General features: G+C 47.8%; 59 protein-coding genes (2 of these 59 cut by a window edge). 19 read left to right on the forward strand and 40 right to left on the reverse strand.

Features of this window, described 5'->3' with window-relative positions:
• The 6 genes from LRP50_RS02595 to zapE form a co-directional block, all read right to left on the reverse strand.
• Positions 1-334, reverse strand: partial view of a cytochrome c1 gene (locus LRP50_RS02595; RefSeq protein WP_274162929.1) — the beginning only. 404 nt of this gene lie to the left of the window's left edge; 334 of the gene's 738 nt are visible here — the first part of the coding sequence; the start codon lies at positions 332-334; its stop codon lies beyond the left edge, outside the window.
• Positions 334-1,596: a cytochrome b gene (locus tag LRP50_RS02600; protein WP_274162930.1), complete on the reverse strand. Its 1,263-nt coding sequence runs from the start codon at positions 1,594-1,596 to the stop codon at positions 334-336. Before LRP50_RS02600 ends, LRP50_RS02595 begins: the two co-directional genes overlap by 1 nt.
• Positions 1,596-2,186, reverse strand: a complete 591-nt coding sequence (petA, locus tag LRP50_RS02605) for a ubiquinol-cytochrome c reductase iron-sulfur subunit (protein WP_028023110.1) — start codon at positions 2,184-2,186, stop codon at positions 1,596-1,598. The genes LRP50_RS02600 and petA overlap by 1 nt, the downstream gene beginning before the upstream one ends.
• A gap of 392 nt (positions 2,187-2,578) precedes the next feature.
• Complete coding sequence (rpsI, locus tag LRP50_RS02610) at positions 2,579-2,968, reverse strand: 30S ribosomal protein S9 (protein WP_028023111.1); 390 nt, start codon at positions 2,966-2,968, stop codon at positions 2,579-2,581.
• Between the two features lie 13 nt (positions 2,969-2,981).
• Positions 2,982-3,410 carry a 50S ribosomal protein L13 gene (gene rplM, locus LRP50_RS02615; RefSeq protein ID WP_016960771.1) on the reverse strand — a complete coding sequence of 143 codons (429 nt, stop codon included), beginning with the start codon at positions 3,408-3,410 and terminating at the stop codon, positions 2,982-2,984.
• Between the two features lie 234 nt (positions 3,411-3,644).
• Positions 3,645-4,748, reverse strand: coding sequence for a cell division protein ZapE (gene zapE / locus LRP50_RS02620; protein ID WP_274162931.1), 1,104 nt, complete (start codon positions 4,746-4,748; stop codon positions 3,645-3,647).
• A 184-nt stretch (positions 4,749-4,932) separates the two neighbouring features.
• On the opposite strand from zapE, the gene zapG reads away from it, so the two are divergent.
• The 3 genes from zapG (at position 4,933) to degS (ending at position 7,993) form a co-directional block, all read left to right on the forward strand.
• A complete protein-coding gene (gene zapG, locus LRP50_RS02625; RefSeq protein WP_274162932.1) occupies positions 4,933-5,346 on the forward strand; it encodes a Z-ring associated protein ZapG in 414 nt (137 codons plus the stop codon).
• Positions 5,347-5,433: 87 nt separating this feature from the next.
• Entirely contained in the window at positions 5,434-6,801 is a 1,368-nt protein-coding gene (locus LRP50_RS02630) for a Do family serine endopeptidase (protein ID WP_274162933.1), read from the forward strand.
• A 127-nt stretch (positions 6,802-6,928) separates the two neighbouring features.
• Entirely contained in the window at positions 6,929-7,993 is a 1,065-nt protein-coding gene (gene degS / locus LRP50_RS02635; RefSeq protein WP_274162934.1) for an outer membrane-stress sensor serine endopeptidase DegS, read from the forward strand.
• A 94-nt stretch (positions 7,994-8,087) separates the two neighbouring features.
• Here degS and murA read toward each other — a convergent pair whose 3' ends face one another.
• The 7 genes from murA to mlaF are packed head-to-tail and all read right to left on the reverse strand — an operon-like array spanning position 8,088 to position 12,652.
• Positions 8,088-9,344, reverse strand: coding sequence for a UDP-N-acetylglucosamine 1-carboxyvinyltransferase (gene murA / locus LRP50_RS02640; RefSeq protein WP_274162935.1), 1,257 nt, complete (start codon positions 9,342-9,344; stop codon positions 8,088-8,090).
• Between the two features lie 16 nt (positions 9,345-9,360).
• Complete coding sequence (gene ibaG, locus LRP50_RS02645) at positions 9,361-9,618, reverse strand: BolA family iron metabolism protein IbaG (RefSeq protein WP_274162936.1); 258 nt, start codon at positions 9,616-9,618, stop codon at positions 9,361-9,363.
• A gap of 2 nt (positions 9,619-9,620) precedes the next feature.
• Entirely contained in the window at positions 9,621-9,944 is a 324-nt protein-coding gene (locus LRP50_RS02650; RefSeq protein ID WP_274162937.1) for an STAS domain-containing protein, read from the reverse strand.
• A complete protein-coding gene (gene mlaC / locus LRP50_RS02655; RefSeq protein ID WP_274162938.1) occupies positions 9,941-10,588 on the reverse strand; it encodes a phospholipid-binding protein MlaC in 648 nt (215 codons plus the stop codon). Before mlaC ends, LRP50_RS02650 begins: the two co-directional genes overlap by 4 nt.
• Before the next feature lie 6 nt (positions 10,589-10,594).
• Complete coding sequence (gene mlaD / locus LRP50_RS02660; RefSeq protein ID WP_274162939.1) at positions 10,595-11,071, reverse strand: outer membrane lipid asymmetry maintenance protein MlaD; 477 nt, start codon at positions 11,069-11,071, stop codon at positions 10,595-10,597.
• A gap of 4 nt (positions 11,072-11,075) precedes the next feature.
• On the reverse strand, positions 11,076-11,858 hold the full coding sequence (mlaE, locus tag LRP50_RS02665) for a lipid asymmetry maintenance ABC transporter permease subunit MlaE (RefSeq protein ID WP_420791170.1): 783 nt from the start codon (positions 11,856-11,858) through the stop codon (positions 11,076-11,078).
• A complete protein-coding gene (gene mlaF, locus LRP50_RS02670; RefSeq protein WP_274162940.1) occupies positions 11,855-12,652 on the reverse strand; it encodes a phospholipid ABC transporter ATP-binding protein MlaF in 798 nt (265 codons plus the stop codon). Before mlaF ends, mlaE begins: the two co-directional genes overlap by 4 nt.
• Positions 12,653-13,051: 399 nt before the next feature.
• Here mlaF and LRP50_RS02675 point away from each other — a divergent pair, with 399 nt between their 5' ends.
• From LRP50_RS02675 to LRP50_RS02735, 13 genes are all read left to right on the forward strand, one after another.
• Positions 13,052-14,014 carry a calcium/sodium antiporter gene (locus tag LRP50_RS02675; protein WP_274162941.1) on the forward strand — a complete coding sequence of 321 codons (963 nt, stop codon included), beginning with the start codon at positions 13,052-13,054 and terminating at the stop codon, positions 14,012-14,014.
• An 11-nt stretch (positions 14,015-14,025) separates the two neighbouring features.
• A complete protein-coding gene (gene kdsD / locus LRP50_RS02680; protein WP_274162942.1) occupies positions 14,026-14,994 on the forward strand; it encodes an arabinose-5-phosphate isomerase KdsD in 969 nt (322 codons plus the stop codon).
• Positions 14,994-15,545, forward strand: coding sequence for a 3-deoxy-manno-octulosonate-8-phosphatase KdsC (gene kdsC / locus LRP50_RS02685; protein ID WP_274162943.1), 552 nt, complete (start codon positions 14,994-14,996; stop codon positions 15,543-15,545). The genes kdsD and kdsC overlap by 1 nt, the downstream gene beginning before the upstream one ends.
• The gene (lptC, locus tag LRP50_RS02690) at positions 15,542-16,108 is read left to right on the forward strand and encodes an LPS export ABC transporter periplasmic protein LptC (RefSeq protein WP_274162944.1); all 567 of its coding nucleotides are present in this window, start codon (positions 15,542-15,544) and stop codon (positions 16,106-16,108) included. Before kdsC ends, lptC begins: the two co-directional genes overlap by 4 nt.
• Positions 16,089-16,598 (forward strand): lipopolysaccharide transport periplasmic protein LptA, encoded by a 510-nt coding sequence (gene lptA, locus LRP50_RS02695; protein WP_274162945.1) that lies wholly within the window; start codon positions 16,089-16,091, stop codon positions 16,596-16,598. Before lptC ends, lptA begins: the two co-directional genes overlap by 20 nt.
• A 6-nt stretch (positions 16,599-16,604) precedes the next feature.
• Positions 16,605-17,330, forward strand: coding sequence for an LPS export ABC transporter ATP-binding protein (gene lptB, locus LRP50_RS02700; RefSeq protein ID WP_028023128.1), 726 nt, complete (start codon positions 16,605-16,607; stop codon positions 17,328-17,330).
• 75 nt (positions 17,331-17,405) lie between these two features.
• Positions 17,406-18,881 carry an RNA polymerase factor sigma-54 gene (locus LRP50_RS02705; protein ID WP_274162946.1) on the forward strand — a complete coding sequence of 492 codons (1,476 nt, stop codon included), beginning with the start codon at positions 17,406-17,408 and terminating at the stop codon, positions 18,879-18,881.
• Between the two features lie 25 nt (positions 18,882-18,906).
• The gene (gene hpf, locus LRP50_RS02710) at positions 18,907-19,194 is read left to right on the forward strand and encodes a ribosome hibernation promoting factor (protein WP_028023130.1); all 288 of its coding nucleotides are present in this window, start codon (positions 18,907-18,909) and stop codon (positions 19,192-19,194) included.
• A gap of 2 nt (positions 19,195-19,196) precedes the next feature.
• Positions 19,197-19,640 (forward strand): PTS IIA-like nitrogen regulatory protein PtsN, encoded by a 444-nt coding sequence (ptsN, locus tag LRP50_RS02715; RefSeq protein ID WP_028023131.1) that lies wholly within the window; start codon positions 19,197-19,199, stop codon positions 19,638-19,640.
• Positions 19,641-19,657: 17 nt separating this feature from the next.
• Positions 19,658-20,509: an RNase adapter RapZ gene (gene rapZ / locus LRP50_RS02720; protein WP_274162947.1), complete on the forward strand. Its 852-nt coding sequence runs from the start codon at positions 19,658-19,660 to the stop codon at positions 20,507-20,509.
• A complete protein-coding gene (locus LRP50_RS02725; protein WP_274162948.1) occupies positions 20,506-20,781 on the forward strand; it encodes an HPr family phosphocarrier protein in 276 nt (91 codons plus the stop codon). Before rapZ ends, LRP50_RS02725 begins: the two co-directional genes overlap by 4 nt.
• 131 nt (positions 20,782-20,912) lie before the next feature.
• On the forward strand, positions 20,913-22,280 hold the full coding sequence (gene mgtE / locus LRP50_RS02730) for a magnesium transporter (RefSeq protein WP_274162949.1): 1,368 nt from the start codon (positions 20,913-20,915) through the stop codon (positions 22,278-22,280).
• A gap of 264 nt (positions 22,281-22,544) precedes the next feature.
• Positions 22,545-23,597, forward strand: a complete 1,053-nt coding sequence (locus LRP50_RS02735) for an acyltransferase (RefSeq protein WP_274162950.1) — start codon at positions 22,545-22,547, stop codon at positions 23,595-23,597.
• Between the two features lie 94 nt (positions 23,598-23,691).
• Here the strand turns inward: LRP50_RS02735 and pmbA are convergent, their stop codons facing one another.
• Positions 23,692-25,032, reverse strand: a complete 1,341-nt coding sequence (gene pmbA / locus LRP50_RS02740; protein ID WP_274162951.1) for a metalloprotease PmbA — start codon at positions 25,030-25,032, stop codon at positions 23,692-23,694.
• 317 nt (positions 25,033-25,349) lie between these two features.
• Here pmbA and yjgA point away from each other — a divergent pair, with 317 nt between their 5' ends.
• Positions 25,350-25,880 (forward strand): ribosome biogenesis factor YjgA, encoded by a 531-nt coding sequence (yjgA, locus tag LRP50_RS02745; RefSeq protein ID WP_274162952.1) that lies wholly within the window; start codon positions 25,350-25,352, stop codon positions 25,878-25,880.
• Positions 25,881-25,979: 99 nt separating this feature from the next.
• Here the strand turns inward: yjgA and tldD are convergent, their stop codons facing one another.
• The 24 genes from tldD to csrD all read right to left on the reverse strand — a co-directional run bounded on the left by tldD (position 25,980) and on the right by csrD (position 54,489).
• A complete protein-coding gene (gene tldD, locus LRP50_RS02750; RefSeq protein ID WP_274162953.1) occupies positions 25,980-27,425 on the reverse strand; it encodes a metalloprotease TldD in 1,446 nt (481 codons plus the stop codon).
• A gap of 82 nt (positions 27,426-27,507) precedes the next feature.
• Complete coding sequence (locus LRP50_RS02755; protein ID WP_274162954.1) at positions 27,508-28,326, reverse strand: carbon-nitrogen hydrolase family protein; 819 nt, start codon at positions 28,324-28,326, stop codon at positions 27,508-27,510.
• Entirely contained in the window at positions 28,326-32,213 is a 3,888-nt protein-coding gene (locus LRP50_RS02760) for a YhdP family protein (RefSeq protein WP_274162955.1), read from the reverse strand. Before LRP50_RS02760 ends, LRP50_RS02755 begins: the two co-directional genes overlap by 1 nt.
• 52 nt (positions 32,214-32,265) lie before the next feature.
• Positions 32,266-33,735 carry a ribonuclease G gene (gene rng / locus LRP50_RS02765; protein ID WP_274162956.1) on the reverse strand — a complete coding sequence of 490 codons (1,470 nt, stop codon included), beginning with the start codon at positions 33,733-33,735 and terminating at the stop codon, positions 32,266-32,268.
• Positions 33,732-34,319, reverse strand: a complete 588-nt coding sequence (locus LRP50_RS02770) for a Maf family protein (protein ID WP_274162957.1) — start codon at positions 34,317-34,319, stop codon at positions 33,732-33,734. Before LRP50_RS02770 ends, rng begins: the two co-directional genes overlap by 4 nt.
• 12 nt (positions 34,320-34,331) lie before the next feature.
• On the reverse strand, positions 34,332-34,820 hold the full coding sequence (mreD, locus tag LRP50_RS02775) for a rod shape-determining protein MreD (protein ID WP_274162958.1): 489 nt from the start codon (positions 34,818-34,820) through the stop codon (positions 34,332-34,334).
• Positions 34,813-35,796, reverse strand: coding sequence for a rod shape-determining protein MreC (mreC, locus tag LRP50_RS02780; RefSeq protein ID WP_274162959.1), 984 nt, complete (start codon positions 35,794-35,796; stop codon positions 34,813-34,815). The genes mreD and mreC overlap by 8 nt, the downstream gene beginning before the upstream one ends.
• A gap of 41 nt (positions 35,797-35,837) precedes the next feature.
• Positions 35,838-36,881 (reverse strand): rod shape-determining protein MreB, encoded by a 1,044-nt coding sequence (mreB, locus tag LRP50_RS02785; protein WP_028023145.1) that lies wholly within the window; start codon positions 36,879-36,881, stop codon positions 35,838-35,840.
• 116 nt (positions 36,882-36,997) lie between these two features.
• A complete protein-coding gene (locus LRP50_RS02790; protein ID WP_274162960.1) occupies positions 36,998-40,036 on the reverse strand; it encodes a DUF6701 domain-containing protein in 3,039 nt (1,012 codons plus the stop codon).
• Entirely contained in the window at positions 40,033-40,473 is a 441-nt protein-coding gene (locus tag LRP50_RS02795; RefSeq protein ID WP_274162961.1) for an MSHA biogenesis protein MshP, read from the reverse strand. Before LRP50_RS02795 ends, LRP50_RS02790 begins: the two co-directional genes overlap by 4 nt.
• Positions 40,463-41,248 (reverse strand): PilW family protein, encoded by a 786-nt coding sequence (locus LRP50_RS02800; protein WP_274162962.1) that lies wholly within the window; start codon positions 41,246-41,248, stop codon positions 40,463-40,465. Before LRP50_RS02800 ends, LRP50_RS02795 begins: the two co-directional genes overlap by 11 nt.
• The gene (locus LRP50_RS02805) at positions 41,248-41,868 is read right to left on the reverse strand and encodes a type IV pilus modification PilV family protein (protein WP_274162963.1); all 621 of its coding nucleotides are present in this window, start codon (positions 41,866-41,868) and stop codon (positions 41,248-41,250) included. The genes LRP50_RS02800 and LRP50_RS02805 overlap by 1 nt, the downstream gene beginning before the upstream one ends.
• Positions 41,855-42,316 (reverse strand): type II secretion system protein, encoded by a 462-nt coding sequence (locus LRP50_RS02810; RefSeq protein WP_274162964.1) that lies wholly within the window; start codon positions 42,314-42,316, stop codon positions 41,855-41,857. Before LRP50_RS02810 ends, LRP50_RS02805 begins: the two co-directional genes overlap by 14 nt.
• 11 nt (positions 42,317-42,327) lie before the next feature.
• Positions 42,328-42,783 (reverse strand): type II secretion system protein, encoded by a 456-nt coding sequence (locus tag LRP50_RS02815; protein WP_274162965.1) that lies wholly within the window; start codon positions 42,781-42,783, stop codon positions 42,328-42,330.
• Position 42,784: 1 nt separating this feature from the next.
• Entirely contained in the window at positions 42,785-43,381 is a 597-nt protein-coding gene (locus tag LRP50_RS02820; protein ID WP_274162966.1) for a hypothetical protein, read from the reverse strand.
• Entirely contained in the window at positions 43,382-44,599 is a 1,218-nt protein-coding gene (locus LRP50_RS02825) for a type II secretion system F family protein (RefSeq protein ID WP_274162967.1), read from the reverse strand.
• On the reverse strand, positions 44,599-46,314 hold the full coding sequence (locus tag LRP50_RS02830; RefSeq protein WP_274162968.1) for a GspE/PulE family protein: 1,716 nt from the start codon (positions 46,312-46,314) through the stop codon (positions 44,599-44,601). The genes LRP50_RS02825 and LRP50_RS02830 overlap by 1 nt, the downstream gene beginning before the upstream one ends.
• Complete coding sequence (locus LRP50_RS02835; RefSeq protein WP_274162969.1) at positions 46,304-47,491, reverse strand: tetratricopeptide repeat protein; 1,188 nt, start codon at positions 47,489-47,491, stop codon at positions 46,304-46,306. The genes LRP50_RS02830 and LRP50_RS02835 overlap by 11 nt, the downstream gene beginning before the upstream one ends.
• 8 nt (positions 47,492-47,499) lie before the next feature.
• Entirely contained in the window at positions 47,500-48,333 is an 834-nt protein-coding gene (locus LRP50_RS02840) for an ExeA family protein (RefSeq protein ID WP_274162970.1), read from the reverse strand.
• Positions 48,334-48,349: 16 nt separating this feature from the next.
• Complete coding sequence (mshL, locus tag LRP50_RS02845) at positions 48,350-49,960, reverse strand: pilus (MSHA type) biogenesis protein MshL (RefSeq protein WP_274163014.1); 1,611 nt, start codon at positions 49,958-49,960, stop codon at positions 48,350-48,352.
• Between the two features lie 5 nt (positions 49,961-49,965).
• Complete coding sequence (locus LRP50_RS02850; protein WP_274162971.1) at positions 49,966-50,292, reverse strand: MSHA biogenesis protein MshK; 327 nt, start codon at positions 50,290-50,292, stop codon at positions 49,966-49,968.
• Positions 50,276-50,932: a type II secretion system protein GspM gene (gene gspM, locus LRP50_RS02855; RefSeq protein WP_274162972.1), complete on the reverse strand. Its 657-nt coding sequence runs from the start codon at positions 50,930-50,932 to the stop codon at positions 50,276-50,278. Before gspM ends, LRP50_RS02850 begins: the two co-directional genes overlap by 17 nt.
• A complete protein-coding gene (locus tag LRP50_RS02860) occupies positions 50,929-52,380 on the reverse strand; it encodes a type IV pilus biogenesis protein PilM (protein WP_274162973.1) in 1,452 nt (483 codons plus the stop codon). The genes gspM and LRP50_RS02860 overlap by 4 nt, the downstream gene beginning before the upstream one ends.
• A 156-nt stretch (positions 52,381-52,536) precedes the next feature.
• Positions 52,537-54,489, reverse strand: coding sequence for an RNase E specificity factor CsrD (csrD, locus tag LRP50_RS02865; protein ID WP_274162974.1), 1,953 nt, complete (start codon positions 54,487-54,489; stop codon positions 52,537-52,539).
• A gap of 191 nt (positions 54,490-54,680) precedes the next feature.
• Here csrD and LRP50_RS02870 point away from each other — a divergent pair, with 191 nt between their 5' ends.
• Positions 54,681-55,559, forward strand: coding sequence for a LysR family transcriptional regulator (locus tag LRP50_RS02870; protein WP_274162975.1), 879 nt, complete (start codon positions 54,681-54,683; stop codon positions 55,557-55,559).
• Positions 55,560-55,644: 85 nt separating this feature from the next.
• Here the strand turns inward: LRP50_RS02870 and LRP50_RS02875 are convergent, their stop codons facing one another.
• Positions 55,645-56,208 carry a YbhB/YbcL family Raf kinase inhibitor-like protein gene (locus LRP50_RS02875; protein ID WP_274162976.1) on the reverse strand — a complete coding sequence of 188 codons (564 nt, stop codon included), beginning with the start codon at positions 56,206-56,208 and terminating at the stop codon, positions 55,645-55,647.
• Between the two features lie 170 nt (positions 56,209-56,378).
• On the reverse strand, positions 56,379-56,906 hold the full coding sequence (locus LRP50_RS02880) for a single-stranded DNA-binding protein (protein WP_274162977.1): 528 nt from the start codon (positions 56,904-56,906) through the stop codon (positions 56,379-56,381).
• Between the two features lie 400 nt (positions 56,907-57,306).
• On the opposite strand from LRP50_RS02880, the gene LRP50_RS02885 reads away from it, so the two are divergent.
• Positions 57,307-57,671, forward strand: the 5' portion of a protein-coding gene (locus LRP50_RS02885) for a LuxR C-terminal-related transcriptional regulator (protein WP_274162978.1). The gene runs 313 nt beyond the window's last position; only the first 365 of its 678 coding nucleotides appear in the window; its start codon is at positions 57,307-57,309; its stop codon lies beyond the right edge, outside the window.

A 57,671-nucleotide genomic window follows, 5' to 3' on the forward strand; every position in this document is an offset into this window, starting at 1 on the left:
GTGTTAAGTCAGGAGCTGGGCCACCGAAGAAGGTCGCTGCGTCATCAACCGTAATTGCATTTTTGACCAAATCACCGATTTTTGCGTTTTCGTCAAAAACCAGGTTTGCCATCATCAGATCTTTCGGGATATCGAGATCATCAGCAATACGTTCATAACGCTGATACTGAGTTGCATGACAACCAAAACAGTAGTTCATGAACAACTTAGCGCCGTTTTGCAGTGATGCTTTATCTGACAAATCATTATTTGCCGCATCCAGCGGAACGTTCGACCCTGCAGCCATAGCGAGAGAAGGCAGCAACGCGAACAAAATTACAATCCACTTCTTCATTAGTAGTTCACCCTCTCCGGTAATGGTTTTGTTACTTCGTTTTTGCTGTAGACAAACAACAAAACAAAGAACATGAAATAACCAAAGCTAAAGATTTGTGCCAGCAGCGTGTACAGGCCTGTTGCAGGCAATGTGCCCAACACACCTAAAGCAATGAAGGAGATAACGAACTGAACAATGTTCGCAAGGTGCAATTTACTGCGATAGCGGTAAGAGCGCACTTTACAGCGGTCTAGCCAAGGCAAAACAAACAGCACGGCTATGGACAAGCCCATCAATACAACACCCGTTAACTTATCAGGAACCGCACGCAAAATGGCGTAGAACGGTGTGAAGTACCATACAGGTGCAATGTGATCAGGCGTCTTGATTGGGTTTGCCGCTTCAAAGTTAGGTGGCTCAAGGAAATAGCCGCCCATTTCTGGATTGAAGAAGATGACGTAAGCAAACAAAATACCGAAACCAGCAACACCAATCAGATCCTTCACCGTACCGTATGGATGGAAAGGAACCGAATCAATGATGTCGTATTTCTTGGTGTAGTACTTGTGGAACGGGAACTGTGTCTCGTAACCTTCGCCTTTAGCGCCCTTAGGCAGCTTAGTTTCAATACCGTCAGGGTTGTTTGAGCCGACTTCATGCAGCGCAAGGATATGCAGCACAACCAGCAACAAAATCACGATTGGCAATGCCACAACGTGTAAGGCAAAGAAACGGTTTAGCGTTGCACCTGAAAGGACAAAGTCACCACGAATCCATAGTGTTAAATCATCACCAATGACAGGGATAGCGCCAAACAGTGAAATGATAACTTGCGCACCCCAGTAAGACATTTGTCCCCATGGTAGCAAGTAACCCATGAAAGCCTCGGCCATCAGAGCTAAGAAAATCAGCATGCCGAACACCCACAGTAACTCACGAGGCTTTTGGTACGAGCCATAAATGAGACCGCGGAACATGTGCAGATATATCACAACGAAAAATGCTGACGCACCCGTAGAGTGCATGTAACGCAATAGCCAGCCGTATTCTACATCACGCATGATGTATTCAATTGATGCAAACGCCCCTTCAGCAGAAGGGTTGTAGCTCATGGTCAGCCAAATGCCTGTCAGTAGCTGGTTAACTAGCACCAGCATGGCAAGGGAGCCAAACAAGTACCAGAAGTTAAAGTTTTTCGGCATCGGGTATTCAGACAAATGCTTTTTATAAGCATTCATCACGGGCAGGCGTTTCTCGAACCAGTTAAGCAAGTTTTCCATTACGCTGCTCCCTCATCGGCACCTACCAGAATACGTTTATCATTCAGATATGTATAAGGCGGGACAACCAGATTAAGTGGTGCTGGTACACTCTGGAATACACGACCCGCCATATCAAACTTCGAACCGTGACACGGGCAGAAGAAACCTGATGTGACGCCCTCAACTTGTTCACCAAAACTGTCTGGTAAATATGTTGGGGAGCAACCAAGGTGCGTACACAATCCCACTGCAACAAAAAGCTCAGGCTTGATGGAGCGGTAGGCATTCTTAATATACTCAGGCTGCTGTGGTTCAAGAGATTCAGGATCGCGAAGCTTATCGCCGATCTCATTCAATTGCTGCAAGGCTAGTTCGCTACGACGAACAATCCATACAGGCTTACCCTGCCAAATCACCCTGATTAATTGGCCTTCCTCAATTTTACTAATATCGACTTCGACCGGGGCTCCGGCAGCCTTTGCTTTGGCGCTAGGGTTCCAAGACTTAATAAAAGGTACAGCGACTGCTGCTGCACCCACACCACCAACCACAGCGGTTGATAGAGTCAGGAAACGGCGTCGGCCGGAATTCACTGGCGCATTGCTCATCCAACATTCTCCCATGTGCTCCCGCATGGATTTTTATAACTGTCCTTATGCGTCCCTGGAGCGTACGGCTAACTCAAAAAAGTATTTATTACGTAAACAGCCTATTGATTATCTAAAGATAGCACAGGCATACGTGGCTTAAATGATAAGGAAAACCCCACTTTTTGACAAGATAAAGCTACTTTTTTGTAACAAATGTGAGGTATGCACCGTTTTTTTAACTAACTGCTAAAAAAGAAAAAATTCAGGAAAATATCAATATAAGGAAAGGTGACAGAGGGGAAGGAAGTAGGTGTATTAAACGTGGTAATGATTTGAATTTAGATAATAAAAAGCCTGGCAATAAGCCAGGCTTTTTGATCCATAGTTCCCGAATAATATTCGGAAGCGAATTAACGCTTAGAGAACTGTGGACGACGACGTGCTTTACGTAGACCAACTTTCTTACGTTCAACTTTACGCGCGTCACGAGTGACGAAGCCAGCTGCACGAAGAGCAGGACGAAGAGTCTCATCGTATTCCATCAGTGCACGGGTGATACCGTGACGGATAGCACCAGCTTGACCAGAGATACCACCACCAGAAACAGTGATGTAAAGGTCTAGCTTCTCAGTCATTTCAACCAGCTCAAGCGGCTGACGAACAACCATACAAGCGGTTGGGCGACCGAAGTACTGCTCCAGCTCACGCTTGTTGATTACGATGTTACCGCTGCCCGGCTTGATGAATACACGAGCTGTGGAGCTCTTGCGACGACCAGTGCCGTAGTATTGTTCTGCCATTGTTATAATCCCCTTAGATGTCCAGTACTTGCGGCTGTTGTGCCGCGTGCTTGTGCTCAGCGCCCGCGTAAACTTTCAGTTTACGGAACATTGCACGACCTAGAGGACCACGTGGCAACATACCTTTAACGGCAAGTTCAATGATCATTTCTGGTTTCTTCACTTGCAGCTTATCAAAGCTGATTGACTTGATACCACCAATGTAGCCAGAGTGGCTGTAGTAGATCTTGTCAGTGAATTTCGCACCAGTTACGGTTACTTTGTCCGCATTGATAACTACGATGTAGTCACCAGTGTCAACGTGCGGAGTGTACTCCGGCTTGTGCTTACCACGCAGACGAGATGCGATCTCAGTTGCGATACGGCCCAGAGTTTTACCTTCTGCGTCTACAATATACCAGTCGCGTTTTACGCTTTCTGGTTTAGCAACGAAAGTTTTCATGCTAATAATTACCCGATAATTAAAGATTTCACTTAAGGAGCTTTCGCTCCCACTGTATAAGAGCCCATTCAGCACCCCTTCGAGTGGTGGTTCCCTCGGCCTAAGCCTTTCAACAGTAACGGTGGGTCGCAGGATTATAAGGAAGGGTGGAGAAAAAATCACCTTTTTTTAAAAAAAAGTCGCGACTTTTTCTCTTCGCTTACCTGAAAAATTCATTGGTTAAATGACGTATCGTTACGGAAGGTGCTCTAATGCCAGATAATCATGGCTTTGCATCTCCTTCAAACGCGAACAACAGCGCCTAAATTCAAAAGTTAGCCTTCCGTCGACATACAGTGATTGCAGGGGCACTTCGGCAGAAATGATGAGTTTTACATGTCTTTCGTAAAATTCATCCACCATCGCAATAAATCGCCTCGCAGCATCGTCTTTTGATACATCCATTTGCGGTACATTCGCTAAAAGTACCGTGTGATATAAGCGCGCTAATTCAATATAGTCAGACTGACTTCTTGGGCTATCACACAGGGTGGTGAAATCGAACTGCACGACCCCCTCAGCTTCACGGATCGCATGCAGTTTACGATGATTAATCTCGATAGCATGTGCCTCGAAGCAAGGCTCTGTCGCCAACTTATAAAAATAGTCTTTCAAATTTGAGTTTGCGGTATTGTCCAACGGATAATGGTAGATTTCCGCTTGCTCCAAAGTCCGGAGTCGATAATCCGTGCCCGCATCAACATTGACCACATCGCAATGTTGATTAATCAACGCAATGGCTGGCAAGAAGCGCGCGCGTTGCAAACCATTCCGGTAGAGTTCATCCGGCACGATGTTAGATGTTGCCACTAAACAAATTCCGCGATCGAATAACGCTTCCATTAAGGTACCGAGGATCATGGCATCGGTAATATCGGACACAAAGAATTCATCGAAGCATAAGATGTGTGCTTCATCTGCCAACTTATCCGCAATCTTCAACAAGGGGTCTTGCTGACCATCCAGTCCTTTGAGTTCATCATGTATACGGTGCATAAAGCGGTGAAAGTGCATACGGATTTTTTTTTCAAACGGCAGACTTTCAAAGAATGTATCGACAAGGTACGTTTTCCCTCGCCCTACGCCTCCCCAAAAATACAATCCCCTCTCAGGCAGAGAAACAGGCTCTGGCTTTTTAAAGAAAGACTTTAAGAAGCTTGGCTTTGATGCAGGCGTATTGGCACGTGTAATCAGACGATGATACAAATCATCCAGCATCATCACAGCATGCTTCTGAGATGTATCTTCATAAAAATCTGAGCGTAGTAAGTCTTTTTTGTATTGTTCTAAAGGTGTCATTCCCTGAACCTAACCGTATGCAAGTGACAATAAAGTTGTTCTCAAAATCAATAGTACCACGCGTAACTTTTGCCATGTATAGTAAAACCAGAGCATTAAGGGGTATGCCATTTCCTAATTACTCACCGCTTGACGGAGAGAATTGCTTTAAGTCCAACCTGTTATAAAAAGTTAAGGAGCACTTATGGCTTGGATCAATACACTTGTTTTTGTGATCATCGGCGTTGTCATTGGCTTCATCATCGCCCGTTTGACCATGCGCGAAAACACGCAACAAAAAGATTTAAAGAAAGAACTCGATAAATCTCGCTATGAGCTAGAACAGTATCGCCAAGAACTTGTTGATCACTTCGCACAAAGTGCAGAGTTACTCGACAACATTTCACGTGACTACAGTAAGCTTTATCAACATATGGCGACGACGTCCACGGAGTTAATGCCAAACCTGCCGGATCAAGACAACCCATTTGCAAAGCGTATTAGTAAATTGTCTGAGGTCACAGAAGACAAAGATACCGAGCAAGGGCCACCTCGAGACTACTCTGATGGTGCATCAGGCCTACTCAAAGACGCTGAAAAAACGAGCAAAGCGAGTTAACTTAGTCGAAAATTTACTCACTATAAGCATTGAACTTTTTTGAACTACCCCCACTCTTAAAACGTACCTATTGAGGGGAGTGTGTATATGAAAAAAAAATCTTTGCTTACATTAAGTGCGCTGACATTAGCGCTTAGTACTACCTTGACGACCTTACCAGCCACGGCAGCACTACCCGCTGCTGTTGCTGGTGAGAGTCTACCTAGCCTCGCACCTATGCTTGAAACTGTTAGCCCGGCGGTTGTTAGCATTTCGGTAGAGGGTAGTCATGTCTCCAAACAACGCATCCCTGAATCTTTTCGCTTCTTCTTTGGTCCCGAGTTCGACGCTGAACAAACCCGAGAGAGACCTTTTCGCGGCCTTGGCTCTGGTGTCATTATTGATGCTGGTAAAGGCTACGTCATCACCAACCACCATGTGATCGATGGTGCCAATAAAATTTTGGTTCAACTCCACGATGGACGTGAATACGATGCCGAATTAATTGGTAGCGATAGCATGTCAGATGTCGCTTTGTTAAAGCTAGAAAAGGCAGATAACCTCACCGAAATTAAGTTTTCTGACTCCGACGGCCTGCGAGTTGGTGATTTTGCTATCGCGATTGGTAACCCTTTCGGGTTGGGGCAAACTGTCACATCAGGCATCATTTCTGCACTAGGCCGTAGCGGCCTAAACCTCGAGAATTTCGAAAACTTCATTCAGACTGACGCTGCAATAAACAGTGGTAACTCAGGTGGCGCGCTCGTCAACCTCAATGGCGAACTCATCGGTATCAATACAGCGATTCTTGGCCCGAATGGCGGAAACGTCGGTATCGGCTTCGCTATCCCCGTGAATATGGTCAAAAACCTTGCTGAGCAAATTCTTGAGTTCGGTGAAGTAAAACGTGGTGTTCTTGGTGTTCAGGGGGGAGAACTCACTTCTGAGCTGGCTGAAGCATTTGGTTACGAGACTAACCATGGCGCCTTTGTTAGCCAAGTTGTCCCTGACTCTGCCGCAGAGAAAGCAGGACTCGAAGCGGGAGACATTATCGTTTCGGTCAACGGCAAAGATATTCGCACTTTTGGCGAGTTACGCGCCAAAGTGGCCACCCTCGGTGCAGGCAAAAAAGTAAAACTCGGCATTATCCGTGACGGTAAAGAAAAAACAGTCACCGCAGAACTAAAAGAAGCCACACTGGCAAAAGCCAATGCTGAAACACTGCATGAAGCATTAAAAGGTGCCCGACTAGAGAACTTCACTGAAGGCAAACTTAGTGGCGTGCGTGTAGCAAGTGTAGAGAAAGACTCAATTGCTGCTCGATATGGACTCAAAATGGGTGATGTCATTGTTGGCTTAAATCGCGACAAGGTGAAAAACCTCGGTGATTTTCGTAAACAACTTGAAAGCAAGCCCAACGTCCTTGCCTTGAACGTTATTCGTGATGGGGCGAGTATGTACCTCGTCATTCGCTAATTAATTAGCCACAAAACAGGAGCCTGACGCTGTTGGGCTCCATTTCTTCTCCTCGTCAATCTCTACTCTTGTCTACATTTCGATGATATGCTCGTGGTTTTCAATAGTGGCAATTTTGAGGAGTGGCATGCTAGCTTTTTGGGCTCGTTCTGTGGTTTACGGTATCGTCGTGGCCGCCGTTTTACTGCTAACACTTCCTTCATTACGAACCGGTCAATTGGTGACTGACGCAACCCTTGCGCAGTTTGAACCTGAGGCCTCGTTACTTTCTTACAATTACGCCGTCCGTCGAGCCTCCCCCGCTGTTGTTAATATCTATACCCGTCGCTACAGCAGTGAAAACAGGCTCCAGCTCAATGCCGAAGGGCTAGGATCCGGCGTGATCATGAGTGATAAAGGCTACATCGTCACCAACTACCATGTTGTTGCTCGAGCAGACCAAATTATTGTCGCGCTGCAAGATGGTCGAATTAGCACAGCGCAGCTCGTTGGCAAAGACCAGCGTACAGATCTTGCAGTTGTGAAAATCGATCTCGACAGCTTACCCGTGATCCCCTTCAACGAAAGTTATGATCCCGCTGTTGGTGATGTGGTGCTGGCAATTGGCAACCCTTATAACCTTGGACAAACCACCACGTTTGGGATCATTTCTGCTACGGGTCGTCCAGGCATGAGCTTTAACCGTCAGCAAGACTTTCTGCAAACGGATGCTGCGATCAATAAAGGTAACTCTGGCGGCGCCTTGGTCAATAGCCGCGGAGAATTAGTCGGTATTAATACCGCCTCTTTCCAACAAGCGACTGATACTGATACCTATGGTATCTCCTTCGCTATCCCTTATTCGCTGACAGTAAAAATCATGCAAAAGCTCATTGCTGATGGACGAGTGATCCGCGGTTACATCGGCGTGGAGGGACGTGAAGTGAATCCCGTTATGGCAAGATTGCTAGATGCGGAGCAATTACGTGGCGTATTGGTCGCAAGCACTGAGCCTAACGGCCCCGCAGATCGATCAGGTCTGAAGGTGAATGATTTGATCATCGAAATTGATAATCAACCCATTGGCAGTTTCCGAAGCGCACTGGATGTCGTAGCGGATAATCGCCCTGGTTCGAAAGTACCATTCAAAGTGATCCGAGAAGGCCAGCCTCTCGAATTGCTCGTCACCATTGGTGAAGAGCCGACGCTTTAACGCTTTTCTGTTCGCTCATCAAATTGCGACGATACAAAAAAGGTCACCTTGCGGTGACCTTTGTCATTTAGCATTCTAAAAACCTAGAGGGGTTTTAGTCACTAAAGCGTTCGATGTGTACACCCAACTTTTGAAGCTTATCTTCAATGTGTTCATAGCCACGATCGATGTGATAGATGCGGTCAACAACTGTTTCACCGCTCGCTATGGCACCTGCAATCACAAGACTTGCCGAAGCGCGTAGATCGGTTGCCATGACTTGAGCACCGCTTAGGCCATCACAATCACCACAGATCACTGTGTTGCCTTCAATCTCTGCGTGTGCACCCATACGTTGCAACTCAGGAACATGCATAAAACGATTTTCAAAAATCGTTTCTGTAATGATACCCGTTCCTTTTGCCATCAAATTCAAAAGCGTAAACTGGGCTTGCATGTCAGTTGGGAAGCCTGGGTGAGGCGCAGTACGAATATTTACCGCTTTAAGCTCACGATCTGTCATATCGAGTGAGATCCAGTCGTCGCCAGATTCCACCAGCGCACCAGCTTCTTCCAACTTCGCCAACACAGCTTCAAGCAATTTTGGCGATGTGTTGCGACATAGGATCTTACCGCCAGAAACCGCAGCACCAACAAGGAATGTGCCAGTTTCAATGCGATCAGCGACAACTTCGTGGTAACCACCACCTAAGCGCTCAACGCCTTCAATGGTAATCGCATCGGTGCCAGCACCGGTGATTTTCGCACCCAGCATGTTGAGGAATTTCGCACAATCAACGATTTCAGGCTCACGGGCGGCATTTTCGATGACCGTCGTGCCTTCGGCTAGCGTTGCAGCACACATGATGGTCACCGTGGCACCTACGCTCACTTTATCCATCACAATGTGCGCGCCTTTGAGGCGACCATCAACGTGCGCTTTCACATAACCTTCATCAAGCGTGATTGTCGCACCGAGTTGCTCTAGTCCATGAATGTGTAAATCGACTGGACGTGCACCAATTGCGCAACCACCAGGCAGTGACACTTCACCTTTACCAAAACGAGCAACCAAAGGACCCAACGCCCAAATTGATGCGCGCATGGTTTTCACCAAATCATAAGGTGCGCAGTATTCGGTAATATTGCTCGCATCTACATGAACCGAACCATTACGCGATACTTTTGCACCCAAACGAGAAAGCAACTCCATGGAGGTGTCGATATCACGCAATTTGGGGACATTGGCAACTTCTACTGGCTCTTCCGCCAATAGTGCAGCAAATAGAATAGGTAATGCGGCGTTTTTGGCACCAGATATTGTGACTTCACCACGAAGTGGGCCACCACCGTGAACACGGAATTTTTGCATGCTGTTCCTCGTGAACTTATAGCGGTTGCATCAGTTTCTTGTCGCGAGCCCACTCAGCAGGGGTCATCGCTTTGATGCTAAGAGCATGGATAGCGTTTGTTCTAATCTGCTCCATCAAAGGCCCGTAGATGGTTTGTTGTTTCTTGACGCGTGACATACCGTCAAAGATGTCACCGACAGCAACTACTTCAAAGTGACTTCCATCGCCTTTGACATGAATCTCGTCCAAGGACAAAGCGTCTTCAAGCAGCGCTTTAATTTCTGTTGGTTCCACAATTATTCCCCGCGAACCGATGAGGTATCATCAGTAAAAAGACTTTCCACATTGCTCAGTTGTAACAATACCTTCAACTGTGAAGGCGTATTACTGAGTATCAGCGTTTGCTGATTCACGTTGAGCTGTTGCTGCAAGTGCAACAACATTGCCATTCCGGCCGAATCTACGCGCTTGACCAAAGACAAATCCAAGACGACATGAGAGTCGCTTGGCAGCCACTCTGCGCGCCGGCTCCAAAATGGAGGAACTGTGTCACGATCAAGCTCGCCTGACAAGCAGTAATCACCATTTATGCGCTTTTCAAACGCAAGCTGTTCGCTCACGATTCGCTCTCTTCTTTGGCAATCGGCGCTTTCGAACGCTCAATCAATTCTTGAGCGACCGCTTCTACACCGTTCTTGCGCAATTGACCGCTCCATTCACTGGCTTTTGTGCTCAGCATGCTTACGCCTTCAACCTGAACATCAAAACCCTGCCATTCCTGCGTTTTGCGATTTTTACGCAATTTAAAATCTAAACGAATGGGTGGTCGAGATTTATCGACAATATCTACACGTACTGAGACAACTGAACGGTTTTTTGCAATGGTCTTTGGCGCTTCAACCGTCACTTCCTGATCGGTATATTGCGTCAGAATTTGCGCGTAAGACATCACCAAGTAGTCATAAAAAGCCTCGGTGAATAGATCGCGCTCTTCTTTAGTTGCCTTTTTGGCTTGCGACCCAAGTACATTCAACGCGGCATAGCGCACATTGATATACGGCATTAATTCTTCTTTAACCACGTCACGTAACAGTTCTGGATTCGCCTGATACGCCTCTTTGTCATCTTTCAAGCGGCTGAATGCATTGTCAGCCACCCCATCAATTAAGATATACGGATTAGTGGCATCAATCGTTTGCGCGATGACCGCACTCGATATCATCATACTGACAACAGCTAGTGCCGCAGTGATCCATTTCTTCATATTCGATTACTCCTTCGAATCCCCAACGCTATATAGGAATTGACCTATCAGATCTTCTAAGACCATTGCTGAGCGTGTGTCTTCCAATAAATCACCGTCTTGTAATAGCTCAATGTCTTCATCGACGAAGCCGGGACGTATACCAATGTATTGCTCCCCGAGTAACCCGGAAGTCAAAATGGAGGCTGAACTGGTTTCAGGGAAATAGCCGTATTGACGATCAATTTCCATAATGACCGACGGCACGTAATCAGGCACGGTCAAATTGATACTACTCACACGACCGACGACCACGCCACCGACTTTCACTGGGGAGCGAACTTTCAATCCACCAATGTTCTCGAACTGCGCCTCCAAACGATAGTGATCGGTGCGAGAGAAACTCTTCACATCTGCCACTTGGAAGATCAACAGTAAGACGGCAACGAGCCCAACGATGACAAACGTACCAACCCAGAATTCTGTTTTTCGATTTTGTTGCATTTACTTAGCTCCCAAACATCAGTGCTGTGAGGATAAAATCCAATCCCAACACTGCTAAAGACGAATGCACGACGGTACGTGTCGTTGCTCGGCTGATCCCTTCTGACGTGGGGATAGCATCATAGCCATTAAATAAGGCAATCCAGGTAACAGTAATGGCAAACACCAAACTCTTTATAAATGACTGCCCAATGTCATAACCCAGTTCGACCGAGGACTGCATCACAGACCAGTAGCTTCCGTAATCAATTCCCTTCCAATCAACGCCAACAAGTTGACCGCCCCAAATCCCGACAATCATGAATATCATGGTCAGTAGCGGCATAGAGATCACCCCAGCCCAAAAACGTGGAGCGACCACTCGCCGTAGCGGATCGACTGCCATCATCTCCAAGCTGGACAATTGTTCTGTGGTTTTCATCAAGCCAATCTCAGCGGTTAACGCCGAGCCTGCTCGCCCTGCAAACAACAATGCCGTCACCACAGGGCCAAGCTCGCGAAGTAAGGACAACGCGACCATTTGGCCCAAAGAACTTTCAGCACCAAAATCAGCAAGAACTAGGTAGCCTTGTAAACTCAGAACCATGCCGATAAACAAACCCGAAACCATGATGATCGCAAGTGAACGAACACCCACCGAATAAAGCTGGGTAATAAGCAAAGGAAACATTTTCTTGGGTTGTGGCTTACCAATTAACGCCCCAAGTAAAACAAAGGTCGCGCGCCCCATTGTTCGCGACACCGCCATCGCGCGCGCACCCAGATCTTGAACTAGGTTAACAATCACGAAAATAGCTCCTGTGTGATGTCTTGGGCTGGATACCTAAATGGCACGGGGCCATCGGCATCTCCTTTAAGAAATTGACTGACTCTAGGGTCAGGATTGTCACGTAGTGATTGCGGAGAGCCTGACGCAATGATCTTGCCATCAGTCAGCAGATAAACGTGATCGGCGATACTCATCACTTCTGGCACATCGTGAGAAACGACAATAGCAGTGAGCCCTAGCGCTTGATTGAGATTTCGAATCAAGGATACCAATACACCCATAGTGATCGGATCCTGTCCCACAAACGGCTCATCAAACATAATCAATTCGGGATCAAGTGCAATCGCCCTTGCTAGCGCAGCTCGTCTCGCCATGCCTCCTGACAAGCTGCTTGGCATCAAATCAGCGGCGCCACGCAAGCCCACAGCTTCAAGCTTTAATAGCACGATGGTCTTGATTAAGGCTTCAGGTAATTCAGTATGCTCACGCAAAGGAAAGGCAACGTTATCAAACACCGTCATATCAGTGAATAGTGCTCCAGATTGGAACAACATACTCATACGTTTGCGTACGTCGTACAGTTTGCTACGAGAAAGGGTAGGAATATTGTGTCCAGCAAACTCGATAGTACCGCTATCTGGCGGCAGTTGTCCGCCAATCAAACGCAGTAACGTGGTTTTTCCAATTCCTGATGGCCCCATAATGGCGGTAACTTTCCCCACAGGAACCGTCAAGCTCACGTCATCAAATATCAGGCGCTCTCCTCGAGAGAAGCTCAGGCTATTGATTTCAACCAGATTATTTTTTGTCATCTATGGCCTTTGATATTAACGTCCTTGAATGTTAAGCGACGGATCATAAGGGGATAGCACAGTCAAAACAAGTAATTGAACAGCATTCATTTGCAATTTCTCAGTAAGAAAACTGTCAATATCCTCAATAGCCTTGTCTTTTTATAAATGCACGTTGTTGAACAAAGATCACTCAACCAATTAGGCTAGATAATTCCAGCATCAAACGCGTGATTTGGAACGCATTTTCAACCAATTCTGTGATCTACAGTGGCTTAATCGACTCCTCATTTCTTTTAAACATTCTCTTAAGTCATCGACCTGTCGCAACTATCATGCCGTTTCCCTTCACATTTACTCAATTAGCAGTCAAAATTACTTTTTTGATTCTTCCGCTATATCTCTATCAAAGGTAATAAAATGTTTGAAGCGACCGCCATTCTCGTCGTTGGCTTGTGTTTGTTGGTATGGAGTGCCGACCGACTTGTCTACGGTGCTGCCGCTCTAGCTCGTAATGTTGGGATTTCACCGCTTGTCATCGGTATGACCATTCTAGCAATGGGAAGTTCAGCCCCTGAAATGGTGGTCTCTGCAACCGCCGCGTTAAACGGTAAAACTGACACAGCTGTAGGAAACGTGCTGGGTTCAAACATTGCCAACATTGCACTTATCTTGGGTGTGACTGCGCTGATCAAACCGCTTGCAATTAGTTCGGGTATTCTTCGTCGCGAGCTTCCACTGATGCTGGGTGTAACCGTTATTGCAGGCGCAATGCTGTGGGATAATTACCTGGGTTTCTATGAAGGCATTACCTTGGTGGTTCTCTTTACGCTGTTCCTTCTCATCATGATGAAGTTTGGTAAAGAGAGTGATAAAGAAGACCCAATGCTCACCGAGCAAGAAGCTGAGATACCTAAAGGCGTGAGTAATATGTCTGCGGCAGTTTGGGTTGTCGTCGGCTTGGCTCTTCTCATTTTTAGTGCCGACATGGTGGTTGGATCCGCAGTCACAATCGCAAAATCATTTGGTATGAGTGATTTGGTTATCGGCCTTACCATTGTTGCGATTGGTACCAGTCTTCCTGAGCTCGCGGCATCCGTTGCTGGCGTTTTGAAAGGTGAAGACGATTTAGCGGTCGGTAATATCATCGGTTCAAACATCTTCAATATTTTGGCCGTCATGGGGATTCCAGCCCTGCTAGCACCATCTAGCCTGAATCCGCTAGCGATGAGCCGTGACTTCTATGTCATGCTTGCGTTGTCTGTTCTGCTTTTCTTATTTGCCGCCGGTCGAAACCGAACCATCAAGCGCTGGGAAGGCATTGCACTGCTCGTCTGCTTTGTGGGCTACCAAGGCTTCCTATTCACTAACATCGCATCCTGATCGGACTATCTATGACTGACTTTGATTTTCGCCAGGCTGGCATTACAACGTTAAACATTGAACTTGATGCAATTGCCCAGCTTGAGCAATACATCAACCAAGATTTCGAGCAAGCATGCCAGCTCATCCAACACGCAACCGGAAAGGTCGTGGTGATGGGGATGGGGAAATCGGGTCACATTGGTAACAAGATTGCGGCAACGTTCGCAAGCACTGGCACACCCTCATTTTTTGTTCATCCGGGAGAAGCCAGTCATGGCGATTTAGGGATGATCGAAAAAGGCGACGTAGTGTTGGCCATTTCGAATTCGGGTGAAGCCTCAGAAATCATCACATTGCTCCCTGTCGTCAAACGTCGCGGGATCACACTCATCACCATGACAGGTAACCCCTCTTCCACCATGGCACGTCTGGCACAAGTTAACCTGTGCATTAAGGTGCCAAAAGAAGCCTGCCCTATTGGTCTAGCACCAACATCAAGCACGACGGCGACATTGGTGATGGGAGATGCACTCGCCATTGCCTTGATGCAAGCCAAAGGCTTCACAGCAGATGATTTTGCCTTGTCTCACCCAGGCGGAGCGCTTGGTCGAAAATTGCTACTACGCATTTCTGATGTCATGCACACTGGCGATAAGCTGCCTGTTGTTCCGCCGGATGCCACGGTTCGAGATGCATTGCTCGAGATCTCAGCAAAAGGACTAGGGATGACTGCCGTAGTAGAGCATGATGGTACGCTAAGCGGTATATTCACTGACGGTGATCTACGTCGTCTACTCGACCAACGTCTTGATCTGCACACGACTCGTATTGGCGATGTCATGGGTAAGAACCCAACCTCTGTCAGTGCGGATTTGCTCGCTGCCGAAGGGTTAAAGCAAATGGAAGAACGCAAAATTAATGGGTTACTGGTAACCGAAAACTCTCGTCTTATCGGTGCACTCAACATGCATGATCTTCTTAAAGCAGGAGTCATGTAATGCAAACAGAAACGCTATATGGCCCAGTCCCTACTGAGATTGTCGAGCGCTCGGCATCAGTGAAGTTGCTTATCTGCGATGTTGATGGCGTGTTTTCTGATGGCCGCATATATATGGGGAATGATGGCGAAGAGCTAAAGGCCTTCCACACTCGTGATGGCTATGGCATTAAATCGTTGATGGCCGCTGGCGTCGAGATTGCCATTATTACTGGTCGTAAGTCCGCCATCGTTGAGCGCAGAATGTCAGCGTTAGGCATCACTCACATCTATCAAGGCCAAGATGATAAAGCGTCAGCTTACCAAGACCTTGTGGCGAAATTGAACATCCCAGCAGAACACACTGCATATATCGGTGACGATCTTATTGATTGGTCTGTCATGTCTCAAGTTGGTGTGTCGTTTTGCGTTCATGACGGCCATCCACTGCTTGCACAACGTGCCGACTGGGTGACACGCACACCCGGTGGTTACGGCGCAGTGCGAGAGGTCTGTGACCTCATCCTAGAAGCACGTGGTGAACTTGATGCGCACAAGGGACTTAGCATATGACGCTGCAACGCTTAGGTGTCTTGATATTGCTGGCTGTGTGCGGTTATGCAGGCTATTACCTGCTCAATCAACACTACTGGCAAGACGATGTACAGATAACACCTGATGCCGAAAAACCACTGTTTACCGCCGAGAACGTCAAATCGACGTCCTACACAGAACAAGGTATTCGCAGTTACACGTTGGATTCAACACATCTCGAGCATTATCAACAACTAGACGAAACCCACTTCAATGAACCCGTACTATGGACTTACAGTAATGGCACGGAAGAAGAGTGGCGTATGAGTTCTGAGTTCGCCATTCTTGAGAATAACCATATTCTGGTGATGACAGGTCGCGTAAGGATCTTTAACCTGTTACCAGATGCACAAATTAAAGTTGTCACCACTGAGAAACTTACCCTCGATCTCTCCTCTCGTGATTTCTGGTCTGACACAGAAACTGAAATCACTGGAACTGGATTACAAACTCGAGGACTCAGGGCAAAAGGCAATTTTGGCTCCCATCAGATGGAACTGATTGAACAAGTGAAGAGCAGGTATGAAACAAAAACGAACTAAATTCTTTGCCATCTTGCTAATGCTGGTGTCAAGCAACGCACTAGCTTTGTCAACAGACGCTGAGCAGCCTATTTACATTGATTCTGACTCACAGAACCTCGACATGACGACCAATACGGTTATTTTCACGGGGAATGTCTACCTTCGTCAGGGCTCTATTCGCCTAAACGCAGACAAGGTGGTTGTCACTCGACCTTCGGGTGAAGAAGGTGCTGAGATCATCGACGCGTATGGCAAGCCAGCGACGTTTGAGCAGACCATGGATGATGGTAAAAAGATCAATGGTGAAGCGTTTGATCTTCGCTATGAAACCGTCAAAAGCTTTTTGACCATGACAAATAAAGCGGTATTGACCCAAGAAGGCGGAAATCAGGTTGAAGGTCAGAAGATCACCTACAACATTGATAAACAGCTTCTCGTTGCAGAAAGTGATGAAAGCAGCCGAGTCACGACGGTTCTACAACCACAAACCAAACAAGATAAGAAATAACCCTGAATGGCCATACTAACCGCTAAAAATCTCGCGAAAAGCTACAACGGACGCAAAGTGGTCACTGACGTCAGCCTAGAAGTGAAGTCAGGTGAAATTGTCGGTCTACTCGGGCCGAATGGTGCAGGTAAAACCACCTCTTTCTACATGATAGTAGGCCTCGTCGCTCGTGATGAAGGCACCATTCAGATTGATGATTTAGATATCAGCATTCAACCGATGCATAACCGCTCTCGCATGGGCATCGGTTACTTGCCACAAGAAGCGTCTATTTTCCGTAAACTTAGCGTTTACGACAATTTAATGGCCGTACTTGAGACACGATCTGACTTATCAAAAGAAGAGAAACAGGATAAAGCTGAGGACTTACTCGACGAGTTCAACATTCAGCATATTCGCAACAACATGGGTATGTCATTGTCTGGTGGTGAGCGTCGACGCGTAGAAATCGCTCGTGCGCTAGCTGCAAATCCAAAGTTTATTCTGCTGGATGAACCATTTGCCGGCGTTGACCCAATCTCAGTTATCGACATCAAGAAGATCATTGAGCACCTTCGCGATCGTGGTTTGGGGGTATTAATTACCGATCATAACGTTCGTGAAACACTCAGTGTCTGTGAGCACGCCTATATTGTGAGTCAAGGCCACTTGATTGCGCACGGTACTCCTGATGAAGTGCTCAACGATGAGCACGTAAAACGAGTCTATCTAGGCGACCAGTTCAGACTATAGTTATAAGAGTTCGGTTGGCGAACGACCAAATAGATACGCACTGATAAAATAATTAGGAAAGGTGCCAGAATCACTATGAAACCCTCGCTTCAGCTAAAGCTTGGCCAACAACTTGCGATGACGCCCCAATTGCAGCAGGCAATCCGCCTATTGCAATTGTCGACGCTCGATCTGCAACAAGAAATCCAGGAAGCGTTGGAAGCTAACCCTCTCCTAGAGCAGGAAGAATCGACAGATAACGCTGATGGAGAGAGTGATCAGGCGTATGACGGTGATGAAAACGTAAGTGCGTCAGCCGAAAGCAAGCAAGACACTTTGGACAGCTCTGATGCCATGGAACAGCACGAGATGCCAGAAGATCTCCCCGTTGATACAACGTGGGATGATATGTACAGCGCTAACACAGGCAGTACCGGCATTGCACTCGGTGATGACATTCCGGTGTATCAGGGGGAAACCACAGAAACCCTTTACGATTACCTGATGTGGCAAGTCCAACTCACCCCATTTACTGAAGTCGACCTTGCAATAGCAACCGCCATCATTGATGCCGTAGATGACAAAGGCTACCTCACTGTCACCAGTGAAGACATCCTCGAAAGCATGGGTGCGGAAGACGATGAAATTGAACTCGACGAGGTAGAAGCCGTTCTAAAACGCGTTCAACAGTTTGACCCTCTTGGTGTTGCTTCACGCTCCTTGCAAGAATGCTTGTTGATTCAACTCGCCGCGTTTGCCGAAGATACCCCTTGGCTTGCCGAGGCACGCATGGTGTTGAAAGAGCACATGAACTCGTTGGCGAACCGTGACTTCAGGCAAATCATGAAAGAGAGCAAGCTTCGTGAGCCTGAGCTCAAAGAAGTCATGCAACTCATTCATACCCTTGAACCTCGCCCGGGTAATCTCATTGTCACCAATGAGGCGGAGTATGTGATCCCCGATGTGTCCGTGCTTAAAGATCGCGGCAAATGGGTCGTCAACATCAACCCTGATAGCGTGCCTCGTCTCAAGGTAAATCAGCAATATGCCGCGTTGACCAAGAACGGTTGCAGCGCTGCTGATAGCCAATTTATCCGCAGCCATTTACAAGATGCTAAATGGCTCATCAAAAGTTTAGAAAGCCGCAATGAAACCTTACTGAAAGTTGCGCGGTGCATTGTTGAACACCAACAAGATTTCTTTGAATACGGCGAAGAAGCCATGAAGCCAATGGTATTGAACGATATCGCCATGGCTGTGGAAATGCACGAATCAACGATATCTAGGGTTACCACCCAAAAATACATGCATACCCCAAGGGGTATCTTTGAATTGAAATACTTCTTCTCGAGCCATGTCAGCACTGACAATGGCGGTGAATGCAGCTCTACGGCAATTCGCGCTCTGGTTAAGAAGTTGGTTGCAGCCGAAAATCAGGCTAAGCCACTTAGCGACAGCAAGATTGCCACACTGTTGGCGGAACAAGGGATTCAGGTTGCAAGGCGAACTATCGCTAAATATCGTGAATCACTGGGTATTTCCCCGTCAAATCAGCGTAAACGCCTAATTTAGGCGTCCAATCAAAAGGAAGATGTTTATGCAAATCAATCTCACTGGTCACCACGTAGAGATCACCGACGCCCTTAGGGAATATGTGACAACCAAGTTTGATAAGCTGGAACGATTTTTTGATCACATCAATAACGTTCACGTCGTACTTAACGTCGAAAAACTCCAACAGATTGCTGAAGCGACCCTGCATGTAAATAATGGCGAGATATTCGCAAAAGCAGATTCAGAGAACATGTACGCAGCCATCGACTCGCTGACAGACAAGCTGATAAAGCAATTAAATAAACATAAAGAAAAGATGAATCACCATTAATCATGGAACTTAAAGAAGTACTCAATTTGGACTGCACCAAAAGTGCAGTCCTTTGTTCAAGTAAGAAGCGCGCACTTGAACTTATCAGCGAACTCGCTGCGTCTAAATTGGATCAAAACCCACAGAAACTCTTCGAGTGCATGTTGGGCAGAGAGAAAATGGGAAGTACGGGTATAGGGAATGGGATAGCCATTCCCCATGGCCGTATTTTCAACAGCGACCATGCTGTCGGCGTATTAATTCAATGTGAAGAACCCATTGAATTCGACGCCATTGACAACCAGCCTGTGGATTTGTTGTTTGCACTGCTCGTCCCTGATGACCAATGCAAAGAGCATTTGAAGACCTTGTCTTTGATTGCCCAAAAATTGGGTGACAAGCAGGTCTGCCGTCAGTTACGTCATGCAAGCTCAGATCAAGAGCTTTACGACATTATCACTGGATAACACCACAGGAACACATCATGCAGTTGAAAATCGTCAGTGGTCGTTCGGGTTCAGGAAAGTCTGTTGCGCTTCGCGTGCTAGAAGATCTTGGCTACTACTGCGTTGATAATCTTCCCGTAGATCTATTGCCACAGTTTGTTGCCGCTCAAAATGGCGATGACAGCTTGATCGCAGTCAGTATTGATATCCGCAATATGCCTGCCGATCCTGAAGAAATCACACAAACACTGGCAAAACTACCCAATGATGTTGATGTCGATATTTTCTTTCTCGACGCGGATGACAACGAACTGATCAAGCGTTTTAGTGAAACAAGACGCTTGCACCCCTTGTCCAAAAATAACCTTTCTCTTGAGCAGGCCATCTGCCAAGAAAAGTTGTTATTAACCCCGCTAAAAGAACGCGCTGACAAAGTCATTAATACCTCCAAACATTCCATCCATGATCTCAGTGAAGCCGTTCGTGCGCTGGTGTTAGGCAGAACTAACCGCGATTTGGTGATGGTGTTCGAATCGTTTGGTTTTAAACATGGATTGCCCTCAGATGCAGACTTTGTGTTTGACGTACGCTTTCTTCCAAACCCACATTGGGAACCGGCTCTTCGTCCTCTTACTGGCCTTGATGAACCCGTTAAAATGTTTCTCGCCGCGCAGCAAGATGTCGCCATGCTCATTGCCCAAGTCAAAAGTTTCCTAGAGTCTTGGCTCCCCTCACTTGAAAAAAATAATCGTAGCTACCTCACTGTCGCCATTGGTTGCACAGGTGGCCAGCATCGTTCTGTCTACATTGCACAATTTCTCGCTGATTATTTCGCCGCCCATCATCACCAAGTTCAAATAAGACACCGTACGCTTGAAGGGAATATATGACACAGGTCAGTAAAGAAGTCTTGATCCGTAATCGACTCGGCCTTCATGCGCGAGCCGCAGTCAAACTGGTTGAAATGGCACAGAGTTACGATGCAGAAGTGATGATTTCCAAAGATGACCAAACCGTCACCGCGGATAGCGTCATGGCCATCTTGCTGCTCGACTCCAGTCAAGGAGAACAGATCCTCATATCCGCCGAAGGGCAACAGGCACAGCAAGCATTAGACGCCGTCACTGGGCTCATCGAAGCGGGATTTGATGAAGAAAACTAACTAATAATCTCACCGTAAACTCCTTCTAGCTGCTTGGCATTGCTTCTTGCCAACAAAACGAAAAAGACAGCCTACTCAGATTGCGTTAATATTCATGTCATTGCGCCACTCGCCGTTACACGGATATATCCATGGCAGAGAATTACGAAGTAGAACCGTCCAGCCAGACCCATCAAACCTTACAGGAAGTTAGCCGCGCCCTCGAAAACGGCATGTTTGTCCACGTTCGCCGAATGCTGGAAGACATGGAGCCTGAGGATATCGCGCATCTTCTTGAGGCCTCTCCACCAAAGAGCCGTTTAGTTCTGTGGCAGTTGACCGACCCTGAAGAACAGGGCGAGATACTCGAAGAGCTTTCAGAAGATGTCAAAGATGGGATCATGGTACGCATGCAACCTGAGCAGCTCGCCGCTGCCACAGAGGGCATGGACACCGATGATGTTGCTTATCTACTGCGAAGCTTGCCAGATAGCGTCTCTCAAGACGTTCTGGCGCAAATGGACGCTCAGGACCGAGATCGTGTTCAACAAGCGCTAGCGTATCCAGAAGATACCGCGGGCGGCATGATGAACACCGACGTGGTAACCATTCGTTCCGACGTCACCGTGGATGTGGTTTTACGTTATCTGCGTATGAAAGGCGAATTACCAGAAGCTACCGATACTTTGTACGTGGTCGATGAAAATAGTCGTCTGATCGGCTCTCTTCCTATTACTGCGCTTATCACCTCACAGCCAGATACTGAGATCCTCGACATCATGGAAGACGCTGACGAAGCGATTCCCGTGGATATGGATGACAGCGACATCGCAAGCCTTTTTGAACGACGTAACTGGGTCTCTGCCCCCGTCGTAGATGAAGAGCAGCATCTTGTGGGTCGTATCACCATCGATGACGTGGTCGATATTATCCGTGAAGATGCTGAGCACTCCATGATGAGCATGGCGGGTTTGGACGATGAAGAAGACACCTTCGCCCCCGTTCTTAAATCTGCGCGCAGCCGAAGCGTTTGGCTAGGCGCAAACGTACTTGCCGCCCTTGCTGCCGCATCTGTTTCCAACTTGTTTGAAAACACACTCGACCAAATGGCCGCCATTGCCGTTCTGATGACCATCGTCCCTTCAATGGGCGGTGTGGCAGGCAACCAAACGGTGGCTTTGGTGATCCGTGGCCTTGCAGTAGGGCATATCGGCGATTCCAACACCCGCTGGCTCTTGAATAAAGAAGCGCTGGTCGGCCTGCTCAATGGTGTCATCTGGGCGTGTATTATTGGTGGTGTAGTCGTGTTGTGGAAAGGCAGCTGGATGTTGGGTGCGATCATCGCGGCAGCCATGCTCACCAACCTAGTGATCGCGGGTATTGCTGGAGTAACGGTTCCCATTTTACTCAAGAAAATGAAAATTGACCCCGCCCTTGCTGGTGGTATGGCACTAACGACTATTACAGACATGGTCGGATTGTCTGTCTTTTTAGGACTTGCAACGCTATTTCTGGTCTGATTATTTCAGAGAACACATTTGAAAAGGCTTTCCATTGGGAAGCCTTTTTCGATCTAACAACAGTATACCCAAGCAACCCAACCTAGATATCCAGAACACCTTTATCAATGGCATCCTACATCTATATGTGTAATCCCGACCCTAAATGTTAAGTAAATGTTGTTATTTCAATATGAGTTGGACAATCAAAAGTTAGACACTATTCTTAACATAATAAAAGTAGAATATTAGACCAAACAACTGTTAGGTGTCAGGGAATTTATAATGTTTTTGCAATCCATCCATAATTACAGGGCCGTAGCTATCATTGCGATTGTCATGAGCCATTCTTATGTTTATGGTCTTGAAGATACAACTGGAATTATTTCCGTTATAAAAACAATATTAACAGGATGTACGGCGCTTTTTGTTTTCATTTCCGGATATATGTTCCACCATATTTTCTACAAAAGATTTGAATACAAAAAATTCATGAAGGGTAAATTTCAACGAATTATTGTCCCCTATCTCATCTTATCGACCTTTGCTATCATTCTTGTTTACATCATTAAGTCAGGATTTTACTCTTCCAGTCCTGAGTATTCTGGGATCGTCTTTTTCTCGCCTGAAGACAGTTCGTTGTCTACGGCAATAAAATACTATTTAACCGGAAGAATGCTAACAGCATATTGGTATATTCCATTTGCCATTCTTCTTTTCCTTGCCTCTCCCCTTCACTTTAAATTCATTAAATTATCGAAAAACACTCAAATTTTCACAATTGCAGCATTCTCATTGATATCAGTATTCCTTCATCGATCATATGAAAATATTAACCCTCTTCAAATGTTCGTGTATTACACACCGTTCTATTTGATCGGGATATATTTTTCATTGTACCGAGAAGAAATCAACAAACACTGTACCCAAAAAGGGGTTATATTTTTATCTGCAGCAATTTTACTTGCATTCTATCAATACACCCAAGGACATGAAGGTAGCTACACAAAAAACTTTTTCGAATATGGTGGGATTGACATCATGTTCTTCCAGAAAATGTTCTTATCTACAGGTTTATATTTTATTCTTGAAGCCTTTGTTTTCAAAACAAAGCTGACAGACATCATTTCAGACACAAGCTTTGCTATATTTTTTATCCACCCATGGGTTTTAACAACGATCAAAAGGCTGCCTTTCCTTGAGCATCCAGAGTCAACGAATGTCCCCTACTACTTGGTCACTTGCCTCGTCGTTATCTCACTAAGTGTATTGATATCAATAGCTCTCAATCGGATACTCACTGGTAAAATTAAGTCTCGCTATATCATTGGGTATTAAATCCAGTGCCTAGCCAGAAAAAGAAAAGCCACCGATGAATCGGTGGCTTTGTCTATTTGAAGTGGATAATGAGTGAGAGAAAATCTACCCTTGTTTACTCGCCACCCACTTTCATTGACTCAATCAGAATCGAACCCGTCTGGATTTGGCTACGGTATTCAGTATCCGCTCCCACAGCAACAATCTGCTTGTACATGTCAGCAAGATTGCCCGCAATAGTGATTTCACTGACTGGATATTGGATTTCGCCATTCTCAACCCAGAAACCAGCAGCACCACGAGAGTAATCACCCGTCACCGTGTTAACGCCTTGCCCCATCAACTCTGTCACATATAAACCCGTGCCTAACTCTTTCAGCATTTGAGCGAAAGATTGACCCGTGTTACCCACAAACCAGTTATGAATGCCGCCAGCATGACCCGTTGGCTGCATACCTAGCTTACGTGCTGCGTAGCTGGTCGCAAGATACGTCTGAAGTACACCATCAGTGATGATATCAAGATCTTTGGTGATCACACCTTCGCTATCAAAGGGGGCGCTCGCCATGCCTTTAAGCAGATGAGGACGCTCATAAATCGAAAACCATTCAGGTAAGATCTGATGGCCCAGTTTATCCAGTAAGAAAGAAGATTTACGGTAGAGGCTTGAACCACTGATCCCCATGACGAGGTGGCCGAGCAGACCTGTCGCAACATCAGCAGAAAACATGACTGGCACCGTGCGTGTCGTTAAACGACGAGGTTCCATGCGTTCAATCGTGCGCTGTGCTGCTTCAATGCCGACTTTCTCCGGCGCCCAAAGCTCGTTCTTGTCACGTGATACGGTATAACTGTAATCACGCTCCATGCCCTTGCTGTCTTCCGCAATCACACTGCAGCTGATGCTATGACGACTTGAGGCGTAGCTACCTAACATGCCATGGCTATTGCCATATACGCGTACGCCATAGTGACTATCGTAACTCGCACCATCACTAAACTTGATGCGCTTGTCGTAATCTAGCGCTGCGCGCTCAGCAGCGATCGCTTTTTCGGCAGCATGATCCGGCTCTGGCTCGTCTGGGTAGAACAAATCCAAATCGGGATAATCGTAGGCCATCAATTCAGCAGGAGCTGGTCCAGAGAACGGGTCTTCTGACGTGTAGTTGGCAATATCCAACGCAGCAGCAACAGTTTGTGCAATGGCTTTTTCAGAAAGATCAGACGTCGATGCACTGCCTTTACGCTGACCACGGTAAACCGTGATCCCCAGTGCACCATCGCTGTTAAACTCGACGCTTTCCACTTCGCACATACGAGTGGCAACGCTGATCCCCGTGGTTTTGGTGATCGCAACTTCAGCGGCATCTGCTTTCTTACCCGCTAATTCTAAAGCGCGGGTAACCGCTGCTTCTAATTCAGCACGTTGCTGAGCAACCTGTTGTTTCACGTCCATAAAGTCTTAAATTGATGTGTGTTACCAATAAGCATACCATTCGAAGCCATTAGCGTACTTATAAAACGCCAGCAAAATTCGACTTTCTTAGTCATGCCTTGGCAATTCTGCCTCCCTATATATGTAATCTCAGTCTTCATTGGTCAGCCAAAGGCGGAGAATCACATGGGCCAGGTACTCATGGAATAGAGTGAGCACGTTCCTATCAAGGGTTACGACATAATATTCGATAGTTTTAAGCACTAAGAATGAGCGAATATTTGATGATATTGGTATAAACTAAGGCGCTAAAGTAAGCGATAACCTCGGGAAAGATTATGGGCCGTAAGAACAAACGTGAGCCTTGGGAAGAGGAAGAAGAGATCATCTGGGTCAGTAAATCCGAGATGAAACGTGACATGGAAGCGTTGCAAAAGCTAGGTCAACAGCTTGTCGAACTTCGACCTTCTGTACTGGCCAAGTTTCCACTGGATGACGATCTGCGCACTGCCGTTGCAGACGCACAGCGCTTCGAAAAAGAAGCAAGACGTCGCCAGTTGCAGCTGATCGGAAAAATGATGCGTACCCGCGACGTTGAACCGATTCAGGCTGCACTAGATCTTCTGCAGAACAAGCACAATCAACAAACGATCGAATTGCATAAGCTTGAGAAAATGCGCGATCGTGTGATTGCAAGCGGTGATGAAGCCATCAACGTAGTGATGGAAGCGCACCCAAATGCAGACCGTCAAAAGCTTCGCCAGCTAGCGCGCCAAGCGAAGAAAGAACAAGAAGGTAACAAGCCACCTAAAGCCTCTCGTGAGATTTTCCAAATCCTGAGAGCCCTTAAAGCGGAAGCTGGCGAGTGATCTTTTCGGCGTAGCATCCATGATGTGCTGTTGCGACCTATAAAAAAACCGGGAGATTCCCGGTTTTTTTATTTCGATTTCCGCATACCGACAGTTGGGTTATTCAGTGCCACCAACGGTCATGGCATCCACTTTTACTGTGGGTTGGCCAACACCAACAGGGACACTCTGGCCAGCTTTACCACAAACACCCACGCCGCGATCCAGTTTAAGATCGTTACCCACCATGGAAATCTGCTGCATCGCTTCGATGCCACTGCCAATCAAAGTCGCGCCCTTCACTGGTGTCGTCACTTTGCCATTTTCAATCAGATACGCTTCACTGGTTGAAAATACAAATTTGCCTGACGTAATATCAACCTGACCACCACCAAAGTTTGGTGCATACAAGCCGTATTCAACGCTGCTGATCATCTCTTCTGGCGTACTTTGACCACCCAACATGTAGGTATTGGTCATGCGCGGCATAGGAAGGTGTGCATAAGATTCACGACGACCATTCCCCGTTGGCGCAACGCCCATCAAATGCGCATTGTGCTTGTCCTGCATGTAACCTTTCAGAATGCCATTTTCAATCAATACGTTGTATTGACCCGGCACACCTTCATCATCAATATTCAGCGAGCCACGTCGATCTTGTAGCGTGCCATCATCCACGATAGTGCACAGCGTAGACGTCACTTGTTCACCAATTTGTCCGGTAAAAACAGACGACTCTTTACGGTTAAAATCACCTTCCAATCCATGACCAACCGCTTCATGAAGCAATACACCCGGCCAGCCTGCACCAAGAACAACAGGCATAGTGCCAGCAGGCGCCGCTTTCGCGTGTAGATTGATCACCGCTTGGCGTATCGCTTCATCGGCGTAATGCATCGCAATGGTTTTTCCATCTTCATCCGATACAAAGTACTGATAGCCAAAGCGACCACCACCACCAGCAGCACCGCGCTCACGACGACCGTCTTTTTCTACCAGCACACTCACAGACATACGCACTAATGGGCGAACATCTGCCGCATAGGTACCATCCGTTGCTGCAATCAATACCTGCTCGTATACACCGCTAATGCTCACTGACACTTCTTGAATCAATGGCTCTTTCGCACGAATGTAAACATCCACTTCTTTCAATAAGGCAATTTTATCTTGCTTTGACATACTCTGAAGCGGGTCAATGGCTTGATAAATCATTGGATAAGCGCGGTTCGAAAACGCTGAAACTTTAAGCTTGCCGCCTTTATCTGCAATACCACGCGCTGCTGTCGCACTCTGCATAAGTGCATCAGCACTGATTTGGTCTGAATAAGCAAAGCCTGTCTTTTCGCCTGTAATAGCACGAACACCCACACCACGATCGATGTTGAATGAACCATCTTTGATGATGCTGTCTTCCAAGACGAGCGACTCATGCCAGCACGACTGAAAATAAACATCGCCGTAATCAATGTTTCTTGCGGCCAAATGCTCCAGCGTTTGACTGAGTTGATTTTTACTTACACCTGACAGGTGAAGCATGGTTTCTTCGACGTGTTCCAGACTCATGGATAAATTGCTCTTTAGCGCTGAAAAAAGACATGTCCGGTAGCAAGTTCCACTACCGGATGAATAATGAATTGAGGTTGCGCTATTTCATCACGCATTGCAACTGAGCATGTTGTAATACCGGCATTTTGCTGCGTATTGCGCTATTGGACGCCAGATCCACATCAGACCATGCAGTCCCAACGTTATCATTAAGCTGACACGCAACTTGCCCCCATGGGTCAACAATCATCGAGTGCCCGTAAGTCTCTCGTCCACCTTGGTGTTCGCCACATTGTGCAGCAGCAAGCACCCAGCACTGTGTTTCAATAGCGCGAGCACGAAGTAGCACTTCCCAATGCGCAGCACCTGTCACTTTAGTAAAAGCAGCCGGAACCATGATGATGTCCGCGCCACGTTGGCGAAGTGCAGAGTAGAGTTGAGGGAAGCGGATGTCATAACAAATTGAGAGACCGAGCGTACCAAAAGGGGTATCGACCAGTGCTAAGTTTTCACCCGCACGAAACGTATCAGACTCACGATAACTACGGTGATTGTCGGCAATATCCACATCAAACATATGCAGTTTTTCGTAAGAAGCACGCAAGTTCCCTGCGGCATCGTACACCAAACATGTGGTGCTCAAGGTGCCATCATGGTTGCGAATAGGAAAGGATCCCATCACTAGCCAAATGCCCAACTCAAACGCGATTTCTGACAGACGCTTTTGCAATGGGCCATGCCCCAGCTCTTCGGCGTATTTTTCGTAATCTTCTTTACGGCCAAAAACCAATGCGTTTTCAGGCGTGAGAATGAGGCGAGCCCCCTGAGAGCGTAAATGCCTGAGCTGACCTTCAAGTACATCAAGGTTTTCTTCAGCATTTATCCCCGAGTTCATCTGTACAACACCAAACTTGGTCATTACTCATTACTCCCTTTCTGCTCATTGCGCAGGCGTTCCGTTGCCTGTTCTGGCAAGGTCACTTCGCCTGTGATTCGCGATACTTCCCTGACAATGGGTTCATCAATGGACCCCGTAACCTGATAGCGAACTTGTGTAAATGCATCGACCACTGGAGAAAGCACTGTCGTCACAGCCAAAACATATAGCGCTGTTTGGGGGGCGACGGCAAACGCGGTTAATATTGGGATACCCGAGGTGAGATCAGGTATAAATCGCACTTCGGCATTCACCTGATTTTTCTCTAGATTCGCTATCCCTTTAATAAACATATCACCTGCTAGCGCTTTCATCTGGATATTATCCGTGACAATTACCCCGTTAGTGATTGAAGCGCTGCCACTGATCTCATCAAAAGCTAGACCATCCTCAAATACACCAGTGAAATCGAGCTGCATTTTTCGCAAGATTGAATCCAAGCTAAACAGGCCCAGCAAACGACCTGCCCCGCCGACACCACTGACATAGCCATCTTCAAGCCGTGTTTCCAACGTACCATTTAGCGTGGTGATATCCAACGACCAAGGCGCACCATCAAACGTCAAATTGCCACTCGTCTTGACACTGGCATCTTGGATCCCGCCCGTCACAGAAAAGCGTCCCATTAAGTCGCTACTATTGTGGCCTTGAATACCAAACGCTAAGTGGCTCTTGTTAATCCCATCATGCGAGATTTCCCAGCCGCCATTCGCGGTTAAACGCGTGTTCCCACTGGCGAGTTTAAATTTCGACAAGGTGAGTTTTTGATCGGTTTTCAGCAACTGCGATTCAATACGCCCCACTCGGTAACCTTGTAGCCACAGCTCATCTATCACCAAATCTGTCGACGGGATTTTAGACATCAAAATACGGTCAATGTCTGTCGCTTTTCGCCCTGCAGTGGCGGGCGTCACCGCTTTTTCGTTGGTGTCATCATCAATATCGACATTCAAAAACAAGTGCTCAATGGACACAGTTAGCAGATCATCTTCATCCCACCACGCATCACCCGACAACTCCTCACTGCCTACCAAAATATGAAAGCCATCGCTTTTCCGGCGCGCCGCGAGTGAGAATTGGTTAAACGTGAGTTCGTCTGCCAGCACTTTACTCGCTTTCACATTCACTCTTGATGGCGGTGACATGTTGACGGGGAAATCATGCTTTTTCCCTTCTTGAGCTAACTCATAGTGAGTAATTATGTTTTTCCACGCCATGACATCCAACACTGGCACATCGACACTAACAGCGTCGCCAGATAGTGGCTTGAGTGATAGTTCTCCATCACCAACGACAGTACGACTTCGAATGACGGTCGGCCTGTCTCCACTGATATCAACATCCGCTTGATATTTAAGCTGAGGTAGCTCAATTTGCCCCACCAAGCCTCGTTCATTTCCCGAGGCCTTTAAGCGACCATGACTTTCAACCAATGAAGGCTTATTCAGCGGCGCAGGCAAATTGATATCGACGTGAGTCAGATCGGCATCCAGTAAAACATCGTAGGTAAACCCAATGTCTTTTAGTGCAATATCAACACCAAGATCCCATGCCGAACGCCCTTCTATGAATTGAAGATCGGGTAACTCCAATGCTGCCTTCAGCTTGTCACCTTCCCACTGGCCATCAATATCTATATTGACCAAATAGTTTTCTGCTTCAGCTTCCCCTTTAAAGCCAATATTAACGGGCTGGTCGAGAAGCTGCGCCTTAAGCTTTTTGGCCCACACCACATCATTGTCAAACGACATGGTTCCTGTGACGTTGTTCAGGACGATTTCCGGACTTGCAATGGCAACCTGATTCCCACCTAAGGATGCAGAGCCCTGCACATCCACATCATCGCCATTTAAAGGAATAGATAGGGAGATTTCACCCTCGACCTCTCCGTTGACTTGCACATGTGTTAATGCTGCTCCCACAGAGTCCACCAAAGGAGTGGCCAGCATGTATTCGTGTAAGTCGTTACCGTTAGAAGCAATTTTTGCATCGATCAACAACTGACCATTTTCATTGCTTAATGACGGTATTTCTCCTTTGAGATCATAGCCTCTCGCCGCCATCAAACCGACATTGCTCGCATCCAAAAACAAGCTGTCGTTTTGGAACAATAGGTTTAGATCAAGGTCAGTGAGCATCGGCCATTGAGTATCAAAACTAAACTTTGCATTCTTTAATGGCACATAGGCTTGAAACATACCTTCATGCTGAGGGTAAGGGAACGTGTTGAAATCACCATACCAAACCAATTTGGCGTGATCGGCCTGACCGCCTCGAATGGCTGACGACAGGTAATCCGTAAGCTCATACCCCAGCGCTAAGGTTGGTAAATAGCGCCATGTTTCCCCTGCATTCTTCGCATTAGCTTCGGCATAAAACGATAGCCAACTGCTCCCTTCAAAAGGGATATCGAGTCGGAACTCACCCACAACGTTAAGATCGGGCGATCGCACCGCGACATTGTCCGACCACACAACGACACGCTCATCGGTGTAATCCCAGTAGGCAGTGACATCACCTTGCTCTATGGGTAACGGCGCTTGGAAAAATTCGCCATACGGCAAGATGTCATCTTCGAGCACTAAGGTGGCTTTACCGTTTGTTCCTACTCCCGCCAACGAGACGTGTAGTTTGTGAACTTCCGGTAAGTAGCTCCAATGCTGAAATGCGACGTCATCAAGATCAACAGAGTAAGCAATGTCTGACGTTTTCGGTTTAGCGAGACGAATATCTGAGGCGTTGCCCGTCAGTGATAGTGACGTCAGTGCATGCTCGACATCATCCGGAATCACAAACATATGTCGTAGCGGCAATAGCAACGATAAGTCCAGCGCAGCCAAATTCACTGCCCAAGCATCGCGGGAAATATCGGCACGTAACTTAGGTTCAGGCCACAGGACTTTACCTGTTTTAATAGCAAAATCTTCGGTCGCAACCCGCCAATTATTATCTCCCGAACGCTCAAGTAGAATTTGACCTCTACGGATCGAAACAGATTGCGAGGTATCGTGCGTTTGAAGTGTTGGTGCTTTGGCTCCCCAAGCAATGACACTGTCGGTCAAGCTCACCAGTGCCGTTTTAGGCATGCCATTCTCAACCGTCAACCAAGCTTGCCCTGCGACTTTCGCTTTAGACAAAGCCACATCCGGATTGATGAATTTAGCGATCCACGCCTTGAGTGACACATCCTCAGCGTTTAGATAAAAATCGCCACTTAAAGATGCGAGACCATCGCTTTCAGTGAAAACACCGCGAATATCAACTTGATTGAGCGACGTCCCTTCCACACTCACCACACCTTGCACACGATGTTGGCTCGACTGGTTATCCCAACGCAGTGATTCTATATTGATGGTCTTTCGCTCATCAGATGGCGACAATACGGTGACGCTCGCATCGTGGATGGCAAATTGCCCAAGGCCGACTAAGAACAAATTTTCTAGCTGAGTGGCTAAACTGCCGCTTTTGTCCGATGCGGTATTTCGTTCAGGAAGTTGAGTAAGGTCGACCGCTAAACCATCAATACTGACATTGGTAAACGTGGGTTCTCTGCGCTGAAAACTGGCCAAAAGGTCGAACTGCATTTCAATGCTTGTTGCAGACAACACACTGTGTCCGCCCTCATTGGTAGAGAGCGTGAAATCATGGAGGGAAAGCGAAGGAAGAAGATAACGCCAATGCCCTTGAAAGGTTGAGAATTCAACATGAAATCCACTTTCTTGACTTGCCCAACGTTGAATTGGCGCTTTCGCGGCATCCAAGTTGGGAAGTACTAGGCGCATTGAAGCCGTCACAACCGCGGCGGTCACCAAAACGATAACCACCAACCACGTGAGAATTCCAGCCAATCGCTGGGCAACCTTTACCATTTAACTATATTCATCATGAAGCTACATACACCACGCCAGTATCAGCGCCTGATTACATCATCACTACATCAAATTGTTCTTGGGTGTATAGCGGCTCAATATGTACCTTAACTTGCTTACCGATAAACACTTCCAGCTCTGCCACTGCGTGAGACTCTTCACCTTCCAACGCTTCACCGACAGCTGGCGATGCATAAACGACAAATTTATCCGCATCATACGCGCGATTAACGCGAGTGATTTCGCGCAGTACTTCATAACATACCGTTTCTACAGTTTTCACAGAGCCTCGACCCACACACGTTGGGCATTGCCCACACAGCACATGCTCAATACTTTCGCGAGTGCGCTTACGCGTCATCTCAACCAAACCAAGTTGGGTAAAGCCATTGATGTTGGTTTTTACGCGGTCTTTTTGTAAGGCTTGTTCAAGCGATTGCACGACTCGCTGACGATGTTCATCTGAAATCATGTCGATGAAATCGATAATGATGATGCCACCAAGATTGCGCAAACGTAGCTGACGAGCAATCGCCTTTGTCGCTTCCGTGTTGGTGTTGAAAATCGTCTCTTCGAGATTACGACGTCCCACAAACGCACCCGTGTTGATATCAATGGTGGTCATGGCTTCAGTCTGATCGATGATGATGTAACCGCCTGACTTCAATTCAACTTTACGATCCAACGAACGTTGAATTTCGTTCTCCGTATCGTACATATCGAAGATCGGTTGCTCACCCGTATACAGTTCAAGCTTCGGGCTCAGTTCAGGCACAAACTCTTCGGTAAATTCACGGAGCGCTTCCATACCCGTGCGAGAATCGACACGAATGATGTCTAACTCTGTACCGACAAAGTCACGTAAAATGCGCTGTGCCAAACCTAGCTCACCGTAAAGCATCGACTTAGATGGGCGCTTTGAGCGGCGCTCGATAACTTTGTTCCACAAACGCTTAAGGAAAGCCGCATCTTGATTCATTTCTTCATCTGAAGCGCCTTCGGCAGCCGTTCGGATAATAAATCCACCAAGATCATCACAATAGCGCGAAACGATTTTTTTCAAACGATCTCGTTCTTCCTCGCTTTCAATGCGCTGAGATACACCTACATGAGAAGCTCCTGGCATGAAGACAAGGTAACGGGATGGCAACGTAATATCTGTCGTGAGACGTGCGCCTTTTGTGCCCAGTGGATCTTTGACCACTTGCACCACAATATCTTGGCCCTGTCGCACTAGCTCAGAAATATCGCGCACCTGAAATTGCTGCTTTTCGTTCTCAGACACACACTCGGTGTGTGGAACAATGTCCGAAGCATGAAGAAAGGCCGCTTTATCTAGGCCGATATCAACAAAGGCCGCTTGCATGCCCGGCAACACTCTGCTGACCTTACCTTTGTAGATATTGCCAACAATACCGCGCTTCGCTTCACGTTCAATATGCACTTCTTGTAGATTGCCACCCTCAATCATGGCAACACGGGTTTCAGTTGGCGTAACGTTAATCAATAACTCTGCGTTCATAGGTATTCACCACATAATTTTTGGAATTCGTTCAACAGAGCTTCAGTCTCGTAAAGGGGTAACCCCACCACCGCGTGGTAGCTACCATCAATACGTGTCACGAAACGGCCACCCAGCCCCTGAATCGCATAACTACCCGCTTTGTCGCAAGGCTCTCCACTTTGCCAGTAAGCATCAATGTCTTTATCAAGCAGTGATTTAAACCATACATGAGTTGTGACAAGCGTAGTCAATGAATGGTTCCTGTCAGCAATGGTCACTGCCGTCATCACCTGATGCTGACGACCCGATAGCATACTCAACATACGTCGAGAGTCATTCAGATCACGCGGCTTCTCTAGCACCTCTCCATCACAGACTACGATGGTGTCTGAGCCCAGAACGGGCAGAGGTTCGGGGGCGGCTTCAACACCCGCCATTGCTTTATCAAGGGACAAACGGCGGACATAGTCCGCCGCTTCTTCATGAGATTCTCGTTGCTCTTCTACGTCAACGCGCAAAACAGAAAAGCGAACAGAGAGCTGTTCAAGCAATGCCTTCCTGCGAGGTGAAGCAGACGCAAGGTAAAGCTGAATATCTGCCATTGCTTCTCCAGACTATTTAATCGAAAACTGACGGCGAACCCGTCTTAGCAGTAAAAAGAGCCAAGGCCACAACAAGAAGTTGAGCACACCCGCCCACAGCTGTGTGGGATCAAACTGAACATTTGATACAAGATATTCAGCCCAAAACTCTAAAACTTTACCCGCCAAGGTTAGCAGAGACAAAATCACCGCTTGCTGCCACAAAGACATGTTGCGAAGCATTTGGAAATTAAGCGCCACAATATAAACCAGCACAGACATCATTAAGCCACGTACACCTAGTGTAGAGCCTAACATGAGGTCCCAAAGTAGGCCGACGACCAACGCCGTACCCACATTGACGCGATGCGGCAATGCCAGCACCCAATAAAATGCCACGAGTAACACCCAAGATGGACGGAAAGGCGCGAGCTCTCCCGGCCACGGCGCAGCTTGTAAAATGAGGGCAACAATGAACGATAGCCAGATCAACGCGTGACCGCGAAAGGTAGAATTAGCCATTGGTTATCTCTTTTTGTGCATCAGGCTTAGGCTGCTCGTCAGTGTCAGGCTTTTGCGCTTCAACGTCAGGCGTTTGTGTTTCAATTTCTGGCGTCAGAGGATCCATCTCATCGTCTAGCATTGCCTCAGCTTTCTGCTGTTCTAGCTGCTTTTCCACATTGCTCGGCCACACCAGCAACAGGTAGCGAAGTCGGTCAAATTGTACTTCGGGTTTCGAGTCAACTTGCGCGAATGGGCGACGGTTATCAAATGAAAACGACGTCACTTTTGCAACAGGATACCCTTCAGGGAACACGCCTCCCAAACCAGATGTCACCAGCATATCGCCCGGTTCAATATCTGCACTGCTTGGAATATTCTCTAATTGGATATTGTCCGTTTGCCCGCGACCCGCAGCAATCACACGAACATCGTTTCGTACCACCTGCACAGGAATCGCATGGGTGGGGTCAGTGATCAGCAACACGCGGCTATTGTGCGCGCCAACATAGGAAACTTGTCCGACAATCCCGCGTTCATTAATAACGGGTTGCCCTTCATAAACACCGTTTGTTCGCCCTTTGTCGATCATGACCTGATGCTTGTAAGGATCAGAGTCAACCGCCATCACCTCGGCCACCATTTTGCGTTCGTCTCGCACGAAAGGGGAACCAAGTAGCTCTCTCAATCGTTGGTTTTCTTGTTCCATTTGATCAAACAGCAACTGGCTGCTGCGTAGCATCAACACTTCTTCTTTTAACTGACTGTTGTCGATCAAAAGCTGTTGATGAGACGAGAATTGGCGGAACAAGCTATCAAGGAGATCTCGTGGCACATTGGACGCATATTGCAGCGGCGCAACCACAGAGTTGAGCACATAGCGAAAGTTGGTGAATGCACCAAGACGACTATCAGCCAGCATAAGGCTGGCTGATATCAAAAGAGCGAAAAACAGGCGTAGTTGTAAAGATGGCCCACGGCCAAACATTGGTTTCATTCAGTCACAACCTGTTTTTTACTGGAATTGATGGAAGACGATTAGTCTTCGCTGAACAGATCGCCACCATGCATGTCGATCATCTCCAGCGCTTTACCACCACCACGTGCAACACATGTCAGCGGATCTTCAGCAACAACCACAGGAATACCGGTTTCTTCTGTTAGCAGACGATCAAGATCGCGAAGCAATGCACCGCCACCCGTCAATACCATACCGCGCTCAGAAATGTCAGATGCTAGTTCTGGTGGACACTGCTCGAGTGCAACCATCACCGCAGACACGATACCCGTTAGCGGCTCTTGCAGCGCTTCCAGAATTTCGTTTGAATTTAGCGTAAAGCTACGTGGTACACCTTCAGCAAGGTTGCGACCGCGAACTTCAATTTCTAAGACTTCATCGCCAGGATACGCAGAACCAATTTCGTGCTTGATGCGCTCAGCGGTTGCTTCACCGATCAAGCTGCCGTAGTTACGACGCACGTAGTTAATTACAGACTCGTCAAAACGGTCACCGCCGATACGAACAGATGATGAGTAAACAACACCGTTCAGAGAGATAACAGCAACTTCTGTTGTACCACCACCGATATCGACCACCATAGAACCGGTTGCTTCTGACACAGGTAAACCTGCACCAATCGCTGCGGCCATAGGCTCATCAATCAAATACACTTCACGCGCACCGGCACCTAGCGCCGACTCACGAATCGCACGGCGTTCAACTTGGGTTGAACCGCAAGGCACAGCCACCAACACGCGAGGACTTGGACGCATGAAACTGTTGTCATGCACCGTTTTGATGAAATGCTGAAGCATTTTCTCAGTCACGTAGAAGTCTGCAATAACGCCGTCTTTCATAGGACGGATAGCAGCAATGTTACCTGGCGTACGGCCCAGCATTTGTTTTGCTTCATGACCGACTGCCGCAACGCTTTTTGGAGAGCCTGCACGATCTTGACGGATAGCGACAACGGAAGGTTCATCAAGAACAATTCCTTGCCCTTTTACATAGATAAGGGTGTTAGCGGTTCCCAGATCGATAGACAGATCGTTGGAGAACATACCACGAAGTTTCTTAAACATAATCTTCGGTTAATCCTGCAAGCGTTAAAATTTTTCAAATTCCGCTAAATGTACCAATGCAGACGGGGCGCGGCAAGGTGATGATCTACAAACCTGAATGAGATCAGTCTTTTTTTTCATTCCCCTGTCAAAGTGATGTTTTTTTCACCTTTATAGATAACTCGATCACTTCCTCGATAAAAACCAAAAACGCCAATGGCGGAAGGATCATCGTCAAACGCACTACCTTGCCAATTGTGTTGCAACCAAGTTTGAGGCACAACACCGCTCACGGCTTTATCAAGTTGCTGCCAGTACCGAAACTGCTCGCGGTTTAACCCAGCGCTTTGGTCAGGAGGGATAACATGGAACTCTGCACGGCCTTCTTTAACGTTTTTTGTCTTCACGACTTTTTTTGCATCATCACGCAGCTCTATCTTAGCCTGTAAAGCGGCGTTGTTGGTTTTATCACTGAACAACACGTCTTTCTTACCAATTTCCGTAGAAACGATTGTCGCGTTGTCTCGTGTATTGGTAACAAAGTGCGTGCCGTTAAAGACTTCGACTGCAACAGGCAGGGTTTGTTCATTCGTTAAATCTTGAGTTTCAGTGAAACCTTCTATGCGCATACGGCCGAAATAGAAGTCATCCGTTGCGATTTGAACACCACTTAACGAAAGGTTACCGTCCCCCTGAGGCTTAATAACCCGCATTTCACACTCACTTTTAGAGGCATCTGCACAATACACAAAGTCGGTATTATCTTGATCGAACGAGATAGCCCCTACGGCAAATCTAAGAGGGGTAAAAGGACTTTCGGGTACAGCGTCTTTAACAATCGACATTTGGCCATCAATAACCCACTCACTCTCACCATTCTTCCCCGCCTTCCATTGCCCTTGCTGCCCCACCGAGGGGTCGGGTGTAAATGCCCAACGCGTTGTTAAATCCGTCCCGGCATACGGGTAGCCACTCACAGGGTCTATCACCCAGCCATCAAATACTGCTTTATCACTTCGCAAATGATAGTTGCTGACAGGGGTCTCAAACGTGGTAGCGGCGTTAATAACGTAAACACCAGAAAACGGTTGGCCTAGGTAGGTAAACCCTTGATGCAAACTATCGTGGCTGCGAGATACCCCAGATTCAAACTCTGGCGTAACCATAAAATGAGACGGATAAAAACGCCCAACAGGTAAGTCAGCTCGATTGACCGTCATCCCAAGGTAGCTATCAACAACACGAGAACGCAGTTTGAACGTGCCAACATTATTCAACGATAAGGATGGATATTCATACCTGCCGTTGATCGCCTCGGTGTGGTTTTGATTTGTCGCCCCACTCACTGACGCTGACGTACCACCAGTGGGCGTCACAACTTGCGCCGTATTATTAATCGTAACTCTGGCGTCAGGCGCATCAGGATGCCAAAAACTCGGCGTGGAAAGACGAGAGCAGTATTCTTTTCCGGAAAGATCAATCAAGGACGAATCTGTTTTATCACCCAACAACCAAACAACTGGCCTTAAGTACGCCGAAAACGGCGCACCGGCGTAAGTAAACGCATCAGCAGCTTTTGACTGCCCTTTGTCTTGAGCTTTTACGTCACAAATCGCGAACGTATATGGGCGAACATGCAAGGTTGCGTCACCTCGAAGCTTTTCTGTCTCAGCATTCTTTTCCGGAGCTTCCGGTATATCTGTCTCATCCCCATCACCGCTCTTTCCTGCCGATACTTCTTCCACAGGAATGCTCAGAGCCCCAGCGTCTGCATACCTCACCGTCACCGCATTATTGGCTCGCCCATCGACAAAGTTAACATTGAGCGTTTGCTCGCCTGATTTATCATTGATCGCAGGCTTTGTCGGCGCAGCTCCGCCCGTATATGTTGGTTGCAGATAAGACGCTTCGCCAAACTTAAGCCTTTTCGTCCCTTCATAATCAGGTATTGGGGTAGGGTCGCAATCGCCATAAACGGCTTCAATGGAGAGCTTCTCTGGCTTTCCTGCCACCATTTTCAGCGGTGAAGGAGAGAAACGAAATCCACCCGCTTTGAAGGTGTAGTTGCCTTGTTCGGAGGTGAGTTTACCCGTGTCACTGGATTTAAACGTTGCTTCGACATTAACGGTGCCTATGGCTTTGTTTTGAAGCCAAAGTTTGGTGCTGCCAGCAGTCAAAGTTACCGACCTATCAGGGCCAACGCAGTTTCCTCCCTCACTGGTTGCCCAACACGCGGTGTCTAAGTGGTTGGTTGCTTTGACCGTTAAGTCACCAGAGATACCAGCTTGTTGCTCACCTTTGTCATTCGTTACTTTAAAGGTAATTGGAATTCGGGAGCAGGTGTTTGTTTGAGCTTGCAGCGGATCCATGTGCAGTTCGTAGTTGTAGTATTCCCCCGCATAAAAAATTTTCGCATTGTCGTTCATGTGGATCTGCCTTGCAGTTACAGAACCATATAACTCAGCATTCGCTTGCAGGTGCACTAACCCCGATGAATAAAAATACGCTCGTGTAGCTGTTGGAAAGTTTATCGACAACTTGGAATTTCGGTCATCAATATCAATCGTTTGGTTGTGGTGGTATACAATGAATTGTCTAGGATCTGCTAAAGGGTTAATGCTATTAGCACCATATGATAGAAACTCGTTAACATGCAGTTCTACTTTACCCAGCGGTATCAAGCGAGCAGAGTCACTAAGGGTAAATGTACCAAAATAATAGACCCCTTCCTCCATATACAGCGTGCTTTGTGAACCCACGGTATAGCTGGAATAATTTGGCTCTGAAGGTTTGATGAGGCACTCTGTATTATAACCGCAGTCTGTCAGCCAAGTTTCATCTGCCAACACCAAGTCATTCTCACCATCACCAATAACCAACTCTTGGAGTTGAAGATCTTTCGCCCTAAAATTCGGATCATGAATACATGCAAAGCGTTCTTCTCCATCTGAGCAGTATTGATCCACACCATTTGACTGGAAATCGAATACCTCAAACCCAATTCGTACATCTCTGTTTCCGTCCCATAACACCAGTCCGCTATCAGAACGAAAGTCAAACAACGTATTATCCATTCCCTTCGGAGATTGAGCTGGCCCAGGAAAAAGTGTCTCTGTACCTGCAAATGCCGATAGTGATGAAATCATGCACAGAATGAAGCCAAAAATTCGCCTCATAACATCAAACTCCTCGCCCAACTCTCTTGCACGCGCACCACTTTCAAATGCCCGCTGCCACACTCACCTTTGCTCTCTATTCGATATTGCGCCAAAGGCGCGACACCAACAGTGTTACAGGTGACAGAGACAGAGCACCCCGTCAGGCCTGCGGAACTAAAATTCGTCGTTATTGCAGTCGCACTACAACTGGCTTCTGGGAGGTTTTCTGAATCTTTTGCTAATGGAAACAGCTGCGCCATTGCCATTTCTGTACCGCTATTTGCAGCCAACCAAGCGCGTGTACCCAACACTTCTCGGGTGGTGGTGTCGCTTTGTGACCAAGTGATTTGCATCAAGGCAGCGCCGAGTGCTGCCAATGCGGTAATCGCGAATACAGCGACAATCAACATGCTGCCTTGTTGGCGTTGCAAAGAATACGAAGGACTAAGGCGCATTGAGAACCTGCACTTGTTGGTTATAGATAGAGGTTTCACCGGATTGATTGAAGCGATAGTAAATGTTGATCAGGTTACCGCTTGAGAGTGATTCACCAGACAGATTGAAACGACTACCGGTCGCGATATTTTGTGCCAGCGTGACATTTTTTGGCGTCGCGCCATCGTTCACGCGTCGACGAAGCTCGCCATTATCAAAACACAACGTCACTGAATGGCTGTAAAGGTAAACACGCTGAGATGGCGATGCTGCCGGCCATTCAGCAGCGGGAAGTTTATCAAGCGTCAGAGTGCTCCCCGACGCACCAGTAATCGCAAAACTGTTTGCCGCACCACCCACAAGATCTGACGGTGTCATTGGCAGAAATACCAAGCGATGATCACCACCTTTGACTGCGTCTTGCCAATTTGTTTGCTCGGTAGAAAGCGCAACATCCAGTGTCTTCGTATTTTCTTCTAACTGGTTATACACACCAGAATAACGAATTGGGGTGTAGGTTAGGCATGAACCGCCATCCCACACCGTCATGCTGTTTGGTACTGAGTGACGAAGCTCTCGCCCCAAGCGTTCAACAGCAAAACGGGCTTGGGATTGCAGCGCTTCACGGTCACGGGATTCCACGTAACCCGTGGCGCTTGATTCAATAAAGCCAAAGATGCCAACAGAGACAATCGCCAAAATGGTCATGGTGACGATCAGTTCAACCAGCGTGAAACCTTGGTTTACGCGCCTTGATGCTAATGCGCGTTGCCGTGGAAATCGCAGGCCCGACATCAGAAATTACTCCGATACGCTGTGAAATCAAAACGGCCAAATTGTCCGGTATCGACAGCCATATCAATGCGTTTATAGAGCTTGCTGTTACCTGTCGAATCATCAAACGTACTGTTGTCATACACCACGTTAATATCTACCGTGAAACCACGGTAGTCGTCAGCAGTGCCACCGACTAAATGACTCAACGTGCCTCGGTATGGGCGAGTACACACGCTACTGTCACCCCAACAGCCAATGTAATCTTCTGTGGCAATAAACCCTTCGTTCGCTGAGAGTGGTGTAGGTGTGCATGTCGGCACAGGGTTCGGGGAAATAATGCCTTGCGCCAATAGCGCATCGGCGCCTTCATCACAGCGCCAACGGCTACCATTGGGATCGGAATTGCGATCAAATTGTCGCGCTAATACTTGGTTCATCACCGCTTGGCCAAGCGCAGCGGCACGGGCTTCAAAGTGCGGGTTGGCGGATTTGGCAAACATGGGGAATAACGTCGTGCTGATCAGCACCATCGCCACACCAAAGACGACGATGCCAATAATCAGCTCCACCAGCGTATAGCCACGCTGATGGCGAGAAATTGGGTTTGAAGCTTGTGTTTTTTTTTCAGCTGCAGGCATAGAAGTAACCTTCGCTGTTTAAACAGATACTCGCAGAGCTAGAACCTTGCGAGAAGGTGATCTTGCATTCAGACGCGATGCACATTCGATTGTTATTGGCGGCTACAGGTCGCCCCAACAAATCAAAATGAATCGTTTGTTCTGATGAGATGCGAACGGAAGAATCCGATAAATCCATCACATCGCTGCGATCGGTATTGAAACCACAGCCAGAAGCGGCGCTGCCCCCCATACGAGAGGCAGCAACGGTCAGGGCATGGCAGTCTGCAGAAGGGTCTTCCTGCTGCATCGCCCTGATCTGGACTTGCCTAGCGACAGACAAGCCAGCATCCCGTGCCCCGTTCACTGAAAAAGCTTCAGATCCCGACAAGCGCGGTACGGCAAGCACACTAATAATACCGAGGATCACCAAGACGGTGACCAGCTCGATTAGGGTGAAGCCTTTCACCAGTGAGCCTCTTAGCCAGCGCTAGCAACACAAGCCTCTATAGAGGTCACTGGTTCGCCAGTAGCCTGAACCGTATAAACTACACAATTGTTTCCTTCAGCAATAGTGCCGCCTTTGACGGTGAACTTTGAGGTTCCAGCAGCGTTTTCACTAAATGACACAACCCAGTCATTTGATGCAGAATCTGTCGCCCCTAAACCCGTTACAGCCGCACCAATACCTTCTGCAGTAGCATCAGGATAGCCATCCGTTGTTGTGTTCACACCTGGAACTGAACCTGAAAGCTGATGTTTAGCGTAAACAACGCCAGATGCGCTATCAACAGCACCTTTCAGGCCTTGTAATGCTGCATTGGTTGCATCGTCTTTAAAGTTGAAAAACTTAGGTGCCGCTGTTGCAGCCAAAATACCCAAAATCACAATCACCACGATCATTTCGATCAGTGTAAAACCGCCTTGACGTTTCATCTTATAACTCCTGATTTTCTCTCAAAACCTCTACGCGGCCAGTCACCGGGTAGTAAGTAAAAACATGGTGATCCAAAAAGTCGGGCTCACCATCACTCCAGAACCCGGTGCGAACCGGTCTTTCAAATCGACAATAGGGTTGCAAGTTATCGCTATCCTGCATCACTACTGCGCGAACTTTTGGCTGAGGGCGTTTTAGTGCCCCCGGCCGTGTATCTCTCTCTAACCAGTAAGACTGATCAGTAAAATGATTCAGTAACGCTCCGCAATCTTGCGCGGTAAGGTTACTGAGCTGTTTTGCGCCATTTTCCAGTGCAAACGGAAAACCACTGAGTGCGTTGTCACTGTGTGTCATTCTGAAACTGACATTATCGACAGTAACGATATCGCTTTGTTTATTCTCTGTTTTTAACACTGATCGCATTTGTACGTTTCTGGCTGAACCTTCAAAGGCATTGGCCAGATAACGAAATTCCACGTCATCGGCAAACTGCATCACCCGATCAAGTACAGGGAGCACTGCCAATGCCAAAACGCCCACAATCAGAGTGACAATCCCCCACTCTGCCGGGGTGCGATCCCAGCTAAGAAATCGCATTTATCCGCCGCGGATCAGATCAAGCATGTTCCACATCGGCAAGAAAATACCCAATGCGAGGATCAACACCATGCCCGCCACGATCATCAGCAAAATAGGCTCCATGCGTGCCGACAGTGTTTTCAGGTCGTAGTCCACTTCGCGATCGTAAAAATCGCTCGCTTCCAACAGCAGATTATCTATCTGGCCCGTTTCTTCACCGACTTGGATCATCTGGTGTACCAACGGCGTAAACAGTTTGCTGTCTGCGGTGACCGAACTGAGGTTAATACCGGATTCAATCGCCGCTTTCATTTTGTCCACTTCCCCCGCAAGGAAATGGTTATCCAGCGCTTCACCTGACATCTGCAATGCCGTGTTAAGCGGCACACCGGCGCGTAGCATCAAGGCAAAAGTACGAGAGAAACGCGACATCAGTGCGCGGTTCACCAAAGGTCCTACCAAGGGAATGCGCAGTTTAAATTGGTCCCACTTCACGCGCCCCTTGTCGGTTTGTTTCCACAACTGCCAACCCATAAACAGGCACACAGAGGAGAAAACAATCAACCACCAGAAATCGACAAAGAAGCTCGATGTCGCCATCAATATCTTGGTGGGTAGCGGCAAATCTGAGCCGAACTTGGCAAACATGCCCGCAAACTGCGGCACGACTTTGACGTTCAAAAACGCCATTGCCGCCACAATCACCATCAACACGAACGTGGGGTAACGCAGCGCCGATTTAATGCGGCGACGGGTTTCCATTTCTTGTTCGTAATATTCCGCGAGCTGCAACATGGCGTCATCCAATCGACCCGTGTTTTCACCCACTTGGATTAGCGACACAAACAAGTCGCTAAACACATGCCCATGATCGCGCATCGCCGCTGACATTGGACGACCGTTGGAAAGCTCAGTCCCCACACTTTCAAGCGCCTCTTTGAGGGCTTTATCTGTGGTGCTTTGCGACAAGCCTTTAATGGCGCGAAGCAAGGGCACGCCTGCTTTGGTCAGGCTGTACATTTGGCGGCAGAACACCACCACAGATTCCAGCTTTACCTTGCGCTGAAACAGCGGGGTTGATGCTTTTTTTACGTTCGCTTTGGTCGGCTCAAGAGACAGCAAGATCATGCCTAAATCGCCAATTGATGCGATGGCTTCACTTTCGGTTGCGGCGTCTAAGACTGCCGTAACACGCTTGCCTTTGGCGTCTCGCGCCGTGTAGCGATAACGCGCCATTACGCACTCGCCATCGACAATGATGCGGCTTCAGAAAGCTTCATTGCCTCTTCCAATGACGTTTGACCCTGCTGGACAAACTCCAATGCGCTATGCACCAGCGGTTTGTAGCCCGCCTGTCGCTCCGCCAGCATGGCGAAGGTTTGAGTATCATTAGCGCGAAGCGCATCCATCAAATCAGGCGTGATTTCGAGAAGCTCAAATACACCGATTCGGCCTTTATAGCCGGTAAAGTTACAGGTCTGACAGCCGCGACCTTGGTAAAAACCTTGATTGACCATGTTTGGCTGAATCGCCGTCAGCCACATGGTTTCCATGTCTTCTGTGGCATGGGGCACTTTGCAATCTGGGCAGATGCGGCGAATCAGTCGTTGTGCCAGCACGGCACGCACAGAACTCGCCACCAAGTAACCCGGTGCTTCCATATCTAACAAGCGCAATGCACTGTCAATGGCATTGTTGGTGTGCAATGTCGAGAGAACCAAGTGACCAGTCAGTGCGGCGCGAAGACCAATTTCAACGGTTTCCAAATCACGCATCTCACCGACCAGAATAATATCGGGGTCTTGACGCAAGAAGGTGCGCAGCGCGGACGAGAATGTCAGGCCAATTTTGCTGGCGATCTGAACTTGGCTAATACGCGGTAAACGATATTCCACCGGATCTTCCGCGGTGAGGATTTTCTTCCCCGGCACGTTCAGTTCGTTTAGTGCGCCATATAGCGTGGTGGTTTTACCGGAACCCGTTGGCCCCGTAACCAAAATCATGCCGTGTGGACGACGAAGCTGAGCGCGAAAACGCTGCAGCATGTGCGCGTCCATGCCCACTTCTTCCAACTGTAATACGCCTGCCGATTGGTTGAGCAAACGCATGACCACAGACTCGCCATATTGCACAGGCAGCGTGGAAACACGTACATCAATGGCATTGCCACGAACGTTAAGATTGAATCGCCCATCCTGTGGTAAGCGTTTTTCGGAGATATCCATGCCGCTCATGAGCTTCAAGCGCAGCACCAATGCAGAAGCAATGGCGCGCTCTTTCAATAGCGTCTCATGCAACACACCATCGATACGCTGGCGAATACGCAGTGCATCGGCATCGGGCTCAATATGAATGTCTGATGCATTCACTTGCACCGCATCTTCAAACAGAGAGTTAATCAGCTTAACAACGGTGACTTCATCAGACTGCTCGTCTTCAGTTCCGAAGTTTTGTTCGAGTTTAACGCCATGCTCGGCTTGCAACCGTTCGGCAAATGACGCGATATCACTGGTACGGCGATAGTAACGATCGAACGCATTGATCAGCGATTGCTCAGCCGCGATCAATAGCTCGACCTGATATTGGTGTAACAGGTTAAGCACGCTTTCTTGCGCCGTGAGATCAGCAGGATCAGACATGGCAACACGCACTGTGTTCCCAATGCGACCTATCACTAAGGCGCGTAAGCGGCGAGCATGAACTTCGGGCAACAAACTGACGGCATTCGGATCAACTTGGGTCAAGCTAAGATCAATCAAAGGCACGCCGAGTTGGCGGGCAAGAAAGTTCAGCATTTTGCTTTCTGACAAGATACCCATTTCAATCAGGGTATCGCCAAGCTTATTGCCGGTTTCAGACTGACGGTTCAGCGCCGCAGTCAGATTCGCCTCGGTAATAATGCTATCTTCGACCAGCAAGTCACCGAGACGTTTTCGCAGTTTAACGGCCATTGTCTGCTCCTTTCTGCGGCTGACTTTTTAGATAGGCCAAGCGTTGACGGGCAAATTGCACCGACTCGTTGCTCAGGCCACCAACAGTGATTGCTTTGCCATAACCACGCTCTGCGTTGGCATAGTCTTTTTCGCGTTCAGCGGAAATACCCAGCCCCAACCACCAGCGCCCATCCGTCGGCTCGCGCTCTGCAAGCCATTGGTAGCTTTGTTTGGCAATATCATGCTTCGCTAATTTTTGTGCCAATGATGCACGCAAAGACACGTAACGAATTTGGTCACTGTCTAACACGCTCGCAGGTGCCATGAGCACATTGAGCGCGGACTCTTCACGCTGACTTTGCTGGTACATTCGCGCCAGTGTCAGCTTTAATGATGCTGAAGACGGGTTGGCACTGATGCCTTTTCGCAATACAGATTCCGCATCACGCAACTGATTGCGACCATAGAGCAAGCCTGCAAGTTGATTGGTCGCGGCAATATGGTTGGCGTCGTATTTCACGGCATCACGCAGGTAAGACGTCGCCTTTTTGGTGTCTCCTACTTGTGCGCGCTTTTGGGCTTTGTCATAGGCAATCGCCGCTAACTCTTCGCCGGATAATTCAATGGTTTCGACGGAGAGTGACGACTCAAGGGTTACCGCCGAAGCGTCACTGACGTCTGATACAGTGTTGACGGGTTCCGACATCGAAACGGGCTTGGGCGTCGTCTGAACTTGTGCAATCAAGATCGGTTCTGGTAACACGGGCTCACTGGTCACCGTTGTTTTCTCTGTCATGACAGCGTTGGTCTGAGATGCCACTGCTGCAGGTCTTTTCGTTTCCACAAAGCTCACCTCGCGCGTCACCACTTTTAGCGTCGGTGATGGCGTCGGTGATGGCGTCGGTGATGGCATTGAAGGTTGCACTTTAGAAGCGGGGATCATTGCCACGCTTGATTCAGGCGTTTCCACATTCTGTTTTGTTGGCAAAAGCTGTGCCGAGCCTAAAGCTGTCTTATCTTCACCACTCACCAAAGCCCAAGATATTCCCGTTGCCCCTACCAAGGTGGCAACCAACGCTAACGCAACACGTGCAAAGCGAAATCCCCACACTGAAGGGATCGCAACAGGGGCGACGCGGTTGGGATGGTTCTCTGGCGAGGAAAGATCGCTCAGCATTCGGTTTAATTCACTCATGTGATGTCCTAGCCCCACAACGCATGCAGCGCGGTGTGCTGCTTGGCGAGCGGAGTGTCTTTAATGGCTAAGCGCACAGCATGGCTAGACACTTTGCGTTGTCCTTTCCCGTAGCTAAGCAGCAATGCTTTATGACAAAGCTGATGCACCAAACGAGGAATACCGTGGCTTGCAACCCAAATTCGTCGCTTAGTCCAAACGCTAAACAAGCGGCGTGACGCGCCCTGCTCTTTCAGACGGTGATCGATATAGGCAGAAGCTTCTGCAAAGGTCAGCGGTTCTAACTGTGCACTGAAACTAATTCGTTGTAACAATTGACGCATGTTGTGCTGAGATAGGCGCTCATCAAGCTCTGGCTGACCCAGCATGATCAATTGGATCAGCTTGTGTTGTTCCGTTTCCAAGTTGCCGAGCAATCGAATGGCTTCAAGCACATCATCGGGCAGTGTCTGCGCTTCATCGCACAAGATCACCACACGCTTGCCTTGATATGCTGCGTCGATAGCAGCACGTTGGATAGCACTCAATAATTTGTCTGATGGCAAATCGCTATCAATGCTAAGTTCATCGGCGATCATGCGATGCAAGCTGGCGACGGTGTTGGCGGGGTTAGGTAAAAATACCAACGTGAATGACATCGACAGCGCTTTTACCAGCAGGCGACACACCATGGTTTTCCCAGTACCCACTTCACCTGTCACTTTGACTAAGCCTTCTCCCATTTCCATCGCCGAGACGCACGTATTAATGGCGTCCACGTGCGAGCGGACACCAAAAAAGCTTCGGGTGTCCGGCGTTAAGCTGAATGGAGAGGCATTGAGGCCAAAGTGTTCCAAATACATGAGCATTCAGTAACAGTTAGTTTTCCGGGAACCAATCATTAAGCAAATCACGTGAGCGCTGAATTTCTTCTTGCCACGTTTGCTCGCCGACGACCGATGGTTGCAGCAAAATAACCAGTTCAGTTTTTTGCTTCATACGGTTCACGTTACGGAAGAAATGCCCCAGCCCTGGAATATCACCAAGCAACGGGACTTTTGACACCATCTCTTCATAGCTTGATTTCATCAAGCCACCGATCACCACCACATCGCCCGAGCGGGCATGGATAATAGAATCTGATTCACGGATCGAGGTCTTCGCCAACGGCAAAACATAAGGCTGAGAAGCGCTGCCTAGCTGAATGGTTTTCTCTTCCGTCACCACATCAATCACCGCAGGGTGAACATGCAGTAATACGCCGTTGTCGTCGTCAATTTGTGGCGTCACATCCAGCGAGATACCAGAGAAGAACGGGGTTAATTCAATGTTAGGGCCTGATTCAGAGTTGTCGCCCGAAGAATCACTCGACGAAATGTCGGTCACGAAATACTCGTCACCACCCACTTTGATCACCGCTTTTTGATTGTTCGCTGCTGTAACACGAGGGCTAGAGAGCACATTCACATCACCTTGGGTATCAAGGAAACTCAGCACGGCATCGAAGTGGCCGTCAGTGATAGTGACATTGGTTTGACCGCCAATCACATTGGAAATCAAATCACCGGCAAGATCAGAAATAGGACGACTAACGCTGATGCCACCACTGCCTATCGATTGGCTGATGTTGGACCAATTGACACCTTGCTGATAGCCATCACTCAAGGTCACTTCCAGAATTTTTGCCTCAAGGATCACCTGACGCTTTAGTCGCTTTTGGGATGCATCAAGGAAGCGTTTCACTTCACGCAATTCGTTCGGGTACGCTTTTACCGTGATCAGACTCGCTTGCGGCGACACCACGATACTGCGCCCTTCACCCGTGCCAATCATGGCGCCGACGGCGCGTTCTAGTTGCACCCAAAAGCTGCTTTCTGAACGCGTTTCGATGACTGTGCCACCCGTGGGCACCGATGTACGCTCGGTGCTTTCGCTGTCACCATTTGATGAACTGGAATCGGTAGATATCGCCCCCGTGCTGATCGAGGTGAGCGAGACACCTGAACGTTGCAGTTGCAAATAATCAACAGGGAAGGTTTCGGAGCGAAGCGTGGCAGGGAAGACTTGGATCAATCGCCCATGAATTTCCACGTTATAGCCGTAGATATCCGACACCACATCCAGCGCTTCTGTCACCGTCACATCTTTCAGCGAAACCGTCACCTTGCCGCTAACATCCGGATGCATCACGAGGTTGTAGTCAGTACCTTGCACCAAGCTACCAAAAAAGGCTTTCGCATCGACATGATTGGCATTAATACGTAAACGGTTTTCCACTATGTCGCCGCTACCGGACACATCTGAAAAATCGCCCATAAGATCTTGAGACACCGCATCAGGGAGATCAGAAAGAGGCTGACCACTGTTTTGGGCGTACGCTTGATTTAGCGCTTCTTGCACTTCTGTCGGTTGGTTATGCCCAACACTTTGGCATGCAGACAAAAGCAGACTAGTGATGAAGACTATCAATGGTTTATTCAAAAAATTCATCTTATTCACTGTACTACCTGCTCATTAAATACTGTCAGTGACCAGCGACGCTCACCGCGTTTTAGCGTCACACTGTTGTCATGAATTGCGCTGATGAAATAGCCATTAATTGACTGTCCTTTGCTGACACTTCGGCCATTAATGACTGCCGAACACGCATTGTTACCACCACACAAAATGGCATCCAAACGGGGTAGACGATACGTCTTGGTTTTGGTTGCTTTGCTGGGAGCGTCATAACCCAGCGGCGCCGTCGGGTCGCTCTGTGCAAAGACGCCAAAAGACAGTGAGGTGAACGCAACAATCGCAACCCATCTACTCAACGCTTTCATTGGCACCTCCAATAAACACGGCGCTTTCACCCAAGGTGTAAACTTGCAGAGTCACCTCAGCCCACGGGTACTCGGTGACACGATAATCAACCTGCTTCCAGTAATACTTCACCGGCAAGGCTTCAAGCGCCGCCAAGTATTCCACGATGTCGAAATATCGCCCTTTAAGTGTCAATTCAATGGGATGGATGAAATAGCCCGCATCATCGGTATGTGTCAGCTGTTGTGCAGGCAGTGAAGTCATGGATAGCAGTGTCAAACGATCCGATTGCTTCAGCACGCTTTCCATCAAACCTGCCATTTTATCTGCGCTCACTAGGCCTTCCACTTTGTCAGCCATGCGCACGTCAAGGTCGGCAAGTTCTTGCGATAAATCGGCTAACTTTTGTTCAAGCTCAGCATTCGGCGACACGCTCAACTTGTCTTGTTTAAGTTGGTTGAGCGTTAAAAAATCTTGCGTACTTTGCTGCTGTTGCGCGATTTGGCCAGTCAGTTGATTCAAGGTTTTAGTCATCGGCTCAATAAACAACAACATGCCAATGGCTAAAATGCCCCCCCAGCCTGCCAATGCAATAAGCCACTGCTCGCGGGGAGAAAGCGCATCGAAGCCTTGCTTTAAGCGTTCAATCAATGCGTTCATTTCTCGGCCTCTCCTTTCTCACGTTTAGCATTCAAGCTAAATGCAAGACGTTCGTTTTCATCACGGGTTAGCGCCATTTTTTCAAACACACGTCCAGACAGCGGTTTTTGTGTTTGGAAACTTTGTAACCATGCAGGAACAGAGGAAGGCGTGGCAGCAAGTCCCTTGATATCAAGCGTGTCTCGCCCTATTGCAATCTCAGACACGGAAATATCTCGACGTGAAAGATCAGATAGCGCTCGAAAAACCGAGGCATAACCTTGTTGTAACGCGGCGTCATGAACCGCAACCGCTTCTAGCGCTTTTTGTCTTGATGTGATCGCCGCTTCGGCTCGGCTAACGTCATTCAACATATTGAGCGATGGCACATGCAGCGCTAACTGATCGTTAAGATGATTCGACGCAGACTCCGCCACGCTACGCGACTGCGTGGCAGTTTCTAATGCCTTATTCGATTGGGACACTTGCCACTGTTGGTAAGCAGCCACTAACACAATCAATAGCCCTGTCAGCCCCCAAATCAGCAGCATTTTTTCAAAGGTAAGAAACGCACGACTGGGTGAGAGATCGTCACTGAAAAGGTTAATATCAGGCGAGCAATCGCGGTTGAGAGACGCCAATGCAATATGCTGTTGGTGCTCACCCGTCTCAAACAATGTTTGAGGACGAACAGACACCGATAGTCGAGAAGAAAGCTGAAAAGCAAGCTCGGTATCATCAACGCCTTGTACGCCAACAACTAAACCGCTGACATTGGCATGCTTTAGCTGCGAACGCAGATAATCTAATGAGCGCTGTATTTCTAGTGCCAAATCGTCAATCACCAAAGGGGGTAACTGATCCCCTTCAATCATCATGCCTCGCACTTGGCGCTGAAAGCACAGTTTTCCTTGGTCAAAAACCGCTATTTGTAACACTCCCTGACCATCACGCGTCAGGACCATTTCAGCTTTGTCTAATTGCGTCCACTGGCGTAATACCACATCTTCAGGCGATACCGCTGTCAGTTTGCACTGGCGCTTTTCAAGAGCAGCATTGAATTGAAGCAAAGGTTGTTTATGACAAACAAACGCTTGAAAACGGTTAGCAATCGGAGAAGAAAAACCATCTGCGACAATGTCGGACGGTGAGTCGGACAGGAAGTCTTTGAGCTTGAATGGCAACGCTGCTCGAATGTCTTCTTGAGACAATTTCGGGTCATCAATTAATAGCGTTTGATAAAGGCCATGCCCCAAGACTAAATGAATATCAGATTTGGTGATTTCATGGCGATTTAGCAGCTGCAATGCTGCAGACCAAGGGGCAGTATCTGTGACTGATTGAGCGTCTACCTGCGCGACGCCATTATTTTGATAACCAATGACGACCTGACTGACAGATACGACAAGGCTAACAACATTTCGCTGCCTTGATGAAGAAAAACGCGCAAGAAGAGTGGAAGCGGCCATTTACGACTAATAGTTACTCAATACTGTTATAAAAATGTGGGCGCCAAATCAACTTGGCATACAGCATACTCTATCAAAATTCCCGCCAAAAAATAAGTGCAGCGGCGACAATTTCATGACGCAATTGACTGATTTGTAAACACCGCGCGAGTTAGATCATTTTTTACGCCAACGCTGGCGTTTTAAGGTGGCGGGGCTTGAGGAAAGCTCGGCACCAAGGAAGCGGCCTTGACCCCCTTGTACACCGAGTTGCATTAAGACATTCCATTCATGTTCAGACTCTACGCCTACGGCTAATACCTCCGTTGATGTCGGCTCACAAGCGCCGAGCATACTACGTACATAAAGCTGGTTTTCTGGACGTTGATGAATATCTCGAATGAGGCTTCGATGAAGTTTGATGTACTTAGGTTGAATGTCTTTAACGTAGTGGGTACTCACCACTGAACGACCTGCTTGATCGACCACCAACGCGCAGCCTAAGGCACGTATCATTCGCAAGGTTGGTCTCACCGCATCAAAGTGCTGCACCAGCGGCCCTTCAGATATTTCAACTTGCATGCGATTAAGCACACTGCGAGGCGTTTGCAATAACACATCTCGAAGCCATCTCTGGAAGGCGCGTTGACGCAAAGATTCTGCGCAAATGTTCAATGAAAGTACTTCTCGACCATCACCGTTACGTAATTGATGAAGCGTTTTGGTGACGACATTGCGATCAAGCGTGGTGTTCATTCCCACCAGCTCGACACCATTCAAGAAACGAGAAGCCTTAATGATGAGTCCATTTTCATCTTTTATTCGGGCCAATAGTTCCGTATGCAGTAGTTCGCCGTGTACATCTTTGACCACTTGTCGATAGAGCTCTGGCCCACCACTTTCGAACACTCGGGTGAGCAATGTACGCCAACGCACGCTACCTCGTGCGTCATCCGCAGCCACGTCTTTCTTAAACGCATGCCAACCATTGCTTCCTTGTAACACGGCGCTTCGCTTGGCCATATCAACTTCTTCCATCAAGCGCCCACGTCGCTCTCCAGTACTGAAAAACGTCATGCCCATGTGCGCCCAATTATCTTCTTCTAACGGCTCAGGGGGCGACAGACGAGCCAGTGATTTCATCATTTGGTTGGCAAAAAGACGGGTGTCTTTTGCTGACTGGTGCGTCAGCAATAGGGCAAACTCGGTGTCGTAATATCGTGCTAACACGGCATCAGGAAAACGTTGGACCGCATTTGACAATACATTGCCCACTTCCTTGACCCATTCATCCGCCCCTGACTTGCCGACTTCCTGTGTAAGACTTTCCCAGTCGCCAATACGCAACATCAACACGGCACCTTGTGCACCTTTGTCTTGCAGCAAAGTTTGTAGGCGGTTATCAAACATCACGCGGTTTGCTGCACCGGTGAGTTTATCCAAGAAGGTATTGGTTCGAATGAAGGTATCAAAGCGGCTACGTTCTTGACGAGCATCTCGAAGCTCAACCAGCATTTGATCGAGCGCAATACTGGCCGTAGACGGCCATTCCCGGTCGTCGCCGGTTTGAACGTCTTCCGCTCGTCCCGCTAAAATCAACCGTCCACGGTGTTCAAGTAATTCCGCACCTAGCAACTGGATCCTTAACCATTTTATCCCCCACGTCAGTGCCAACACGATAATAAGCACAGCGAGAGATAACGAAGACATTGCACCAATGGAGTAGGCGAAATCCGCATAAGGCGGCACAGAACGAATTTTGATGTAGAAGCCGGGATTACTCGGCAAGTCATAGTGGTTTTCTATCAATTCCAGCGGTTTAACCGCCGTTTGGACCTGCTCATAACGGTAGAGCATGCCCGTTTTACTGCTAATTTCCAGTTCAACAACATCACTGGCCTTTAACAATTGAGGTAACCATAAACCGATGTTTTCGTTCGATGTCGGATTGGCAATAGCGTGATCAATTTCAGCCACCACTTTACCAAGGTAATGAGAAAGAAAATCCGTGCCTAATTTGCGGAAACTGACTGCCCCGCCGATAAACAAGACGAACATGGCACAGACCACAATTAACGTAACGAAAGCGACTAACCGATTGGTTAGCTTCATCCCTGCAACTTTTCTCATTCTATATCCAACTCAAGGCGTGTGCCGTTCAGTATTCAGCATGTTAAAAACGTATATCCAAACCACCAAAAAAGAGGGAGAAATCAGGTAGTTTGGGTATGACGCTTTTTTACGCCGCGTAATTAGTTATTATCGTGCTTCACGGAACGAAAGTGAACGCAAACTCGATACTCAACCAAAAGAATCAAGAGATGGATTGGATAACCTGCGCCAAAAGCTACATTACCGTTGTCGACATGGGGTCATTGGCACAAGCCGCCACGAAGCTCAACACCTCAAGCTCTGCACTATCAAAGCGCTTGGCTTGGTTAGAAAACCAACTGGGTGTGCAGCTACTGAAACGAACGACGCGCAACCTCACGATGACGGATGCTGGACGCTTGTTTTACCAACGCGGAAAATTGTTACTCGACGATTGGACACAGTTGGTGTCTGAAACGACGTCCACGTATGGCGAAGTCAGTGGTGTATTACGCATTGGCGCACCTCTTGCGACAGGCAGTCGGCTATTGGTGAACAACATAGGGGAGTTTCTTTCTGCTTACCCCAACATACAGGTAGAACTTCATACGCTGGCGCCAGGGCAACTGCCCGATCCTCACTTGGATATTGTGATTACCCGTGAACTGGCTGACTTTAACTCCGCCAGCTTTATTGCAACGAAATTGTTTGATTTTCAGCCGCGATTTTTTGCCTCGCCCACTTACCTTGCGCAGCATCCACCAATTATCGAACCCGAACAGTTACTGCAACATAACTGCTTGCTTTATGGCTCGACGAGTCACCCTCAGGAACATGAGTTTGAGCACGGCCGACGTTTACTGTTAACCGGTAACTTTGTTTCGCCAAACCCAGAAGCTTTGGTGAATGCCGCTGTCGCGGGGTTAGGGATCATTCTGGTTGGAGATGTCACCATCAGAAAAGAGCTAGACCAAGGGCTGCTTGTTCCCGTTTTGTCCGATGTGCGCCAGCCCAAAAGCCCCGCTTACGCCTACTACCCAAAGCTCGAATACAATCACACGAAAACCCGCTTGTTCATCGATTTCATCAAGCAAAAAGTCGTGCAGTAATCACCCGCCAATTGGCCTGATTGGCTCGATATGAGAGCTTACTGACTCGCAGGATCAGGCGACACCACTTACGCGAATTAGGACACTACTTACGCGCATTGGTTGGCGCGATTAACTGCGCTTCTCCTATTCGGTGTTGAAGAATGTAATACCCCGCTAACGCGGGAGAGCCGTTAACAGGCACACCGAGTTTTTCAACATCCAGAGCATACACGGTAATTTGATAATTATGAGGAGATGCTTTCGGCGGAGGACAAGCACCACCAAAGCCATGAAATCCAAAATCATTGCTCTGCATTTGTGCGCCTGCTGGCATTAATTTTCCATCTTCATTACCAGCATCAAGTGGCAATTGGTTAACACCCGCAGGAATATTGATCATCACCCAATGCCACCACCCGCTCCCTGTTGGTGCATCAGGGTCGTACATCGTCACGGCAAAGCTTTTGGTTCCTTCGGGGATATCTGTCCACGTCAATTCAGGAGACATATTCTCTCCCTGACAATCCCATTGATTGAATATTTGCTGAGACTTTAGCGTCTCACCTTCAACAACTTGAGGGCTGACCAATGTCATGGCTGATGCACTTATGGAAAGCCACGTAAGGGATATCGCGGCACTCAGGCAATGTTGAGTCAAACGGTTCATATCATCTCTCCGGCTATGGCAAATAAAGCCACAAGAGTATTGCTGCAATAGCCGAGATCATGCGGCTCATTCTTGATACTCGTTTCATTTAGTCCTTGTATCGAAAAGCTCACACTCTAGAAACGAAAAACCCCGCAAAAGCGGGGTTTTTGAATCGGTTTGTCTGACAATTAGAACGGAATATCGTCGTCAAAGTCAGGCATATCGTTGTACTGTTGCGGCGCTTGCTGTTGAGGCGGTTGCTGCGGCGCTTTCTGCGCTGGTTGCTGCTGGTAAGCTGGCTGCTGCGGTTGACCCCAGTTGCCTTGTTGTGAACTTTGCTGCGCAGGTTGACCTTGGCCACCCATGCCACCACCAGAACGGCTATCTAGCATTTGCATTTCATTCGCAACGATTTCAGTCGTGTAACGATCTTGGCCATCTTGACCCTGCCATTTGCGCGTTTGCAAACGACCTTCCAAGTACACTTTTGACCCTTTTTTCAGGTATTCACCCGCGATTTCAGCCAAACGACGGTACATCACCACACGGTGCCATTCTGTCATTTCTTTGTTTTCACCAGTGTTCTTGTCACGCCACGTTTCTGAGGTCGCAACAGTCAAATTGGCAACCGCACCGCCATTTGGCAGATAGCGAACTTCAGGATCGTTACCCAAGTTGCCAATCAAAATTACTTTGTTTACACCACGGCTGGCCATATTTTGCTCCCAAACCTTCTTCATTGCGTTATCAGTTTCTTTGCGGCGATACGCGCAAAGACGATATTTAGACCGCGATGATAACAGAAGCCTGAGCATTGTTCACAGGCTTTCAATTGAAACTTAGAACACCGTATTGCTTGTGTCGCAACATGATGAAAACCTCGCAATATTGTTGAAACGGGCCAGACAGAAATCAGCGATATCAACCAATTTGTATTAGACTTACAAAGAGCTTGCTAGAGTCGCCGTTGCCAACGCTTCGTTAGTAAGTTCAAAAAATGATACGAATGGCTTTCTGATTGCGCTTTAGAATGCTGCGGAAAACATGGTTAATCTGTTACTGTTGACATGTTACACAAAAGCGCAACATCTTCATCAAAAGCATTTAGGGATACACATGCAAACCATTGAGACTACTTCTGATAAATACACGATTCTTCTCGTGTCGGAACCAAGCATGACGATCACCGCGTTAATTTCATGCTTGGAAAAAGAGATTAAAAGTAGTGTGTCTTTAGTCGAGAAGCAGGGCATCGCTGACGATTTAGCGACGTCATCAGGACTGGTCTTGATCGATTTAAGTGCTTTTGAAGGCGATACCGTCAATTTTGTTAAGCAAAGTCTCTCTCCATTTAGCGAGCAGCATGTTTTTGCGCTTTTTAACGCACATGATTTGTCAGCAAAAGAGCTGGCTAGTTGGCCGTTTATTAAGGGTGTGTTTAGAAAAGAAGATGATCTTGAGCACCTTTGCCACGGTATCGA

It is taken from the genome of Enterovibrio gelatinilyticus (assembly GCF_028683095.1).
Taxonomy (GTDB): domain Bacteria; phylum Pseudomonadota; class Gammaproteobacteria; order Enterobacterales; family Vibrionaceae; genus Enterovibrio; species Enterovibrio gelatinilyticus.

Coding starts and splice junctions, on each gene's coding strand:
- LRP50_RS02600 (WP_274162930.1), bottom strand. CDS start 1,596: ATGGAAAACTTGCTTAACTGGTTCGAGAAACGCCTGCCCGTGATGAAT.
- petA (WP_028023110.1), bottom strand. CDS start 2,186: ATGAGCAATGCGCCAGTGAATTCCGGCCGACGCCGTTTCCTGACTCTA.
- rpsI (WP_028023111.1), bottom strand. CDS start 2,968: ATGGCAGAACAATACTACGGCACTGGTCGTCGCAAGAGCTCCACAGCT.
- rplM (WP_016960771.1), bottom strand. CDS start 3,410: ATGAAAACTTTCGTTGCTAAACCAGAAAGCGTAAAACGCGACTGGTAT.
- zapE (WP_274162931.1), bottom strand. CDS start 4,748: ATGACACCTTTAGAACAATACAAAAAAGACTTACTACGCTCAGATTTT.
- zapG (WP_274162932.1), top strand. CDS start 4,933: ATGGCTTGGATCAATACACTTGTTTTTGTGATCATCGGCGTTGTCATT.
- LRP50_RS02630 (WP_274162933.1), top strand. CDS start 5,434: ATGAAAAAAAAATCTTTGCTTACATTAAGTGCGCTGACATTAGCGCTT.
- degS (WP_274162934.1), top strand. CDS start 6,929: ATGCTAGCTTTTTGGGCTCGTTCTGTGGTTTACGGTATCGTCGTGGCC.
- murA (WP_274162935.1), bottom strand. CDS start 9,344: ATGCAAAAATTCCGTGTTCACGGTGGTGGCCCACTTCGTGGTGAAGTC.
- mlaC (WP_274162938.1), bottom strand. CDS start 10,588: ATGAAGAAATGGATCACTGCGGCACTAGCTGTTGTCAGTATGATGATA.
- mlaD (WP_274162939.1), bottom strand. CDS start 11,071: ATGCAACAAAATCGAAAAACAGAATTCTGGGTTGGTACGTTTGTCATC.
- mlaF (WP_274162940.1), bottom strand. CDS start 12,652: ATGACAAAAAATAATCTGGTTGAAATCAATAGCCTGAGCTTCTCTCGA.
- LRP50_RS02675 (WP_274162941.1), top strand. CDS start 13,052: ATGTTTGAAGCGACCGCCATTCTCGTCGTTGGCTTGTGTTTGTTGGTA.
- kdsD (WP_274162942.1), top strand. CDS start 14,026: ATGACTGACTTTGATTTTCGCCAGGCTGGCATTACAACGTTAAACATT.
- kdsC (WP_274162943.1), top strand. CDS start 14,994: ATGCAAACAGAAACGCTATATGGCCCAGTCCCTACTGAGATTGTCGAG.
- lptC (WP_274162944.1), top strand. CDS start 15,542: ATGACGCTGCAACGCTTAGGTGTCTTGATATTGCTGGCTGTGTGCGGT.
- lptA (WP_274162945.1), top strand. CDS start 16,089: ATGAAACAAAAACGAACTAAATTCTTTGCCATCTTGCTAATGCTGGTG.
- lptB (WP_028023128.1), top strand. CDS start 16,605: ATGGCCATACTAACCGCTAAAAATCTCGCGAAAAGCTACAACGGACGC.
- LRP50_RS02705 (WP_274162946.1), top strand. CDS start 17,406: ATGAAACCCTCGCTTCAGCTAAAGCTTGGCCAACAACTTGCGATGACG.
- hpf (WP_028023130.1), top strand. CDS start 18,907: ATGCAAATCAATCTCACTGGTCACCACGTAGAGATCACCGACGCCCTT.
- ptsN (WP_028023131.1), top strand. CDS start 19,197: ATGGAACTTAAAGAAGTACTCAATTTGGACTGCACCAAAAGTGCAGTC.
- rapZ (WP_274162947.1), top strand. CDS start 19,658: ATGCAGTTGAAAATCGTCAGTGGTCGTTCGGGTTCAGGAAAGTCTGTT.
- LRP50_RS02725 (WP_274162948.1), top strand. CDS start 20,506: ATGACACAGGTCAGTAAAGAAGTCTTGATCCGTAATCGACTCGGCCTT.
- mgtE (WP_274162949.1), top strand. CDS start 20,913: ATGGCAGAGAATTACGAAGTAGAACCGTCCAGCCAGACCCATCAAACC.
- LRP50_RS02735 (WP_274162950.1), top strand. CDS start 22,545: ATGTTTTTGCAATCCATCCATAATTACAGGGCCGTAGCTATCATTGCG.
- pmbA (WP_274162951.1), bottom strand. CDS start 25,032: ATGGACGTGAAACAACAGGTTGCTCAGCAACGTGCTGAATTAGAAGCA.
- yjgA (WP_274162952.1), top strand. CDS start 25,350: ATGGGCCGTAAGAACAAACGTGAGCCTTGGGAAGAGGAAGAAGAGATC.
- tldD (WP_274162953.1), bottom strand. CDS start 27,425: ATGAGTCTGGAACACGTCGAAGAAACCATGCTTCACCTGTCAGGTGTA.
- LRP50_RS02755 (WP_274162954.1), bottom strand. CDS start 28,326: ATGACCAAGTTTGGTGTTGTACAGATGAACTCGGGGATAAATGCTGAA.
- LRP50_RS02760 (WP_274162955.1), bottom strand. CDS start 32,213: ATGGTAAAGGTTGCCCAGCGATTGGCTGGAATTCTCACGTGGTTGGTG.
- rng (WP_274162956.1), bottom strand. CDS start 33,735: ATGAACGCAGAGTTATTGATTAACGTTACGCCAACTGAAACCCGTGTT.
- LRP50_RS02770 (WP_274162957.1), bottom strand. CDS start 34,319: ATGGCAGATATTCAGCTTTACCTTGCGTCTGCTTCACCTCGCAGGAAG.
- mreD (WP_274162958.1), bottom strand. CDS start 34,820: ATGGCTAATTCTACCTTTCGCGGTCACGCGTTGATCTGGCTATCGTTC.
- mreC (WP_274162959.1), bottom strand. CDS start 35,796: ATGAAACCAATGTTTGGCCGTGGGCCATCTTTACAACTACGCCTGTTT.
- mreB (WP_028023145.1), bottom strand. CDS start 36,881: ATGTTTAAGAAACTTCGTGGTATGTTCTCCAACGATCTGTCTATCGAT.
- LRP50_RS02790 (WP_274162960.1), bottom strand. CDS start 40,036: ATGAGGCGAATTTTTGGCTTCATTCTGTGCATGATTTCATCACTATCG.
- LRP50_RS02795 (WP_274162961.1), bottom strand. CDS start 40,473: ATGCGCCTTAGTCCTTCGTATTCTTTGCAACGCCAACAAGGCAGCATG.
- LRP50_RS02800 (WP_274162962.1), bottom strand. CDS start 41,248: ATGTCGGGCCTGCGATTTCCACGGCAACGCGCATTAGCATCAAGGCGC.
- LRP50_RS02805 (WP_274162963.1), bottom strand. CDS start 41,868: ATGCCTGCAGCTGAAAAAAAAACACAAGCTTCAAACCCAATTTCTCGC.
- LRP50_RS02815 (WP_274162965.1), bottom strand. CDS start 42,783: ATGAAACGTCAAGGCGGTTTTACACTGATCGAAATGATCGTGGTGATT.
- LRP50_RS02820 (WP_274162966.1), bottom strand. CDS start 43,381: ATGCGATTTCTTAGCTGGGATCGCACCCCGGCAGAGTGGGGGATTGTC.
- LRP50_RS02825 (WP_274162967.1), bottom strand. CDS start 44,599: ATGGCGCGTTATCGCTACACGGCGCGAGACGCCAAAGGCAAGCGTGTT.
- LRP50_RS02830 (WP_274162968.1), bottom strand. CDS start 46,314: ATGGCCGTTAAACTGCGAAAACGTCTCGGTGACTTGCTGGTCGAAGAT.
- LRP50_RS02835 (WP_274162969.1), bottom strand. CDS start 47,491: ATGAGTGAATTAAACCGAATGCTGAGCGATCTTTCCTCGCCAGAGAAC.
- LRP50_RS02840 (WP_274162970.1), bottom strand. CDS start 48,333: ATGTATTTGGAACACTTTGGCCTCAATGCCTCTCCATTCAGCTTAACG.
- mshL (WP_274163014.1), bottom strand. CDS start 49,960: ATGAATTTTTTGAATAAACCATTGATAGTCTTCATCACTAGTCTGCTT.
- LRP50_RS02850 (WP_274162971.1), bottom strand. CDS start 50,292: ATGAAAGCGTTGAGTAGATGGGTTGCGATTGTTGCGTTCACCTCACTG.
- gspM (WP_274162972.1), bottom strand. CDS start 50,932: ATGAACGCATTGATTGAACGCTTAAAGCAAGGCTTCGATGCGCTTTCT.
- LRP50_RS02860 (WP_274162973.1), bottom strand. CDS start 52,380: ATGGCCGCTTCCACTCTTCTTGCGCGTTTTTCTTCATCAAGGCAGCGA.
- csrD (WP_274162974.1), bottom strand. CDS start 54,489: ATGAGAAAAGTTGCAGGGATGAAGCTAACCAATCGGTTAGTCGCTTTC.
- LRP50_RS02870 (WP_274162975.1), top strand. CDS start 54,681: ATGGATTGGATAACCTGCGCCAAAAGCTACATTACCGTTGTCGACATG.
- LRP50_RS02875 (WP_274162976.1), bottom strand. CDS start 56,208: ATGAACCGTTTGACTCAACATTGCCTGAGTGCCGCGATATCCCTTACG.
- LRP50_RS02880 (WP_274162977.1), bottom strand. CDS start 56,906: ATGGCCAGCCGTGGTGTAAACAAAGTAATTTTGATTGGCAACTTGGGT.